Consider the following 56,129-nt stretch of genomic DNA (forward strand, 5'->3'; position numbering starts at 1 on the left):
GACACCGTTTTCGTACGTGGCGGAGATCGCCGAGGTATCGATCCCGTCGCCGAGCGAGAGCTGACGTCGATAACGGCCGAAGAACCGCTCATTGGCCAGCCACTGGACCGATTCCTCGGAGCGTGCGGTGCGATGCGCCGAGATGGTCAGTGTGCCGTTGTCGACGTTGACGTCCACCGAGCCGGGATCGATGCCCGGGAGATCGGCCGTCAGGACGTAATGGTCACCGATCTTGCAGAGGTCCATCGGCATGAACCTGGGTGTGCGCGTTGACCCAGTTTCACTCGACAGCAAACTCCTGGTCAACACGTCAAGGTCGCTGAAAGGATCAAAACGAAGCACAGCAATTCACCTCCCGTAACGTCTCAGAGCCCGCCACCCTGGCGGGCAGCCAATCACTGTGCATCGCCGATGTTAGCACTCGGCATGGGAGAGTGCCAGAATATTTTCGACGCCTTTTACGAGAGTTACCCCATGTCGGAGCGGGTGTCAGAAACGAGAAACGCCGTGACGAAAATCCTGGTTCGGATTTCCGTCACGGCGTTCCCGTGATCAAGCCGTCTCAGTCGTCGTGACCGTGGCCGTGTCCATGTCCGCGACCATGCCAACGAGGGCCGTGGTCATACCAGCCCCATCCGGGGCCTTCGACACAAGCCTGCACGTAGCCGTACGGCCCCGTTGCGCAAATGTTCGGACCTGCCGAGGCCGGAGCTGCCCCGGCAACTGCCACTCCGACCGGTACCGCCAACGCACCGAGCCCGACCGCTGCGGCCCTCATCAGTTTCGAACGGATCATTTTCACCTCCGGGTTGTTTGCTAGTACGAGCTCAGAACCCCCGTCTGGAGATAACATTAGTACATCTCATCATATTCCTGAGAATCGCCTGTTACCGCGTCGTGCAGCCAATTTGCTCTCAGCGGGCTCTTCCCGGTCAGAACGGTGGATATATTTGCCATAACAATCAGGTCTCGGCGCGGCCAGTTCGGAGTGTTGCCAGACGGTCCATGTGACGCGCGGGTCTCCTGGTGTAAGCGCTTCCTGCGACGAGTTTCGCTGTCCGGCTGGACTGCCACGACGCGGGCACAGGATCGCCCCGTCTCAGCAGCCGCAATTACAGGACGAACGCTCGGCGCCGTCACCGGTATTGCCAGAACCCGTGTCCTTGGATTCCGGACGCCAGTCGAATGGGAAGTGCTTACTCGATCCACCGGTGTGCTCGTGCGACCACTCGAAGCCCACGGCGTGGTCTTCCTTGACCACACCCCAGGTCGCCACCTGGCCAGGGCCGACCTCGGCGCCCGGCGCATTGACGGTGGTCACCCGGCGGTTCGGGTCGGCCGTCGGTCCGGTCAATGCCTCCACCTTCAGGTCCACCTTGCCGGGGATCTCTGCGCGCCAGTAGGCGAGATCCGCGGCGGCCTCGAAGTTGATCGGGGCGTATTCGATGCCGCGCATCTCGGAGATCAGGCTGGCGAACTCGGCCGGCCAACCGCCTTCCTTACCGGTGAAGATTCGCTCGAGCGCGTCACGCTGCGCGGCGTCGCCCTTCTCGTCGATGTAGAACATCAGCTTCATCGTCGCGTTCGGATCGCCGATCCACATGTTGCCGGCGAACTCGCCGAGGGCGATCACGCTGAGACCCGTCAAATCGGTGTCACCGAAATGGCCTTCTCGGACGTGCCACACCAAGGTGAACAGGCAATCGCCGTGCGTGGGCTCCTGGGCGAAGCTGCACGGGCATGGCAACTTGCAGCTGCACACGTCGAACCATTCTCCGCGCAAATGCCAATCGATCTGTGTCGACGAAATTGTCATTGCTTCCGCTCCTTTGGTTGATGCCGCTCTATACCCCCCAGGGGTATGCGACGCGGTGAACGTAACACCCGTTGGAACTCGCACGCAAGTACCCCCTGGGGTATGCTGGTCGGCATGTTCGAGCGGATGGGCATGGGTGCATTGGTGGTCGTTGCCTCGGCGTCGCTGGCATCGTGCGGTGTATCCACCGAGTCGCCGTCCACCGCGATCGAATCCGGCACCGCGCACCATCGCCTGGTCGGCCCGGATGAATTCGCCGCCGCCGTAGGCGAATCCGACACCGTGACGATCAACGTCCACGTGCCTTACGAGGGCGACATCGCCGGTACCGATCTGTCGATCCCATTCGATCGGATTGCCCAGGAATCGGACCGGCTGCCCCGCGATCGCAGTGCCCCGATCGCGATCTACTGCCGAACGGGTCCCATGAGCGCAACCGCGGCGGAGACGCCGGCGTCGATGGGCTACACCGACGTGGTCGAGCTCGACGGCGGGATGAAGGCCTGGCAGGCCAGCGGCCGCCCGCTCGTCAGGAACTGAAAGCAACCCTTCGCTGCCCGCCAGGCACTTCGAACATATGATCGACATGTGGGCGATATGCAGGCCATCGGCTACGGCGGACAGCCGGTCCGCGACGTGTTCCGCGTCGTCCGGCCGCCGACGGTGGTGCTGGTCGACCTGGTCGCGCTGTTTCCTCGGGAACCCCACTCTGCCGGGCGCTACCACCCCTTGGGCATTCAGATGGCCCGCGTCGTCGAAGGCCGGCTCACGTGCTGGGCCCTGTGCGAGCAAGGCCAATGGTGGGGACTCGTCACCTACCCCGTCCGGTACGGCGCCGAGGTCAAGACCGTCACGCACTGGGTTCCGGGGTGGGTGCTCAAGCCGAAGAAGTCGTGAGTGCCCCCGGCAGGATTCGAACCTGCGACACCGGCTTTAGGAGAGCCGTGCTCTATCCCCTGAGCTACGGGGGCGGGCGACCTATTGAATAGGTATGGAAAACCCATAGGGACGATTCATGCTAATCGGCGAACGGGGAATCGGCGGCATCGGGCCCATCGCGGGCTGGTGTTTGTGTTGTGGGAGCGTCTGGTGAGCTGTGTGGGTTGTGCGACTGGCCAATGGGTAGGGGTGTCCCCTTGGGGGTGCTCAGGCCGCTGTCAGTTGTTGGTGGCATCGGTGGATGAATGTGGCGATTGCGTTGCGCTCAGAATTTAAGTGGACTTTGATTCATCGGCGCCACGGCCGTCCGCCTATACCAATGATGCTATTGCGCTGCGGGGCCCGTTTGGTCGCTGTCGGAAGCTCTACCGTTCCCGTGTACCGTACCGATAGGCGTGCTGGCGGCACGGACAGGGGCCGGGGGACCAAAGGTGGTGACGTTCGCTGAGTTGCGCGACGCCAAGCCTCAGCTCTGGAACGCTGCTGCTCAAGATCTGCGTAAGGCCGCTCAGCAGTGCGAGCGGGTCGTCGGCGACATATACGACAACGGTGTCCAACCGCTCAAGGAGAGTTGGGCAGATCATGTAGGTCAGCTCGCGGTCGGGGTGTTGAAGGACATCGCCACGAAGGCCCAGACAACCTCGGTGCTGGCCCGTGCTGGTGTTGAACCAGTCGATGCGCTCGACAATGCGGTGCTGACGGCCCAGAACGAGTTGGAGAACGGTGTTCGTTTGGCTGAGGCGAACGGACTGAAAGTTGATCCGGTCAGTGGAAAGGTGTCACTCCCCAGATCCCTGGGCGCAGAGGCAGATCCAGTGGCCATGCTGATGACCATGAGTCAGGCACAGGCCCTCATCAACGATGCGATCGAGGCGGCCACCCAAGCCGACAACCTGTGTATGGATGCGTTGCGGGCAGCCAATGACAACGCTGTCAATCCAGAGACCACTGTGGAGCAGGCACAGGAAGTGCAGAGCGAGAACGTCAGGCGGGCTCTGGAGGAGATCCGTGACACGCTTCCCGATGGGTTGTCGCCGTCGGAGGTCGCGGCGTGGTGGAACGGGTTGACCCCGAAGGAGCAGTTCGACCTTCAGCGTGCGGTGCCGGTCGAGCTGTCCGACTTGGAAGGCATCCCGGAATCCGTGAAGTCCCAGTTGACCAACGATGGCCGTGGTTACAACCCTGTCGAAACAGTCAGGTGGGCAATCGATAATGCTCACAACGACGGACTGGACAGGCTGGACAACAACTGCACGCTATTTGCCTCCGAAGCGTTGCGTGCTGGGGGCTTGGACGAGAAAGACGGGCAGTGGAGCAAGCGGGACTGGCTGAACCCCGTGCCCAATATCCCCGGGTTGAACGGCAAGGACCTTGATGGCCAGCGGTACACCACGTCGTGGTACAACGCCGACCAACAGCGTGACTTCTTCTTGAACAACGGCGGGTCGGAGGTCTCGCTGCCCCAGGCGCGTCCCGGTGACGTCATCTACTTCAATTGGGCCGACCCCGAACTGCATAACGGTGAGGTCAGCCACCACACCGCAGTTGTGACGGCTGTACTTCCCGATGGGGAGGTGCTGTATACGCAGCACACCCCAGGTGCACTGAATTATGGCTACGAAAGCCGGCTGCCCGTCAGAGCGCAAGAAGAGGGCGGAGCAGGCGTGACGATCGTTCGGCCGAAGGAGACCTGGTGAACGACTCAGCAACACGCCGTTTGTCCGCGCTGCGCAATCCGCTCTGGTGGTTTGTGGCGTCAGGGCTGTTGCTGGGCGGTTCCCTAGTGCCGATATATCTGGGCTCGCGTCGTATCTCGCAGTGGGTGAGCACAATTGAAGCTGCGGATTGTCTCCCGCCGTGGCCTGACGTTCCCGTGCTTGGTGGTATCGGATGGTCTGCGGTCTATCTCGCGATTCTTGCCGTTCTTTGCTTGTTCATCGGGCTGGTGCTTTTCCTCACCAGCCAGCGCAGGATCTGGGTGAAAACTGTTGTGACGCTGGCGGGGATATGCGTTTTGCTGGTGGCACTGGTGGTGATGGCCATGGGATATACCGACGCCGGCCAACAGATCGATCGATATACCGTCAGCGGCAGCGACGGAGGGCCGCTGTGTCCAGCATCCGGATAAGCATGTGCACACTGAGATCTATGACAGGGTTGTTCAGTTGCTTTCAGGAGACAGCGGTTCATGAGTGACGATGACCTGAACATCGAACCCGGTGCCGTGGTCTCTAGTGGCCAGCGATTGACCGATTTGGCTACGGCGGCCAAGACGCAGAACGCGACATATTTCACGTCGCAGGTGCCGGCAGCGGCCGGCAATCCCGGATTCTCGGCCGGTGCTGCGCTGATGGCTTTCGCCCAGACGCTGCACTCGAAGATGGACGGGTTTGTCGATGAACTAGCTCACAACGGCGAACAAGTCGTGGCCTCGGCCCGGTCGGTGCAGCAGGTCGACGCAGACACGGCCAACGGGTTCAACCGAGAAATGGCTGCGCTCAACGGACTGTCCCAACAGCCCCGACCTGCTCCAGGTCGCTAAAGCTGGGCGCCGGCGTCGTGGACGCGGGTGGCGGCACCGGTATCGGTGTTGCGGTAGGAGTCGGCGGCTAACTGCAGTGCCTGGGCCTCGTCCGTCAAGCCCTGAATCATCAACCGGAAGCCTTCATTCCATTCATCCCAGGCCGCTTGGCACGCATCGGCACCCGCACCGGTCCACCCGCTGCTCAGCAGATCGGCCATCCGCCCGGCAAGGTTCATGTGCCGATCGATGAGCTGATTGGCTACCGAGTCGGCGAATACCGCGTGCTGTGCCAGCTCTTCGGCGGTGACCTTCAGGCTCACGAGAACCTCGCCTTGTTGGCTGCGATGGTCTCCTGGAAGCTGCGGTGGGCATCGGTGGAGGCGCGATGCAGGCCTTTGATGCCCTCGGAGAGCAGTTGTGCGCCTTTGGCCCACTCGGCTTGGGCTTGGGCGTGCTTGGCGGCGCCGTCACCCTCCCACCGGGTATGCAGGCTGGCGACCCGGGTTTCCAGCGCGGCGATCTGCTGCTCGATTTCGGTGTCGAAACCCGCCAGCTCGGCGATCACCTGGTCCAAGGACCCGAGATTCACTTTGACTTGTTCGTTGCCCACGGTGCTCTCCCCTCACCGAAACTGTCCCGCCGCCCCCGCGTTCCGGAATCCGCCCCTGCGCGTTCCGGCGCGCTCATCCGGCCCGTCCCAACCTGCGTCGTCGGGATTTTCAACAGGCCCCAGGGGCTAGGGACCTATCGAAATAGGTTTTCTACAACCATAAGGGACGACTCATCGTAGTTGGCGAAGCGCCGATCAGCGGCATCGGGGCTATCGCGCGGGGGTGTTCACGTCGGCCGGAAGCCATGAGGAGATCGGCCGGGCGAATGTCGCCGGCGCTCGCGTAACAGGGGATCGGCCATACTGGCCCGATGGGGGGATGGGGTTTCAATCGGGTGCAGTTGTCGACCGGATCAAGCGGTAGCGACCGGCGTCGCCGATGAGCCAGATACTGTTCGCCGCGGGCATCGCCGTGGTGGTCGCGCTTCTGCTGACCCCTGTGCTGATCCGGATGTTCACCCGGCTGGGCTTCGGCCAGGAAATACGCGACGAGGCCCCGCAGGCCCACCAACGCAAGCGTGGCACCCCGACAATGGGCGGTCTGGCCATCCTCACCGCGATCTGGGCAAGCTACTTGAGCACCAACCTCATTGGGCTCGCATTCGGGGGAGGCGGCCCGTCAGCATCTGGTCTGCTGGTTCTCGGACTGGCCACCGCACTGGGTGCGGTCGGCTTCACGGATGACTACATCAAGCTGCGGCGCGGACGCAATCTCGGCCTGAACAAGCGAGCCAAGTCTGCTGGGCAACTGGTCGCCGCAGTCCTTTTTGCCGTACTCGCGCTGCAGTTCCGTAACGCCGACGGACTCACACCGGCAAGCACCGAACTGTCCTACGTCCGCGAAATCGCCTCGTTCACGCTGGCGGTTGCGGGGTTCGTGCTGTTCTGCATCATCGTGGTCTCCGCGTGGTCCAATGCCGTCAACCTCACCGACGGTCTCGACGGACTGGCCGCAGGCACCATGGCGATGGTGAGTGCCGCCTACGTGCTCATCACCTTCTGGCAGTTCCGAAACGCGTGTGCCCTCATCCAGGAATCCGGTTGCTACCACGTCCGCGACCCTCTCGATCTGGCCCTCGTCGCCGCGGCCACCGCAGGCGCCTGTATCGGATTCCTATGGTGGAATGCCGCACCCGCCAAGATCATCATGGGAGACACGGGTTCGCTCGCGTTGGGCGGCGTCATTGCCGGCTTGTCGGTGGTCAGCCGCACCGAGCTCCTGGCCATCATCCTTGGTGCCTTGTTTGTGGCCGAGGTGACCTCGGTCGTCATCCAAGTCGTAGCGTTCCGCACCACTGGACGGCGGGTCTTTCGATTGACCCCGCTGCACCACCACTTCGAGCTGATGGACTGGCCGGAAAGCGCACTGACGATTCGGTTCTGGCTGATTGCCGCAATCGCCAGCGGCCTCGGAGTCGCACTCTTCTACGGCGAATGGTTGACGGCTGTCGGAGCCTGAGCGCTGGGCGGATGGCGGAACGCTCACGGCCCGATGCGAATCGGGCCGGGGCTCCAGAGTCCAGAGCGGACGGCGGTTCCAAGCTGCAGGTCGGCTTCGGGGGCGTCGACGACGGGCGTGAACTGGCGCAATGAGCCCCAATCACGGCCCCAGTCGCGGGACAGGTACGTGGGCATGACGTGAGCCCGCAACAGTAGGTCGCTGATGCCCAACGGGCCGCCGTTGTCGCCGGACTGCCAGGTGTCCGGCATTTCGATCTTGGCCGGGTAGTCCGGCGAGATTCGATAGTTCGGAATCTGGGCGACGCCGTTGGCGTGCAACATGGGCTGCTGGCACGGAAACACCAGTCCCACAGCCCAATCCATCAGCACTGGCTGTGTGGAGCCGAGGTATTCCTGCACCGATCGGAGTTCGGGTACGCGTGGCGGGCTGACGGCGATCCAATCGCCGGGGTTCAGTGAGCGGTCGTCGGCGACAACCCTGACGTAGGAGGCGTCGGCGGGAATGGCCGTGCGCGGGAAGCGCAGGTTGCGCCAGGCTGGCTGTGGTCCGATGTCGTAGGGGACGAGTTGCCCGCCGGGTACGGGCGCGCCGTCGAGGCCCGGTGTGCCGTATTCCAAGGTGACGGTTTGGGCTGCGGTATGCCCGGAGAGGACGCTGTTGCCGGTGATGGTGCCGGCGGCGGTGATCACCACGAGGGGATGGGCGGCGTCGGCGGGCGGAAGGCGATACCACGCGGACGTGAGAGTGCTGACCTGTTGCGGGCCGGCGGTGAAGCTGCCGGCCACCGGAACGCGGGTAGGGTCGAGATCGTAGGGCAGCACGATGCTGGAGCCGTTGACCCCGGGCTGATCCAGAGCGGTCGGTGCATCCCAGTCATAGTCGGTCCCGGATTTTGCCTGGCTCTGCCAAATGGACTCTGCCAGAGTGTGGTCGGGCGCGCCGTTCGGGTCGAAGCCGATCGGCTGGGTACCGCCCAGTGGTCCCAAGGAGCCGTAGTCGCCGGGCAGTGGCGCGAGGAATCCGGCGTTGGCGTCGGGTTCGACAAGAACATCGTCGGCCAGCCCGCATCCGCCGGCCAACTCGCGCAGGTTGGCCCAGCCGTTGGAATAGCTGGGGTACTGCTTGATTGCTCCGGTCAGCATCGATCCGGTACACACCAGCACCATCAGTCCCGCTGCCGCGGGCACCGGTGCTGCGGTCAGCATGCGAGTCAAAGGCGCGGGAGGTCGTTTCGGCGGGACCAGGTGCAGCCAGGCGGCATAACCGGCGGCTGCGAGAGCCAGCCAGAGGAACACGGCGCTCACGGTGACCGGACCCCAGTGTGGGCTGCTGTCGTTGAACGGCACCCCGTAGCTGGAGACGTACCAAAACCCGTTGGTGGAGGCGAAGCACAACGCGAGAATCAGTAGCACGATGGACAGAAACGCCGCCTGGTTGCGTCGCGCGCGCAGCACTGTCGGACCGAAGAGCACGGTGGCCACTGCCGCCATCGCCGCGCCGACGGCGGAGAACAGCCCGAAATGGTGGATCCACTTGGTCGGGGCGAATGTCAGCAGGAAGATGGTGGCGAAAATTACCCCCATCAGTCGCCACACTGGCCCTACTGCGATCCCAGGTATTCGCTTGCGGTGCAACAAGAGAAGCATCGAAGCGAACAGGCATGCCATCGTAATCAAGATCCCGAAGCGACGCGACAAGGCGGCGTCGGTGGTCGGCAAGAACAGGTAGAAATAGCGCAGGTTCTCGGTGTACCAAGGCTGAGCGGGCCCGATCGCGGTGCGTACCGTCGTGGCTTCGTGGACCGCTGCCAAGGTTTGGTCGGCGAAGATCACCGTGAGCACCACGAACCCGGCCGCGGCCAGGGGCAGCAATACGGGCCAGATGCCTACCGATTTCGCGCGAGTGACGATGATCCGCACAATCGGTCGCCCACCGGCCAGTAGCACGGCCACGGCGATGATCCCGGTGGGCTGGATGCCGAGAGTGAACGCGGCGACCACGATCGCCAGCCCGACGGGTGTCACCCGCCGTGTCGTTATGGCGCGCTCCACGAGAACGTAGGTGATGAGGGCACCGGTGGCGATCTGTCCTTCGGGCCGCAACCCGTTGTTGAACGGCATCCACGCGGCGATGAAGACCAGTGCCGCTGCCCATACCGCGGCGCGGTTTCCCACCACCGCTCGCCCGAGCCGGGGCAGGACTTCCCGGGAGAGCAAGAGCCAACACACCAGCGCACATACCAGGTCCGGCAGGCGCAACCACAGGCTGGCATGGCTGACGTGGGTCATCGCCGCGATCAGCTCGTAGTACCAGCCGAAGGGATCTTCGGGGCTGCCGTACCAACGGAAGTAGTTGGCCATGTAACCGGCGTGGCTGGACGTGTTGGCCATCCCGAATTGATAACCGTCGTCGGAGGATCCAGCGCCGGCGACAAACCAGACCGTCGACAACACGATGACGGTGGCGTCCACGGCGGTGAACGTGCGCCAGCGGGTCGGAACGAGGCGGCGCGCGCGCCGTCCGTCGAGGCGGTCAAGTCGCCACAACGCCAACAGCGCGACAACTGTGCCCAGGACGCCGGCGACCATCGCGGCGGATTTCAACGACGACGGAGAGCTGGTGTACCGGGTGTCGATGTCCGCGGAGAATGACAGTCCGGCCGGTGCGGGACCGCTTAGGTCGGTGAACACCCCGACGATCTGGGGTCGCAAGTTCGCATCGGCAAAGCCGCCGCGCAACGGCCCGCCGGTGTCCGGATCGTTCAGTCCTTCGATTGCGGCGAATGTGCCCGCTGTCGAGGAGGACAGCTGCAGCCGCTGACACTGCCGGTCGCTCATTCGGCTGCGCGGCACGCTGAGGACCACCACGTTGCGGGCGATCACGTCGACCCGTTGCGCGGTGGCCGTGACGAACAGCCCGTTGAGCATTGCCTGCTTGCCGGCTGTCGGCGCAGTACTCAGCACCACGCCGCCAGAGATGGGCATTTCGCGAAACACGTTGCACGGCACCGACGCTTCCAGCGACACCGGGGTCAGTGCGACCAGCGGCGCGGTGACGCTGCCCAGCTGTCCGGCCTGCGGCCATTGCAGCGACGCGGTGGTCTGCACCACCGGCAATACGGGGATCAGCGCACTGGCCACGAATCCCACCAGCCCGGCAATCATTGCGACCCATCGGGTTACTAGTAACGGCCGGTGGTTTCGTGATGCCGGCACGTCGGATGGTTCGCTACCGGTCGCATGGGGAATGTCCTCGACGAGGCTCATCGAGCGCCCCTCGCCCTCGTGTTCGCGCGCACCGCATCATCAGTATCTGAAACAAGTGTTACAGTCAAGTGTGCCGCGACCGTTCGATCACAACAAGCGCGAAGAGTTATTGGCCACCGCAGGTGCGATTTTGGCGCGCACCGGGGTCGTTGATACCTCGTTGCGTGAGCTCGCATCCCAGATGGGGACCAGCGCCCGGATGCTGGTGTACTACTTCGGCACCAAAGAGCAACTAATGCTCGAAGTGCTGAACCGCCAACAGCGCGCCGCGATTCCGGAGACAGAGGATCTGGACCTGCCGGAGTCTCTTGCCGCACATCGCGAATGGTGTTTCGAAGACTGGTACGAATGCACACGCGGTGAGCGTCGTGACAGCCTGCGCGTCGTGCTGCAGATCTTCGGTGCCGCGTGTGGCGTCGACAGCCCGTACCGCGAATACACCTGGGACACCCTGTCGCTGTTGACGCGTAACTCCAAGGCTCGTCTTCTCGCGCTGGGGATGCCCGCCCACGTAGCCGAGACCCGCTCGCGTATCGCGCTGGCCGCGTTCCAGGGTTTCATCATCGAGTTTTTCACCGCACCCGATCCAGCCGTCGTCGATGAGACGTTCGCCCGGTTCGTCGACGAATTTCTGCTCGCCCCTTTCGGCACGGCCGACACATCGGACGTCGGAGATCCACGTTGAGTGCCCGCAGCAACGTCGGCCTGTCGAGACGGGCCGGTTTCGCCGACCTGCGCCGAGGACTTGTCAGCTTGGTGATCGGCTTCGCCGCGTACTACGGGGCCCGATATTGCGGACAAAATCCGTTGGAAGCGCTGCTGATCAGCACGGTCGCCTCGACGCTGCGGGTCGGCTACTCAGCCTGGCGGACGCGTGCCTTCGACCCCATCGCGGGATTCCTGATGGCCGCCAACGGGATCACGCTCATCGTTGGACTGCTGTCCCAATCCCCGGTGATCACCATGCTCGGGCAGCACATTCCCGGTGTCGTCTTTCAAGTCTTCCTGATGGTGGGACTGGCCCGCAATCGGCCTGTCACCGAAGCACTGCTTGCCTGGCTACGGCCGGACTGGGTCGAGCAGCAGATCGCCAAACACCGTTGGACTGCCGCAGAGATCGAGGGCTACCACCGCAAGCAGATGCGCCTTACCCTCGTTGTCGCCGCCGCCGGACTCATCCACCTCATCGCCGCGGCTGCTGTCATTTTCACGCTGCCCGTCGACGTCGCCGCAGGAATGCTCGGCGTGCTCGCGCTCACCACAGACGCCATCATCCTGACGGTCGTCATCGCGGGTGTAGGTCGATTACTGGGTAAGCACCGGATAGGCGACTTCAACCTTCGGCGGCCGGCGCCACTGAGGCCCAGGCGCTGGACCAGATCGTCGAGGAAGGGTGCGGGATAGCCCGCTGTCGGACGTATTGGTCGCGTTCATGCTCTCCCCATCCTGGACCACGCCGTCCGTAGCGTTCGGCGACAGCCTGATGCGCGCCTGGCAGCAGCCTGCCATCAGTCGAGCGATTGGACGCGTGCGGCGAGGGTGGCCGTCCATTCGGTCAGGTACTCGTCGTCTGATGACGGTGCTGTTGAACGCCGAAAGAGGTTGGTGGCGAAGCGTTCTCCAAGGAGGCTGTTGATTCCAAGGGAGGCTAGAACCCTCGTCTGTCCAGGTGTCGTGTCCGGTGCCCAAGCGTTGATCCATCCGTTTAGTTCGTCGGAGAGCCCGTCGACGAGCGCGGCGTATGCGGTGTCGAGGCGATCCGACAGTCCTGCAGGGGTACGGGCAGCGATCCGGAGTAGTTCGCTTTCCTGGTCGATCACCGTGAGCAGGTAGCGACCGAGCACGGTCAGTTCACTGTGCAAGTCCCCGAGCCCGGCGAACAGCGCACGGATGTCCTGCATGGCTGAGCGGCGGTCCAGTTGACGGTCGATACCGGCTGACAGGAGGGCGTCTTTGGATTTGAAGTGGCGGTAGAGCGCACCGGATCCGGCGGACAGGCCTGCTGCGGCTTCGATCTGAGACACGCTGGTGGCCTCAAAGCCCTTGTCGCTGAACAGTCTCATCGCCTCGGTGACCAGCCGTTCCCGGGTTGACGGGGCTGTCATCGTTGACCTCCTGCAAGTGATCACTTACTGTACGTATGAATACACTTTACAACGGGCTCAACCCGATGGGAGCGATTCGATGCCAGAACGCGACAGGACAGTGCCGCAAGGTCGATTACGCCGCACCATGCCCCTGGCCGGGTTCACCGCGCGCGCGGCCGGTGGGCGCCTGGTCGCCGGACTGCGGGAACGCGTTGGTGACGATGGTGCCGTTGAGCGGTTCCACGAACGCGCCGCCGACCGTTATGTCGAGCTGCTGGGCCATTCCAAGGGTGCGCTGATGAAGATCGGACAGCTGTTGTCGATGGTTGACACCGGTGGTCTGGGCACCGGCGGCTTCGCGCCGTATCAGCAGGCTCTCATCCGCCTGCAGGCCTCTGCCCCGCCGATGGCGCCCGAATTGGTACGCGAAATTCTCGAGGCCGAACTTGGTACTGCCGTGGTGCGCTTTACCGAGTTCGATGACAAACCGGTTGCCGCGGCTTCGATCGGCCAGGTGCACCGTGCGACCTTGTGTGACGGCCGCCGGGTTGCGGTGAAAATTCAGTATCCAGGTGTGGCAGAGGCGATCCGCGCAGACCTGGCCAACACGGAGCTGGTGGCCACATTCCTGCGGTTTGTGACCTCGGCATCGGGCATGGTGCTCGATCCCCGGCCGCTAGCGCAGGAGATGACGGAGCGGATCACAGAAGAGGTCGATTATCGGCGCGAAGCGGCGATGATCACCCGGTTCAGTGAGCTGTATCGCGGCCACCCGTTCATCCGCATCCCCGACGTCGTGCCGGAGGTATCGAGTGACCGAGTGTTGACAATGACTTATTTGGACGGGATGGACTGGGCCGCAGCGCAACAGGCCGACCAAAGCCTGAAGAACACCTGGGCCGAAGTGATCACCCGATTCACCGACGGGAACTACCGGCATGCCAATTTGATGCACAACGACCCGCACCCCGGAAACTACCGATTTCACCCCGACGGGACGGTGGGCATCGTCGACTTCGGATGCGTCAAGGTCCTTCCCGAGCTGATGCGCCGGGCGTCTCTTGGGGTCATGCGCGCGGCGATCGACGGCCGCGCCGAGGATCTGCGGGACTGCATGGTGCAGGCCGGGTTCATCACCGAAGGCTCTGCACTGACGGCCACGGAAGCACTCTGGTACTGGTCGCAGGTGTTTTACGAGATGGCCGTCGCGCCGCAGCCCGTGACGTATGCCGCCGACAGTTCAGCGCGCACTGCCCACTGGGTTTTCGGGCTGCACGACTCGTCGAACCCGCTGACCCGTATGAACGCTCCCGGCGACCTCGTGTTCGCGCCCCGCATCCACACCGCCCTGAGCAATGTGTGCAGCGGCCTGACGGCCACTTTGCCTGCGCGTGCCATCACCGACGATATGGACGGAATCGCAGAACCCACAACCGAGCTGGGCAAGCGGCATCACGTTTGGGTGCGTGAACGTGGCCTACCTGGCGCATTTGACGACCACACCCTAGCCCGGGGCTCGGCCCGATGCTGACCCCGCGTTCGCACTGCCCGCTGCAAGGAAAACTCGCGATGTCGCTACGGATGGAGATCGGATGAGTCCGTCAGACAACGTGGTGCCCCGTGGCCGGGTTCGGCGCACCATGCCGCTGGCCGGGTTCACCGCGCGCGCTGCCGGTGGGCGCCTGGTCGCCGGACTGCGGGAACGCGTTGGTGACGACGGTGCCGTTGAGCGGTTCCACGAACGCACCGCCGACCGTTATGTCGAGCTGCTCGGCGCCTCTAAAGGCGCCTTGATGAAGGCCGGCCAGATTCTGTCGATGATCGATGCCGACGCGCTCGGGAACGACCAATTCGCCCCCTATCAGAAGGCGTTGTCTCGGCTGCGGACCGCCGCACCGCCGATGCCCGCCCACCTCGTACACGCGGCGCTCGACGACGAGCTTGGTTCAGGTATCGAGCGTTTCGCTGAATTCGATGATCAGCCGATCGCGGCGGCATCGATAGGACAGGTGCACCGGGCGGTGTTGCGCGACGGACGAGCGGTGGCGGTCAAGGTCCAGTACCCCGGTGTGGCGCAGGCAATCCGAGATGACCTGGCCAACACCGAGTTATTGCTCACGTTCATGCGGCTGGGGGCCGCCGCGACTGGCATGACCATCGACATCCGGGCCATGGCCGCCGAGATCACCGCGAGGATCACCGAGGAAGTTGACTACCGGCACGAGGCCGCGATGATCACCGCATTCGCCGATCTCCACCGCGGCCATCCCTTCATACGCATCCCCGAAGTGATTCCAGAGGCATCCGGTGACCGGGTACTGACCATGACCTATCTCGACGGGATGGATTGGGCCGCAGCTCAACACGTTGACCAAGACTTGCGGAACACCTGGGCCGAGGTGATCTTCCGGTTCATCAACAGTGGTTCCCGTCACGGCAACCTCGTCCAGGTAGACCCACACCCCGGCAACTTCCGCTTCAACCCCGACGGAACTGTCGGCTGCCTTGACTTCGGCTGTGTCCAGCTGTTCCCTGAGAGACCGCGTTGGCTGTTCCTGGCGTTGATGCACGCCGGGATGGAGGGCCGCTATGACGATTGCCGCGACTTCATGCTCCAGATGGGACTGATATCTGACAAAACATCGCTCAGCCCTGAAGAACTGCGACGCATTGTCTCGGAGGTGGCCTATGCGACCAACCTGCCTCAGCCAGTGACCTATACGCCAGAAATTGCAAGGCGGACCTTGCAGGCGATGTTCGGTGGTGATCAGAATTTTCGGCCGACCGGCGACATGGCAGTGACCCGTGAATTCGTGTTCCTGCCCCGACTCCAGATCGCCTTCGATCACATCGCGGCCGGATTGCGGGCGACTGTCCCCGTGCGGTCCATCCTGGAAGATCTTTCCGGCGTCGCTGAGCCCACCACCGAACTCGGCAAACTGCACCATGCTTGGGTACGCGAACGAGGACTGCCCTGCGGATTGGATCACCATGACCATCCCTGACCTCACCGCTGCGCGACTGCCCTGGGACGCCGCCGACCCTTACTCGTTCTACGAAGCGAGGCGCTGTGACGGCGACGTTGTCTGGGATGACACTGCCCAGGCGTGGCTGGTCCTCGGCTATCACGCGGCCCGCGACGTACTCGCCGGACCACAATGGACCAGCGATCCTCGCGCCAACACCGCTACCACCGATGCGGCCGAATTCTTCAACTCAGCTTTCATCGAAGCCAGCATGTTGTTCACCGACGGTGCCGCCCATGATCGGTTGCGCGGCGCTGTGCGGGACGTATTCGGCCGGTCATTTATCAACCAGCTCACCAACGGAATCGAATCCATCTGCCTCGATACGGTTTCCACGATTCCCACCGGCCACACCGTCGACGCGATGACGCAGATCGCCCTCCCCATGCCGATCGCGGTGATCGGCGCATGGCTGGGCCTGGACACCGACCAATGCGCAGCACTGCGCGAGAATTCGCCCGCCATCATCCGCCTCCTCGGCGGATTCGCCGACCAGGACGAACTCGAACGCGGAATCGGAGCGGCCGCGGCATTACTTACCGAGATGCTGCCGGCAGCTGCTGACCGCCGCGCTCATCCTCGTGATGATCTGCTCAGTTACATCGCCGCCGACCCCGACCTCACACTCGATGAGGTCGTCACCACCGCGGTCCTCATCGCGGTAGCCGGGCATGAAACCACCGCAAATCTGCTCGGCTCCAGCCTCATCCGCCTACTCACCCCCGATCGCGACGGTCTGTGCCCGGCAGACGGGATCGACTCGGCTGACCCGGCAGTCATCACCGAACTATCGCGTCTCGACGCCCCTGTCCAAGCCACCACGCGCACCGCCACCGCCGATCAGACCCTGGCAGGCATCGATATCCGTCGCGGCCAAACCGTTCTGGTCTGTGTAGCTGCCGCCAACCGTGATCCCCGCGTCTACACCGATCCAGACCTGTTCTGCCCCGGCCGACCAGGACCTGCCCCGCTGACCTTCGGCCACGGAGCCCATTACTGCCTGGGCGCCCCGTTGGCGCGACTGGAAACCACCGCCGCCCTAGGCCACATTCTGCGACGCAGACCGGCACTGACGGGCACCCCCACCTGGCGCGACACGCCTGCCATCCGGGGACCAGTGAGTGTCCCGATGCGCTTCACCCAGTAAGTTCGCTACGAGCGCGCGGGGCAGCTCATGTCTCGATCCGTTTCATCTGCTTCGTCATCGGTCGTTGCGCCGCTGGCGTTGACAGCAGCGGCTTGAGCCACCGGGTCGCGGCGACCCACCTCGGCACGTGCACGTAGCGTGCGCGGCGTTCGATCGCGGTGACGAGCCGAGCCGCGCACTCATCGACCGCAATCGGACGACGCAATGGCGGCGGCAAGGCTGCGAGCAGCTTGGCGAAACTGGGTGCACTGGACTTGGTTTCGCCAAGCATCGGGGTGTCGACCAGTGACATGTGAGCCGAGCCAACTCTAACGCCGTGGGCTGATAGTTCCATCCTGAGCACATTCGCAAACTGCTCGGCGCCGGCCTTGCTCGCTGCGTAGGACGCCATGCCTGGTAGCGCTGTGTACGACGACACCGATGAGACCACCAAGACATAGCCGCGACGTTCGATGATCGACGGCAACACGGCTCGGACGGTGTTGAAAACACCGATGACGTTGGTTTCGATGACCCGCCGGAAGTCGGCCGGCTCGACGGTACGCACCGGCGCCCACTGCTCGATACCGGCGTTGGCCACCACCACGTCGACTCCACCGAATCGCGCTATAGCCGTATCGGCCGCAGCCTGCATGCCCTCGAAATCGGTGACGTCACATGTGATGCACGCGACGGTTTTGTCACCGAGTTCAACGGCAAGGCCCTGAAGAGACGCTTCGTCGATATCGGTGAGCACCAAGCGGGCGCCCCGGTGATGGAGCAGCCGCGCGATGCTGGCTCCGATCCCGCGCCCCGCTCCGGTGATCATCACGACGCTGCCTGACATCATCATTTCCCTCCGCCGCCCATCCCAGGGATGCCTCGGAAATCTTTGCGCATCGACACCCCCCGTGCGCCCCGCCCTTGACCGATCTCGTCGAATCCGTGACGTCGGTAGAGCGCGCGGGCGGGGTTGTTTTGGTGCACGTTCAGACAGAGCGCGTCATACCTTTGCGTACACCGCTGTGCCAGTTCGTCGAGTAATGCGCCGCCTGCGCCGGCAGGGCGGCCAAGCAGGTTCTCGGCGACGATCACGTCGTCGTCATTGCTGGGCAGCACACTTCGAACGTCGTCGGAGTTGGCCGCGGGCAGTGGCCGGCCTTCGAGAACGCTTGCCTGACGGGCTATCTCGACGATGAAGACACGATCCTGAGGGGTTGCGGGACGCACTCGCCACGGATCGCTCATGGCTGGGACGGCCAGCACATTCAGTCGAACCCCCTTGCCTTCGGCATCAGCCGCGGCGAGCACGCTGTGAATGAGGCGGCCGCCGATACCTCGCCGTTGAAGGTGCGGGGCGACTTCGATGAGCCCGATATAGACGTCATCACCCTGCTCGACAAGGTTGAGTCGGCCGGGGTCGGCACCGTCGACAACGATGACGTGGGTCGTAGCGAAATCGATGGTGCGGTGCAGGTAGGCACGTTGCTCGTCGTCGTCCCACCCCCACGCTTGGTCGACGTACGGGCCCAGCGTGTGCCGATGCAGGTCAAAGAAAGCCGTGCCTGCTCGGTTTCGTCGGGCTAGAACTTGGCGATCGGAAGGTCTGCAGTGGCGTGGGCAGTCTGGTCCACAGCGGGCTACCCAAGATGTCGCTTGCAGGAGGCGCCCAGTCAATCTAGTGCGTGACTGGCAAAGAGATCGGCGACTCGCGAGAAGGCCAGCTTGGGTTGCCAAGGTGGCATCGCTTGCGATCGGGGGTCGTCATCTGGCCAAGTTTTGACTAACGAATAGGCCACCATATCTAGGTCTTTTGCACCTTCGCCGTATCGATGCGAGGGGAACGAGAACACATAGACGAATGCTGCGTGGACGCCCTCGGAGGCGTACACGTCGAACTGTTCGGCGATGTAATCCGCCTGTTCAGCCTCGCTGCGCACCGGCACCTGACCACCTTCGAAGTTCCCGCTGCCGTCCTCGTTGACGCCGTTGAGGACCATGAATCCACCGCCGCCACGCTGAGCGGCACCCTCATAGGCACAGCAGCCGAACTCCATCACGGCTACCGGCTTATCGTGCTTGTGGAGCGCGCGCAGTCCGTCGCGGTAGACCTCTTCTGTCTCGTCTTGCCGGTAGTAGTCGACGCCGACGATGTCGAACAGAGTCCAGTCGATGTCCTCCCAAGCGCCAGCCGAGTAGGTCACTGGACCGGCGAAATGGGCCCGTGTCGTCTCCACGAAGGACCGTAGCGCGGCATTGAGCTCAACAGCTTTTCGGGCCAGGATCCCCGCTCCTTCGGCGTTGGGCGCGCCTTCGCTGGTGTACAAGAGGTTGCCCATCCACGCGATACGCTCCAAGACCGTTGATCCGGGATAGATTCCGTCACAGAAGATCGAAAACTCACATGAGGTGACAAAGACGATGTCGACGCCACGTTTCCGGAGCTGTTCGGCAGCCGTTGCTGCGGCGGCGAGGTAGTCACGCGTGTCGTTAATGCCGGCATTCATCTTCCATGGGTTGAAGTAGACCGACAGTCCCATGCTGTGCGCTGATTGTGTCGCGGCTACCAGTCGGGGGATATCTTCACCCTCGACGCGCACTGCGTTGGCGTGTAACTGCTCTGCGATGACGCGCATGTCGTGGTCGACGAGGTCCTGATCATACGGTTCAACCGACAGCCGATCCGGGGTGAAGCGCAAACCTACGTCGTAAACCACACCATAATGGCGCATTTCACGATACTCCTCGCCGTTGATTAGATGACCTACTAATGACAGTAGCGCCCTGGCCCCGGATGTTCGGTACGAGTGGCGTGTTCGCGCTCACAGCGCCTCGCAGTACCTGGACGGCTGTACTGACTGAGAGGTTGGGTACACGGCTGGCCGGTGGTTGACCGCTGAGTGCCGTGTGGCCGCAGTGATTCTAGGCGTGCAGCCAGCGTGGGTATTCCTCGCGCGGGTCTACTGCGCATGGCTGGTGTAGGCGTAGTCCATTCGTCGGCCTTGCGCGGTAGAAGCGCCCCACCGTGCCATCGGTCTGCGTCCGGTACTGCCGAGTGCGGTGGTGCTCGACGTCATTGAGTGCGTCACGAAAGCCATGTGGTCGGATCAGAATTCGTTGTCGGTCAACGCATTACGGACATCAACTACGCACTGACGCGCAGAGGTTGCGAAGTTCTGACACAGGTGCCCTGGCGGGCTACAGGTACATCGCCACTCCGACCACCGTGGCGACGACGAGCGTGCGCACGGCGATGAAGCGGCCACCGCGTTGATCGCACAGACCGCGATGAGGCTGTTGGTTTGCTGGTTGAGAATTGGTGGCGAGAGTTCCACGTGGTGGGTATTGCTGCCTACCGGCGCCTGCGTCGCAGAGCGTGAAAGGCTCGAACAGCTGGGGCTGGATGGTGCGCTAAATATTCACGAATGCGCGCCGCGCATTCGTGAACGTCGTCGGCGCTGGTGTCCACCTCAACGTCGTAGAGACCATGATTGTGGGTGGGCGCTATCTGGGCGGCAGCCGTGCCGACCGGGCGGTCGCCACGAGCGACTTCTCGCTCGATCAGGACTGCGGCATCACAGTGCACGCCGACAAAGACGACATCGACGTCTGCCATGACGGTCAGCAGATCAGCGAGCCGCCATGGCTCACTCAGGACGTGATCCATCACGATGTTGTTGCCTGTCAATGCCATTGCGCGAACTGCGCGGTGGAACCCGGCGCGGGTGCGGCGCAGGACCTCGGTCAAACTCGCTTCATCGAGATGGTGAGTCTGCGCTTCGGCGCGCATCGCCCCGAACATGTCCACACCCATGTGAAACCACGGTGTGTCGAAGTCAGCGAGAAGCTGACGAGCCAACGTGGACTTACCTGAGCTTGAGACGCCGTTGAGTAACACCACCTGTCCGATAGCTGCGGCGCTGACCATGAGAGTCATTCTTCCGTGTTTCCCACAGCGGATATATCCACAGTACGTGTGGACTAGTCCGGCTCTGGCGTACGTCCATTCCGGAGTGCTGATCGCCATCGGGGACGCGGTGTCGGAGGATGGCAGTTTCAGGGAAGTCCTCTCGTGTCCACGAAGTTGTTGGCGGCCAGCAAATCTCGGCGGTCGTCGATATCGAATTATTGGCCATCGGTCACATACACCAGAGGTGGTTGTCCGGAGTCCATCAGCCGCAAAAGCGCGTCGGTGACCCGGCGGGTGCGTGTGAATGGGCCCGGACCATCAAAATCGATCCTTACTATTACCTTAAATATCGCTTATTTTTCTTATTTTTTGTGTAGGGTTGCTGTGCATGGACCCACGTAATGGAGAGGGCAACGACAGGGCGCAACGTGGCCATGCGCCTGTGCTCCTGCCGATCAGCGACGCGGGCGCGGCATACCGGCTGATCTTCGAACGTGTCGATGCGCTGGTACGCGGGCGCGCCGGGATCGCTGATCTGGCAGTGCCGGCATGTCCTGGCAGGAGCATCCAACAGGTGATGGCGCACCTGGCTGGCGTTGCCCAGGACGTCGTTGCGCTGAATTTGGAAAATAAGGGCAGTGGCCCGTGGGCGGACGCACAGGTCGCACGGCTAGGCGCCCGCAGCGTCGATGGCTTACTCGACCTGTGGCGACAGTCGCTCGACGAGGTGGCAGCGAACCTCGCTTTTGCATCGGATGTTGGGGTATGCCAGCTCGTATTCGACACCCTGACCCATGAGCATGACATCCGTGGCGCGCTTGGCGAGCCGGGTTCTCGCGTTGGTGATCTCGCGTGCCAGGTGGCTCTGGGGTTCGTGACAACGATGGGAGACCAATTCATCCGGCAAGCGCAACTGCCGGCGCTGTGGTTGAGCACTCCGACCATCGGTTCTGTACAACTCGGTGACCCAGTGCGCGGTCACGTCGCACTCAACGTCTCGGATTTTGAGGCCCTGCGTTCCTTTGGTGGTCGCCGCAGCATCGGGCAACTGCTGAAGCTCCCTTGGCATGGCGATCCGAATAACCTAATGCCCGTCTTCACCGACGTGCTTCCTGCTTTCACCAACGGCGGCATACGACCTCCAGTCGACGACCTCATCGAATGATCGCCAACGCACTGCGCCGTCGGACAGGTCCGGCCGCACAGCGTTCGGTCACCGTTGGGCGAGTGCATACCGAGCCCACCTGGGTTTGAACAATGGCTGATGCCGTCGACCGGCTTCGGGCGGTGGTACGGGTCGTGACGGTTGTGAAGGACGTTGAGGCCGAACGAGCCATGCTGGCTGACACTTTGGAGGTTGTCGGCCCAGGTCCCCCGGGGGCGGGCGACCTATCGAATAGGTATGGAAAACCCATAGGGACGATTCATGCTAATCGCCGAGCGCCGAATCGGTGGCATCGGGCCATCGCGTGATGTGTCGGTGGTGGACCATCACCGGGCCTCGCCTACCCGCGACCCGAACACATCGGAGGTGGACACTTCGGCCCCTTCGGTGACGCGGGCTCCGACCGCGGCTGCTCCGAACGTTGATGAGGTGCTTGCCGCGGGGCGGGCGCCTCGCGGGCCGGCGGTTCCTGTCGTACGGGCGCCTCCCGCGCTGGTCGCTGTCGCGCAGGCGCCTCTTGTGGAGGTGCTTGCTGAGCGGGTGGTTGCCAGACCGGGGCCGGGCGTTCGGGAGCTTGGCGCTCGCGAGCCTGCCGCTCGGGAGCCTGGTACGTGGGGGCCGGTTCTTCCTTGGGAGACGGAGCGGGGGCCGGAGCCTGGGGCTCGGGCGCGGGTTCCTGCCACACCGGTGCCTCGCGAACAGGGGCCGGTGCCGTGGAGGCTGGGGCCTCGGGCTCAGGGACCTTGACCTGGGGCGCAGGGTCGCGCTGCACCGGAGGCTCTTCCGGTGCGTTGCGCTGTTGCGCAGGCTCCTGCTGCTTGGGTGCCTCTGGGGCGGCAGGCACTTCGGGCGCCGGCGCCTGCGGATCGGGAGCTGTCTGGCGCGGCGCTGGGGCCTCGCGGGGGTGCTCCGGCGCAGAGCTGGGTGGGCTCGCCGGTTCGGGCTGGTCGGGCGTGGCGGCAGCCGGGTTCGGCCGATCGCCACGCGGCGGGGTCGCCGGGAGCTCCGACGAAACATCCAGGTCTGCCTCCGGGGCCGGTGCAGCATCCGGTTTTCCACGCGGTTTGTCGCGCGTCGGCGGCGTATAGGCAGGCACCGGCGAAATCTTGGGTGCGCTGAATGTGGGGGACACCTTCGACGGCGGTACCACCGGTGCGGGCGCCGACAATGCCGGTGGCGCGGCGAATGCGGTTGCATCACGCGATGCCTGGCGGCTTTCCTTCGGGGCGTCGGGGCGCTGCCCCAGCATCGACGACGGCTGCCACCCGTCGACGGGACTGGGCCGTGGCGCCAGATCGCGGGCGAAGTTCCGGGCGGACTTGTCGGCGAGATCTTTCATCAGGCGCCCGGACGTACGTGTCGCCTTGTCGTTGGAGATGAACTGTGTCAGTGAGGCATTCAGGTTCACGACCGGAGAAGAGATGTGGATGTCGATTTTCGTGCGGACGGGGAAGGGCGGTGGCGCCCAGTCGCGATTGCGCGGATTGTGCCAGTCGCGGTTCCTGTTCCAGTCCTGGTAGAGGTGCGGGTTGAATCCATGAGCCCGATCCCACAGCGTGCGGCGGTACACCGGGTTGTGGTTTCGGAACTTCCACAGGTAATACTGCCGATACGGATGGTGACGGTCGTACCAGCCCTGGTTGCGCGGATCGCCCGGGCGGTCGCGGTGTTGGCCCCATTCGTTGCGGCCGTTGCGATCCCAGCCGTAGCGGTCGTAGCCCGCCCAGTTATAACCTGCCCAGTTGTAGCCCCAGCGATCGTAGCCCCACCGGTCATAACCCCAACGGTCATATCCCCACCGGTCGTAGCCGATGAAGTCGTAACCGTACTGGTTGTAGCCACCGAGGTCGTAGTTGTACCAACCGCCGGGGTTGTAGCCGTAAAGCTGACCCCAGGACGGGTCGTAGTAACCCAGGTTTGACAGGTTCGGCGTCACCGGCGGGTCGACGGGCTGCGGCCAGTCGGCCATCGGAGCATCCGGAACCCCGGGCGGCGCCGGGGCGTAATCGTCCGACGCGCCATATCCCCACGTCGGCGCGGTCGCGCTGGTCAGTGCCACAGTGTCCTGCTGCGGGACGGCCGGGTCGGCGGCCTGCGGCGCCGCAGGCGGGCCAGGCGGGGCGGGCAGCGGCGCCAGTTGGAACACCGAATCGGGCGTGTACTGCAGAAGTTGTTGTGTCAGTTGAAGATAGAGATTTTGAAGACTGGTCCGCTCAGGCGACGGTGCGAGGTAGTCCAGGTCCTGCTTCGCCTGGTTCAGCGCGGTGCGGGCGTCGGTCAGTTGATCGGCTGTGGGCTGCTGCCCACTGCCGAGGATGTCCTGCGCCTTCTTGAGATCGGCGACCACCGTGGTCAAGGCGACGGCTTGAGCGTGACCGGGAAACACGGTCCGCGTCACGCCCCAGAGCGTGCCGCCGGGTGCGGTCTGATAGGCGGCGCCGAGCACGCCGACGACGAGCACGCAGACCATTGCGGCCGCGACGGCGGCCTTGCCTCGGCGTGAGCGGGGCACGAACCTACGTCGTCGTCTCGGCAGGGGTTCGACAGGTTCCACAACGCTCTCGAGGACCGGTCGGGGCCCGAGGATCGTCACGTCGCCCTCCTCAACTACGGCCAGATGGCCGTGCTCGCGCCGCTCCCGACCGCGCGGATTCAGATGTCCCGGGGCAGGCTCGTCCAGCCCGGTATCTAATGACTACCACAACTGCTAAGTGCACCTAAATTTTATTTATTCCCGCCGGGCGCACCGGTCGACGCCGGCATTCTCATCAACCCATAGCTGACGCACAGGGAGGCACAGGAAGGCGGGGTTTGCCGCTATTGCTCGTCGCTCTCCACCACGGCCTTGATCCGTTCGAGGGTCTTGCGCATGTCGCGCACGTTGCGGCGGGTGCGCAATTGGCCGCCGAGCAATGAGAACAGAGTGGTGAAGGGTCCCGGTGTCATCCGGAACGACTCGGTGACGTCGGTCTCGGTGCCGGCCGGCTCCAACCGGTAGTGCCAGTTGTTCACGACCCGGTCGCCGACGAAGACCGCAAAGCCGAACTCGCGGCCCGGTTCGCAGGCCGTCACCTTGCACGCCGTCCAGTAGACGGGTCCGATCTCGTTGCGTTTGACGTGCCCGCGGAACCGCGCGCCGAGGGCGGGCCCGGTGGCTCCGCCGAGCCATTCGGCTTCCATCACCTCAGGCGAAAACTTTCCGGTGTTGCGGACGTCGGCGATGAGGTTCCAGATGCGGTCCGCTGGTGCGGCCATCCGCACGGTGACCGAGCCTTCCATGGACATTGCGCCAAGGTACACCGGTGTAGACACCGACTACGGATCTTCCAGGGTTCGCCGCATCGGTAGCCGGAGCGATCGTCGACGTATGACGCTAGGCATCGGTGTTGTCGGCGATTTCCCGCAGCTGATCGACCAGTCGTGTTGCGACTTGAGCAGCGAGCCACAACGTGGTCTGGTCATCCTCGGGCAACCCGGCCAGCAGGGCGGTGATGCGTTCCTTGCGTACGACGGCACGCTCCTCCCACAGGCGGTGGCCGCCCTCGCTCACCTTGACCAGGCAGGCCCGTCCATCGTCGGGATCGCTACAACGCTCAAGCAGCCCTTGGCTTTCCAGACGTTGCACCAGCTGCGTCATGCCCGACTGGCTCGCCCCTTCCGCCTCGGCGAGCGCGGTGACCCGCATCGGGCCCTCGCGGTGGAGCCGAACCAGAACCAGCGTCGCGCTCGCGCTCAACCCGTTGCGGTCGGCCAGGTGTCGCCACATCAGGTCGGCGCTCGCCACGAGCAATGCCGAAACAGCTTCCACGCCGCTGTCGGTAGGGGAGCCGGTCACTGCTCATTTATATCACTAACGGGAAGTAAAGCCGTCCACCGAGGGCTGCTAGTTGTCTCGGTGGAGGCCCACGGATGTCGCCGTAACAAGCGTGAATTCCACTTATTTACATCGCTAATACCGGGTGCAACGCACCTGTCAACCTGCTGTGAATCTGAGTCGAAGCGCTGCGCGGCCTTGAGGAATGATTCCTGTATGGGATATATATTTCCGTCATGATCGGCGAGCAACCCGCAAGCGGGCGTGGCGATCGAGAACCCCACAGAGTCAGACGCAGACCACGAAGCCTGGCCATCCTGAATCGAGGATGGCTGCCGCTGGTCACCATCATCGCCCTCGGCGTGGGTGGGCTCGGAGTGTGGAAGGTGCACCAGATGTCCGAGCCGGGACCGGTGCCGACGGTCCTCGCCGCGCAGGCACCCGAGCAATTCACGCCCAAACGGCTGACCTATGAGGTTTTCGGCTCGATCGGTGAGGGCGGGATGCTCAGCTATGTCGACATCGACGGGCATCCGCACGCCGTCGAACTCTCCGAGCTGCCCTGGACGCACACCGAGACGACGACGCTGACAGTGGTCTCCGGGAGCATCTCCGTACAAGTCAACGGGGGAGAAGTCGGGTGCCGGATGCTGGTGAATGACGTTGTGCGCAATGAACAGTCGTCCACCCACGCCGAGGCTGACGTCACCTGCCGGGTCAAGTCCGCATGAGCACGCATCGGGCGAGCCGGCCGTTCGTCGCGCGGTCCGTGCGCGTCCTGGCGGTGCCGATCATCGTGTTCTGGGCGCTTCTGGCCGTCGCGACGAACACATTCATCCCGCAGGTCGAACGGGTCGCCGAGGAACTCGCCGGGTCGATGATCCCGAGCTACGCGCCGTCACAGGTCGCGATGTTGCGGATCGGGGAGAAGTTCCAGGAGTCCACCTCCACCAGCCTGACCATGCTGGTGTTCGAGGCCGACCGGCCGCTCGACGACGGTGATCACCGGTACTACGACGATCTGATGAACCGGCTCAAGAAGGATCCCGAACATGTCCAGTACGTGATGGATCTGTGGGGCAAGCCCATCACGGCCGCTGGTGCCCAAAGCGTGGACGGTAAAGCGACTTTCGTGCTGTTGCGGCTCGCCGGAAACATCGGGCAGCTCCAGGCCAACGAGTCGGTCAACGCGGTGCGGGACGTCATCGCCGACGACACCCCGCCCCCGGGACTCAAGGTGTACGTGAGCGGGGCGGCGCCGCTGGCGGCGGACACGCTGACCATCGCCAACTCCAGCCTCAACAACATCACGATCCTGACGATCATCCTCATCGTGATCATGCTGCTGGTGGTCTACCGCTCGGTCCCCAACCTGCTGGTGCCGCTCGTCAGCGTGCTGATCGAAATGCTGGTCGCCAAAGGCGTCATCGCGACGTTGGGGCACTTCGGCATCATCCCGTTGTCCTCGTTCGCGGTGAACATCGTCGTGGCCCTGACGCTGGGCGCCGGAACGGATTACGGCATCTTCCTGTTGGGGCGTTACCAGGAGGCCAGACAGGCCGGTGAGAGTCGTGAAGATGCGTACTACACCGCCTATCGCAGCGTCGCCCCCATCATCATCGGCTCGGGGCTGACCATCGCCGGCGCGTGTTACTGCCTGAGCCTGGCCCGGTTGGACTACTTCCACACCATGGGGCCGGCAGTCGCCATCAGCATGCTGTTCACCATCGCTGCCGCGTTGACGCTGGCGCCGTCGCTGCTCACGTTGGGCAGTTTGTTCGGCCTGTTCGATCCGAAGCGCGTCACCAAGGGGCATCTGTACCGGCGGATCGCCACGAGTGTGGTGCGGTGGCCGAAGCCCGTGTTCGCGGCGAGCGCCGCCATCGTGATGATCGGCGCGGTTTTCGTGCCGACCTACCGGGTCAGCTACGACGATCGGGCCTACCAACCTTCCGATGCCGCGGCCAATCTCGGCTTCGAGGCCTCCGATCGGCACTTCTCGCAGAGCAAGTTGTTCAGCGAGATGCTGATGATCGAGAGCGATCACGACATGCGCAATTCCGCAGATTTCATCTCACTGGACCGGGTGGCCAAGAGCCTGATCCGGCTGCCGGGTGTCGCGATGGTGCAGAGCATCACCAGGCCGCTGGGCCGGCCGTTGGAGCACGCCACCATTCCGTATCTGTTCACCACTCAGGGCAGCGGCAGCGGCCAGCAGTTGCCGTTCACCGAGCAGCAGAACGAGAACACCGACAGGCAGGCCGAGATCCAGGCACGTTCGGTCGAAGTGCTGCAGAAGGTGATCGGGCTGACACAGCAGATGGCCGACGAACTGCATTCGACGGTACTCACCTTGGAGAACCTGAAACAGGTCACCGATGACATGAACGCCGGGATCTCGAACCTCGACGACTTCCTGCGTCCGCTGAAGAACTACTTCTACTGGGAGCCACACTGTTTCGACATCCCGGCCTGTTGGGCGATGCGGTCGCTGTTCGACTCGCTCGACGGTATCGACAGCCTCGATGCGCAGATCGCTGATGCCGTCACGTCGTTCGAGGCGATCGATCGGCTGTTGCCGGAGATGATCTCGCAGCTGGAGCGGATGATGTCCGACAGCAGGGCACTGCTGGGTGTCATCACCAACAACTATGGGCCGGCGCATCTGCAAGCCACACAGACCGACCAGACGTACTACGACCTGATCAACGTGGGCAACGACTTCGACCAATCCCGCAGCGACGACTTCTTCTACATCCCCAGGGAGGCATTCGACAACGAGGACGTCAAGACCGGCATGCAGCTGATGATGTCGCCGGACGGCAAGGCCGCCCGGTTCATCGTCACGCATGACGGCAATGCCATGGGACCCGAAGGAATCGACCACGTCGAACAGTTCCCCGACGCGATCAAGGCGGCGCTCAAGGAAACCTCGCTGGCCGGCTCCAAGATCTACATCGGCGGCGCGGGGTCGAACAACAAGGACATCAAGGCCTACGCCGCGTCCGATTTGCTCATCGTGGCGATCGCCGCCTTCGTGCTGATCTTCCTGATCATGCTGTATCTGACCCGAAGCCTGGTGGCGGCCATGGTGATTCCCGGCACGGTGGCCTTCTCCTATGCCGGTGCGTTCGGACTGTCCATCCTGGTGTGGCAGCACTTGATCGGACTTCACCTGCATTGGCTGGTGCTGCCGCTGACCTTCATCATCCTGGTCGCGGTGGGTTCGGACTACAACCTGCTGCTGATCTCACGGGTCAAGGAGGAGTCAGGCGCCGGGTTGAACACCGGGCTGATCCGCGCGCTCGGGAGTACCGGTGGCGTGGTGACATCGGCGGGCCTGGTGTTCGCGTTCACGATGCTGGCGATGTTGATCAGCGATCTGCGCACCATCGGTCAGGTCGGTTCGACGGTGTGTATCGGGCTGCTGCTCGACACGTTGATCGTGCGTTCGTTCGTCGTGCCGTGTCTGTTGCGCTTTCTCGGACCATGGTTCTGGTGGCCGACGTTCATCCGCCAGCGCCCGTTGCGGCACCGGCCGTCACCGCAGCGGCAGGCGGTGTGACATGACGACCTCAACCCTGTTCGGCATCCTGTCGATCATCTCCTTCGCACTGATCTGGGTGTGCGCCGCGGTGGCCTTCGTGTTCACCAGACGAATGATGGGACACCGTCACGTCGTATCGGAACTCGGCATCGGCACCCTGCCGGCAACACTGCGCAAAGTACGCCGGCGTGAGGTGCTCACCGACGACGAATTGCGCCTGGCCCAAGAGGTTCTCTCCGACCGTGGCAGCGTCATGGCGCTCGCGGTTCCGGCCACCCTGTTCTGTATCGGGTGCTTCTACGTGTTCGGCAGCCTCGAGCAGCTGCATGGCCACACCCCGTCGGAGCGAACGTTTCTCGGTGTGTTCCCGATGCTCACCTCGACCAACATGGCGATCCAGATTCTGCGCAGCGCCCGGCTGAAGCGACGCGTGGTGCTCAGCGAAGCTCCGCGATCACCTTTCCGAAGGCGTCGGCGTGGGTGGCCTGCACGATGATGTAGCTGATGCCGTAGTGCTCACGTAGCCCACGCAGATGATCGGCGATGGCACTCACCGACCCGGACAACACCCCGGGATGTCGCAGTAACTCTTCGTCGCTCAGCCCCGGCAGATAATGCCTGGGCATCTTCAGGTTGGGCATCTCGCTGCCGGGTGCGGGCATCGCGGTGACGGCGATGTTGAGTTCGATCTGGTCGAATCGGTCGCCGGCGGCGTTGCGCAGGAACGTGATTCGCTCTGCCAGTGGATCTCCGGCGACGTGGTCACCGCCGGTGAGACCGATGATGTCGGCCGTGGCGGCGGCCACCGTCAGCAGCCGGTCCCCGTTACCGGCGATGAGGATCGGGATGTCGGGGGCGTGCTCGTGCAGGTATTCGGTGGTGTGCCGCAGGTAGCCGATGCGCTCGCGCGCGCTCGGGAACGGTAGTTCGGCAGCCTCGAATTCTTCGCGCACATAACCGGCTCCGAGGCCCAGGTCGAACCGGCCGCCGGACAGATCGCGCAGCGCGGTGGCGTCGCGGGCCAGCAGTGCGGGCTTGTAGAAGCAGGCGTTGAGCACAAAGGTTCCGACTCGCAACGTGCTCGTCGCCGCGGCGACCGCGGTGAGTGTCGGGAACGGTGCGGGGGCACCGAGATGGTCGGGCACGTTGAGCACGTCGAAGCCGAGATCTTCGGCGCGGCGCGCGGCCTCGGTGATCTGCGATTGGGATTCGGCGGTGCGCAAGCTGACACCGAAGCGGAAGTCCTTGGGCATCACCCGATCTTAGGCACCCTCACCTGACGTTTGGGAGTACCTGCGGTGGGCAATTCTCAGCCGTGACGAGTCATCCGACGGTGGGTGTGGAGGAGGAGTTCCTTCTCGTGGACCCGCAGGGCGGCGAACCGATCGCCCGCAACAAGCAGGTTGCTGCCACTGCCGCCGAGCACGGGGTGGAGCTGCAACTGGAGCTGACCAGCTGCCAGGTGGAGACCGCCACCGAGGTGATGGACACCAGCAGTGCGTTGCGCTCCGAGCTGATCAGGCTGCGCCGCGTGGCCACCGAAGCCGCTGCCGCCAACGGGACACAGTTGTTGGCGGCGGGTCTGCCACCGACCGTGCCGCACACATTCCCGGTCACTCCGACGGCGCGCTACCGCCGAATCGCCGAGCGCTTCGGCATGATCGCCCATGAACAGGGCATCTGCGGTTGCCACGTGCATGTCGCGGTGCCCGGCCGGCGACATGCCATCTATGTGAGCAACTGGCTGCGGCCGTGGCTGCCCACCTTTCTGGCGTTGACCGCCAACTCCGCGATCTACCGCAACGCCGACAGCGGCCACGCCAGTTTCCGTAGTGTGCTGTGGTCGCGGTGGCCGAGCGCAGGACCACCACCGCACTTCGATTCGGCCGCCCACTACGACGCGATCGTCGCCATGATGGAGCGGTCCGGCGCGGCAATGGACGACGGGATGATCTATTGGGACGTCCGCCCGTCGGCCAACTTTCCCACCGTGGAGGTGCGCGTCTCCGATGTGCCGGCCACGGTGGCCGAGACAGTGCTGCTGGCGACTCTGATCCGGGCCGGGGTGATGACGGCGGTGCGTGCCCACGACGAAGGTGAAGTACCGGCGCGGGTGGGCGATTACGAGATCCGCGCTGCACAGTGGAAGGCCGCTCATGACGGGCTGGACGGTGAGGGCCTCTATCTGCTGGGCGAGCCGTCGGTGCTGCCGATCCGGGACCTGCTGGGCCGCTACGTCGAGACGGTGCGACCGGCGCTGGAAACATTGGGCGACTACGACATGGTGACCGGGGAGCTCGACCGCATCGTCACCGAGGGCAACGGTGCGATGCGTCAGCGTCGGGCCTGGCGGCGCCGGGGCGAAATCGACGATGTGATGAGCGAATTGGCGTCGGCGACGGTCAGTGGGCTCAACCTGTGACGGTCAGATAGATCAGCACCACGTTGAGCACGCTGATCAACCCGGCCACTGCCCACCCGAGTGCCGTGGTGACCCGATGGTTGACGTCACCGCCCATCAGGGCTGCGTTGCTGGTCAGCCGCACCAGCGGGATCAGGGCCAGCGGTATGCCGAACGAGAGCACGACCTGGGACAGCACCAGGGCTCGGCTGGGATCGACGCCGATGGCCAGGACGACCAGGGCGGGAATCAGGGTGACCAACCGGCGCAGCAGCAATGGGTAGGTCCGCCGCAGCAGGCCCTGCATGATCATCGCCCCGGCGTAGGCGCCGACGGAGGTGGACGCCAGTCCCGAGGCCAGCAGGCCGATGGCGAACAGCAGGGCCACCGTCGGCCCGAGGGTGTCGCGGACAGCGGCGTGCGCACCCTCGATGGAATCGGTGTTGTCACGACCCTGCAGGTTGGTGGCCGCGACGAGCAGCATGGCCAGGTTCACCGCGCCGGCCACCAGCATCGCCAGCCCGACGTCGTACCGCGTCACCTTCAGCAGCAGCCGACGGCGTGGGCCCGGTTCGGGATGGCCGTGCCGGTCACGGGCCAGACCTGAGTGCAGGTAAACGGCGTGCGGCATCACGGTGGCGCCCAGCATCGCAGTGGCCAGCAGCAGGCTCTCGGCGCCCTCGAAGCGGGGAATCAGGCCGGCCGCCACCTCGCCCGGCGGTGGCGTCTCGACGAAGAGACTGGTCAGGAACCCGATCGCGATGACCATCAGCAGGCCGGAGATCACGTGCTCGAACATCCGCTGGCCGCGGCGGTTCTGCACACCCAGCAGGATCAGGGACACCACTCCGGTGATCACGCCGCCCCACAGCAGCGGCAGGTCGAACAGCAGGTGCAGGGCGATCGCCCCGCCCACCACTTCGGCGAGATCGGTTGCCATGGCGACCAATTCGGCCTGCAGCCAGTAGGCGATCCGGGTCGGGCTGCGGGTGTGGTCGGCGACGGCTTCCGGCAGTGAGCGGCCGGTCACCAGGCCCAGCTTGGCCGAGAGGTATTGCACCAAGCCGGCCATGACGTTGGCCACCACGATCACCCAGACCAGCAGATAGCCGAACTGTGCGCCGGCGCTGACATTGGCAGCGACGTTGCCGGGGTCGACATAGGCGATCGCGGCGACGAAGGCCGGTCCGAGCAGCAGCCAGCTCGACGACGTGCGCGTCTTCATGTCCAACAACGGCCCAGCTTTCTATCCGGGTATGCGAATAGAAAAGTTAGGGTAGCCGAAACCTTGCCGAACGTCAGCGGCGGGGGTGTCGGCCGCCACCGCCACCGCCGCCACCGCCGTGGTGGTCTCCGCCGCCGATGTCGATCGCGATGCCGGGGATGCCGTCGTAACAGAGCGCGGCATACGCCGGATCGCAGCCATACGGGAGAGCGGGCCCGGTCTGTCTGGGCGTGGCGTTGATCTGCACATTGCCGGGGTTCGAGCACCGTGTCGCGCCGCCGACATCCGTGCACTCCGGATCGGCCGACGCCGACGGCGCGAGCGCCAAACCGGCGGTGGCGGCCAAGATTGCCGCGCCTACAACGATTTTCGTCATCCGATGGGTACGCCTCCCGAACCGAAGATGTCGTTTCCGTACCACGGAACGTAATCCATCGCGGGCGGTGAGGTGACGATCTGCGTGCTGCCGCCGGTCTGGCACTGTGTGGTGAGCGGCGCGAGGTCGGTGCAGGTCGGCGCGGCGGCGGCGATCGGCGTGATCGCCATCGCCCACCACGGCGCGCTCAGCACCACCGCCAGACAACGACGCACGTTGACCATGACTGCTCCGATCGTCGGAGTCAGTCTATGTCGGCACGGCGTGGTTCGGCCTATCCGGCGTAAAGCCCGCGGCCGGTGATCAGAGGCAGATCGAGCGTGGTCCGGATGCCGGGCTCGGCGGCCACGACCGCCGGGATGGCGTTGACCACCCGCGCCGCCGTCGCCACCAGACCGGCATGGTTGTGGTCGCCATTGGGGCTGCTCAGACACAGGTCCAGCGTGTAGGACGGTTCACCCGTCACCACCACGCGATACGAGCCGCCTTCCTGGGCGGGCTGTGGCCAGTCCGGACACAGGTCGTCGCGCAGACGCGTCACGTGCTCCAGCACCACGGCCGGTTTGCCGTCGCGCATGCCGCGCACCTCGAACCGCAGCGCGGCCGTGGTCCCGGCCGTGATGTGCCCGGCGGCGATGTCGAAGTCCTCCGGGGCCGGTACCCGGGTGTGCTCCTCGGTGACCTCGTCGAGTTCGACGCCCAGGCCCGCGGCGAGCTGACGCACCACCGAACCCCAGGCCAAACTCAGCACGCCCGGTTGCAGCAACATCGGCGTTTCGTCGATCGGCTTGCCGAACCCCATCACATCGAACATCACCGCCGGGCTGTTGTACGTCGCGTAGTCGACGATCTCCATGCAGCGGATCTGCTCGATCTGCTGGCAGGTGCCGGCCAGGGCAAGGGGCAGCAGGTCATTGGCGAAACCCGGGTCGATGCCGTTGACGAACAGACTCACCCCACCCTGCTGCGCCGCGGTCTCGATGGGCTCGATCAGCTCGGCGGGCAGCACCTGCCAGGGGTATTGCAAGAACACCGCGGAGCTGGCCACCACATTGACCCCGGCGGCCAGGATGCGGCGGTAATCCTCGAGCGCGTCGGGCAGCCGGTTGTCGGCCAGCGCGGTGTAGACCACACAGTCCGGCTTGTCGGCCAGGATCGCGTCCAGGTCGTCGGTGGCCTGGATGCCCGTCGAAACGTCAAGTCCGGCAAGTTCTCCGGCATCTTTGCCGGCCTTGGCCGAAGAGGACACCCACACGCCGGTGAGTTCGTAGTCCGAGTTGTTGACGAGCTGGGCCAGGGCATGCCGGCCGACGTTGCCGGTACCGATCGCCGCTACACGGATGGTCACAGTTCTCCTCAGAGGTCGGGAATGGGCAGGTCGAGATTGGGCATGTTCAGGCCGCCGTCGACCTCGAGCACCTTGCCGGTCAGGTAACTGCCCGCGGGGGAGGACAGGTACACCGCGGCGGCGGCGATGTCGCTCGGGTCGCCGAGCCGGCGTAGCGGTGTGGCCTTCTCCATCGGCTCGCGCAATGCGTCGTTGGAGGCGACGATGTCGAGCGCCGAGGTGAGGATCGAGCCGGGCGCGATGGCGTTGACGCGGATGCGGGGCGACAGGTCCAACGCGGACAGCCGGGTGTAGTGCGCCAGCGCGGCCTTGGCGGTGCCGTAGGCGGCGAATCCCCGGCCGGCCAGCCGCCCCACCGTGGAGGTGATGTTGAGGATGCTGCCGCCGCCGGAGTGCTCGAGCATCAGCGGAACCGCTGCGCACGTCAGGGCGTGCGCGGTCGACACGTTGAACGTGAACGCATCGCGCAGATCCTTGGTGGAGGTGTTCAGCAGCGGGGCGGGCATGGTGCCGCCGACGTTGTTGACGACGATGTCGAGTTTCCCGAAGGCGTCCACCGCTGCGGCCGCGAGTTCGGCGGTGGCCTCGGGGTGGGCCAGGTCGGCGACGACGATGTGTGCCCGCCTACCGGTCTCGGCGATCTGGCGCGCGACCTCTTCGAGCTGGGTCTCGGTGCGGGCGGCGATGAGCACGTCGGCGCCGGCCTCGGCGAACGCGAGCGCGGTGGCCGCGCCCAGCCCGCGGCCGGCCCCGGTGACGATCGCAACGTTGTCGTCGAGTCGAAATCTGTCCAGAATCACCTACACTCCGTTCCCTTGTTGGGCGCCACCGTAGCAGTACTTAGACGGTCTAGGCGGACAATTCTGAAACATGTTCTAGTTGATCTGGGGTCCCGGAAAGCCTCTGCGCGGCAGCCGTGACGGGCGCACAATAAAAGGGTCGGTTCAAGGTGGGGAGTCGTGATGACCCAGCAGCGATATGACTTCTTCGGCGAGACCTTCGCGCGGTATTTCCGGCCCGCGGTCGATTGCTACCCGCTGACGGCGGCGCCTCTCGTGCATCGCCTGTTGGCCTGTACCGACGACGTGCAGGACCGGTTGGCCCAGGCGCGTCTGGCCGCCGAGGTGTGGGGCGAAGAAGAGTTGGGGCACGCCGGCCACGCCGCCTCGGAGCTGTTCGTCTTCACCCAATGCGGCCTGATGTACGGCGCGCGGTTCGCCGATGCCCGGCACGGCCACTACTACCTGGCCACTCCGCAACCGATGTTCGACGCGCTCGTCGACCAGATCGAGCACACCGCCTTGCGCCCCGGCACGGCGGTCGCGGTCGACCGTCGGTGTAGCCATGATCTGGAATCCGCGCATCCGATGGACGCTGCGTTGCGGCGCCTGCTCGACGAACACGAGGTCTTGCGCGTCGACGTGCCGGTGTAGCGCGTTCTCCCGCCCTTATGTTAACGCCGTGTTTCGGCGGTATTGGCTCCGTATTACCCCGTATGGATTCGGTATGAGTCTGTCCGGCAACGGAATTCGGCAGTTTACGGTTTAGCCCACCTCGCCGAAACCGAAAGGACGGGCAGAATTCAGTGAAACGTAACGTTCAGGGATTGTGTGTCGCCGGTGCCGCGCTGTGTGGGCTGGCGGTGTCAGTTGCGCCGACTGGTGCCGCGCCCACTGAGTCAGAGGCGCGTCAAACCATCAGTGACCTCGAAAGCCAGGGGTTTAGGGTGATATTGAGCAAGGTGGGCACCAAGGCCATCGACGACTGCGCCGTGAGCGCCGTCCGTCAAGGACGTTCGGTCACCGGACCGCAGGTGCCGGTGGGCGCAGCGGGTATCACGTCGTTCAACCCGGGACAGAACCTGCAGTACACGACGGTGTACGTGGACCTCGACTGCCGCCGCTGAGCTACTTCTTGGCGGCGGCCTTCTTGGCCGGAGCCTTCTTTGCCGCCGATTTCTTCGCCGGGGCCTTCTTGGCCGGTGTCTTCTTGGCAGCGGCCTTCTTCGCGGGTTCTTTCTCTTCCGGCTCTTTGCCGCCACCCCGGGCCTTCACACTGGCCTCGAGTTTGGCCAGCAGGTCAGACACGTCCTCGGTCTCGTCGAGTTCGGTGGGCTGCTCTTCCACCGCAAATGCTTCTCCGCCTTCGAGTTTGGCCTGCACCAGCTCGTGGAGTTGTTCTTGATAGTCATCGCGGAACTGGTCCGGCTTGAAGTCGTCGGTCATCGACTCGACCACCTGGCCGGCCATCTTCAACTCGGCCGGTTTGACGTCGACTTCCTTGTCGAGCACCGGGAAATCCGGATCGCGGATCTCGTCGGGCCACAGCAGCGTGTGGATCACCATCACGTTGCGCTTGCTGAAGTCCTTGACCCGCAACGCGGCCAGCCGCGTCTTGTTGCGCAACGAGAAGTGCACGATCGCCACCCGCTCCGTCTCGGCGAGGGTCTTGGCCAGCAGCACGTAGGACTTCGACGATTTGGAGTCCGGCTCCAGAAAATAGCTCTTGTCGTACATCAGGGGGTCGAGCTGATCGGCCGGAATGAACTCGACGACCTCGATCTCCCGGCTGCGTTCCTCGGGCAGCGTGGCGATGTCCTCGTCGGTGATCACCACCATCTGACCATCATCGGATTCGAAGGCCTTGTTGATGTCGCGAAACTCGACGACCTCGCCGCACACCTCACAGACCCGCTTGTAGCGGATGCGCCCGTTGTCCTTGGCATGGACCTGATGGAACTTGATGTCGTGGTCCTCGGTCGCGCTGTAGACCTTGACCGGCACGTTCACCAGGCCGAAGGCGATCGAACCCTTCCAGATGGATCGCATACGCCCAGTATGGCCCACCGATCACGTCTGCAAACGCAGCAGCGCGCACTCAGGACGAAGTCGCGGCGTCCAACGTTGCACGATCGGGCAGGTCGGCACCGGGCCTGCCCACGGTCAGCGCCGCGGCGAGCGCGGCGACACGCAGCGCGCCGGCCAAGGTGTCGGCGCCGATCGCGGCCAGTTCCCGACGCCGGTCGGCACCCAGCAACCCCAGTGACCACAGCGCGTCGAGCAGGCCGGACATGAAGGCGTCACCGGCGCCTACCGTGTCCACGACGCGGACCGGGCGTGCCGGCACGGACACCACCCCGGACCGGCACACCGCGAAGGCGCCGCGTTCACCCGAGGTCACCACGACGATCGACGGGCCCACCTCCAGCCAGGCGCGGGCGATCTGTTCGGGGGAGTGCCTCGAGTCGACCCAGCGCAGATCGTCTTCGGACACCTTGACGACGTCGGCGCGTTCGACGAGCCGGTCGATGCGCCCGCGGGCGATGTCGTCGTCCTGCACCACATCGGCGCGGACGTTCGGATCGAAGCTGATGGTCGCCGACATCCGATAGGCATCCAGCAGCGCGGCGGTGGCGCGACAGCCCGGCTCCAGCACCGTCGCGATCGACCCGGTGTGCACCAGAAGCGGAGTGGCCACCTCGGGTGTGCCCGACAGTTGCCAGTCGATGTCGAACTCGTAGCGGGCCGCGCCCACGGCATCGAGCACCGCCCGCGCGGTCGGTGTCCGTCCATCGCCGGTGCTCCCTGAAACCAGCTCTACCCCAGACGTTTTCAGATAGTCGACGATGCGCTTACCGTGGTCGTCCTCGCCGATGTGGGTGAGGAAGTCGACGCCACGGCCCAGCCGGCTCAACCCGACGGCGACGTTGAGCGGGCTGCCGCCGACGTATTCGCCGATGACGCTGCCGTTGCTCTCGACGATGTCGATCAACGCTTCACCGATGACCAGGGCCCGGCTCATGTCTTCATGGTAGGGGAGGCGATCAGCCATCCGGTGCTCGTTTTGCCGACGTCCGGCCGTGCCGGCGGCGTTGTCACTGCTCGTCCCAGCGACGCATGAGGAGCTCGTCGAGTTCTGCGGCGAATTCGCTCGGTGGGTCGATATTGCCCTCGTAGGCAAGTGTCACCGTTCCGGGGAGGCTGCTGTTCACGCAGTAGTACAGCTGCCCTGAATCTTTCGTGAACCACATCAGCTGTGACGGGTCCGACCCGACCTGGTCAAAGCTCTCACCCGGAAACCAGTCGTATCCGTCGAGGCTCTCCCAGGCGTCGGGGCGCCTGATCCCGTAAGACTGCCAATCCTGGGCGGTAAATCCCGCATGCACGTCGCGCAGGAACGTCTGTACGGCATCTGGAAAGCAATCGAAGAATTCTGCTCTGGGCTGCCCGAGGACGGCCGGATCCCAGCCGAGCCACAATGCCGGAAATTCGTCTCTCGCTTGTCCCGCCACGTAGATGAGAACGTTTTCGACCGAACCGCCCAGTTCTCGGCGGAAGACCCGGACATCGGCGAGTTCGTCTCGGAATCGGCGGGCGAATCCAGGGAGAAGCGCCATGAAATCGCTGCTCCACAACGACAGTGCGTGGTGACATCTTTCGGATGAGGCGACCGCGGACGCGATCGGTCGCCATTTCTGCGGTATCCCTGCCAACTCAGATGAATGTGCCTCGATCGGCATCCATGTGGCATCCCCGCCACTGACCTCGGCGAGGATATCGTCGATTTCACATTCCGCCACGGCGATCTCCCACGTATCGGTGTCGAAATCTTATGTCCGGACACGCCCGAGCCGTCGCGTATAGGTTGGGAAGATGGAGCGTTATGAACGGGTTCGGCTGACGAATCCCGACAAGGTGCTCTATCCGGCCTCCGGCACCACGAAAGCCGAGGTGTTCGACTACTACCTCAGCGTCGCCGAGGTGATGCTGCCGCACATCGCCGGACGTCCGGTGACCCGCAAGCGGTGGCCCAACGGGGTCGCCGAGTCGTCGTTCTTCGAGAAACAGTTGGCCTCGTCGGCCCCGGACTGGCTTGAGCGCGGCACCATCGTGCACAAGTCCGGGACCACCTCGTACCCGATCATCAACACCCGCGAAGGACTGGCCTGGATCGCCCAGCAGGCGTCCCTGGAAGTGCATGTGCCGCAATGGCGGTTCTCGCCTGACGGCAGCCAGGGGCCGGCCACCCGCATCGTGTTCGATCTCGATCCCGGCGAAGGCGTCACCATGCCCCAACTGTGCGAAGTCGCCCACGCGGTGCGGGAACTGATGAGCGACATCGGGTTGACGACGTATCCACTGACCAGCGGCAGCAAGGGTCTGCATCTGTATGTGCCGCTGGCCGATCCGATCAGTTCGCGGGGGGCTTCGGTGCTGGCCAAGCGGGTGGCCGTCCAGCTCGAACAGTCGATGCCCAAACTGGTCACCGCCACCATGACCCGCAGTGTCCGGACGCAGAAGGTGTTCCTGGACTGGAGCCAGAACAACGCGGCCAAGACCACCATCGCCCCGTACTCACTGCGTGGACGCGAGTACCCGACGGTGGCTGCGCCCCGCACCTGGGACGAGGTCGGTGATCCGGATCTGCGTCACCTGCGCTTCGACGAAGTGTTGCAGCGGGTTTCCGATGACGGTGACCTGCTGGCCGGGCTGGATGCGGACGCACCCGTGGCCGACAAGCTGACCACCTATCGCAGCATGCGCGACGCCGCCAAGACTCCCGAACCGGTGCCGGCGGCGTCGCCCACGACCGGCAACGACAATGCGTTCGTCATCCAAGAACACCATGCCCGGCGGCTGCACTACGACTTCCGCCTGGAGCGCGACGGGGTGCTGGTCAGCTGGGCGGTGCCCAAGAACCTGCCCGACACCACGTCGGTGAATCACCTTGCCGTGCATACCGAAGACCACCCGATGGAATACCTGACGTTTCACGGCGAGATTCCCAAAGGCGAATACGGCGGCGGCAAGGTCATCGTCTGGGACACCGGTACGTACGAGACCGAGAAGTTCAACGACCATGCGCCCGACGGTCCCGACAAGGGCGGGGAAGTGATCGTCACGCTGCACGGTGAGAAGATCACCGGGCGCTACGCGCTGATCCAGACCGACGGCAAGAACTGGCTCGCACACCGGATGAAGGACCAGAAGTCGCCGACTCCGGAACCCAAGGATTTCTCGCCGATGCTGGCGACCGAGGGGTCGGTGGCGAAACTCAAGGCCACCGGATGGGCTTTCGAGGGCAAGTGGGATGGCTACCGGTTGTTGGTGGAGGCCGATCACGGTGGGCTGCAACTGCGTTCGCGCCGTGGCCGCGATGTCACAGCCGAGTATCCGCAGTTCGAGGCGCTGGCCGCTGATCTCGCCGATCACCACGTGGTGCTCGACGGCGAGGCGGTGGCACTCGACGACTCGGGGGTGCCCAGTTTCCGCGAGATGCAGAACCGGGCCCGGTCCACCCGCGTCGAGTTCTGGGCCTTCGACATCCTGTGGCTCGACGGCCGGTCGTTGTTGCGCGCCAAGTACTCCGACCGGCGAAAGCTGTTGGAAGCACTGGCCGCCGGTGGAAGACTGATCGTGCCGGAGCCGCTCGCCGGTGACGGTCCCGAAGCGATGGAGCACGCGCGGGAGAACCGGTTCGAGGGCGTCGTCGCGAAGAAGCGGGACTCGACCTACCAGCCGGGCCGCCGCTCGGCGGCGTGGATCAAGGACAAGATCTGGAACACCCAGGAAGCGGTGATCGGGGGCTGGCGCCAGGGCGAAGGCGGCCGCAGCAGCGGCATCGGTGCGCTGCTGCTCGGGATACCCGGCCCTGACGGCCTCGAGTTCGTCGGACGGGTCGGCACCGGATTCACCGAGAAGGAACTGACCAAGCTCAAAGGCATCCTCAAACCACTGCACACCGACCAATCCCCGTTCGACAAGCCCCTGCCGCGACCGGATGCCAAGGGGGTCACCTTCGTGCGGCCGGAACTGGTCGGCGAGGTGCGCTACAGCGAGCGCACCTCGGATCACCGCCTGCGCCAACCGAGTTGGCGCGGATTGCGGACGGACAAGACGCCGGATGAAGTGGTGTGGGAGTAATCCCCACTGCCATTCACCAACCAACCCATCACCGGTGACGACGCACCCTGTGCCGGCTACGCGACCGGTGCGGCGCCGAGCGCTTCCTGCAGCCCCCGCGTCGCCAGTGCGTCAGCCAGTTCATTGTCGGGGACTCCCGAGTGCCCTTTTACCCAGAACCACTCGACCTGATGCTGTAGGCAGGCAGCCTGCAGCCGCTGCCACAGGTCGACGTTCTTCACCGGCTGCTTCGCGGCGGTCAGCCAACCGTTGCGTTCCCAGCCGAGCACCCATTTGGTGATGCCGTTGCGGACATAGGTGCTGTCGGTGTGCAGGTGCACCACCACGGGTCTGGTGAGCGCCTCCAGCGCCATGATGGGCGCCATCAACTCCATGCGGTTGTTGCTGGTGGTTCCCGGGTCTCCGCCGTACAACTCCCGAACGTGCTCACGGTGGCGCAGCACCGCGCCCCAGCCACCCGGCCCCGGATTGGGCCGGCATCCGCCGTCGGTGTGGATGATCACGGGGTCGGTCACCCGCTGAGGATAGGCAACGGCACCGTGTCGCCGCCGCTGCGACACGAGCGGAGCGCATCTCACTTCCGGGGCGGTTGCAACACTTTCATCGCCAGCCGCATCGCCGGTTCCGGTACGTGGTCTTTGGCCGACAGTGCCGCGCCGGCCACCCGGGTCCGAAGCGGTGTGCCCCGACCGAACCACCGGTTCAGCGGCCCGCCCGAGGGTTCAAGGTCCACGTGCAGGGGTGGTTTGCCGTCGGCGGCGCCGAGGGCGTGTGCGATGACGATGCGCTGGATCTCGCTGGTGCCCTCGAAGATCGTGTACAGCTTGGCATCCCGGTACCACTTCTCCACCGGATGCTCGGTGATGTAGCCCCAGCCGCCCATGGTCTGGATGGCCTGCTCGGTGGCGCGGACGGCCACCTCGCTGGCGGCCAGCTTGGACATCGACCCCTCGCCACGCTCGAACGGCACACCGGTGGCGGCCATCCAGGACGCCCGCCAGGTGAGCAGCCGGGCCGCGTCGATCTGCGTGGCCAGATCGGCGAGCGGAAACGCGATGCCCTGGTTGTCGATGATCGGTGCGCCGAAGGCCACTCGCCGGTTGGCGTACTCCGTGGCGTATTCCAATGCTGCCCTGGCGATTCCGAGAGCTTGGGCGGCCACCATCGGCCGGGTCTGCTCGAAGGTTCCGAGCGTGGCGGAGCCGGAATGTCTGCCGCCTTCGACCGCCTCGCGGGCCCGGGCCAGCTTGTGCTCGAGTTTCTCGTGGCCGCCGAGCAGATTGCCGGCCGGGACCCGGACATTGTCGAACGTGAGCTCGGCGGTGTGTGAGGCCCGGCAGCCGAGCTTGTCGAGTTTGCGCACCATCTCCAGACCGGGGGTGCCGCCTTCCACGATGAACAGCGCCTGGCCCTTGTGCCCGAGTTCTTTGTCGACGACCGCGTTGACCACGTGCACATTGGCGATACCGCCGTTGCCGATCCACATCTTGTGGCCGTTGATGATCCAGTCCGCGTCAGGTCCCGACCCGTCGCGGACCGCGTACGTGCGGAGGTTCCGCACATCGCTGCCGCCCTCGGGTTCGGAGATCGCCAGCGCGGCGAGTTTCAGATCACCCGGTGTGCCGAAGCATTCGGGTGCCCACTGCAGCATCTGTTCGGGTGAGGCGGCTTGACCGATCGCCGAGAGCGCCAAGGCCGGCATCACAACGGCCAGGCCGATCCCCGCGCAACCCCAGAACAGCTCCTCCATGAACATCGGGAGGGACAACCCGCTCGGGTCACCGATCAGATCGCGATAGAACAGCGGGTTGTAGAAACCCTGCACGGCTGCTTCTTCGAGCACCGGCCACGGAAATTCCTGGCGTCGGTCGTAGTCGGCGGCGACCGGGCGTACGACCTGCTCGGCGAACTCGTGGGTACGTCGGGCCAGGTCGTGCTGGGCGGCGGTGGGCGTGATGTCGAATGCCACGACGAGTCGGGTACCCAACTTCTACCGCTGCCGAACTCGGCGTGGACGTCAGCCGGAAGGTTGACTGGCCGCCGCAATGCGACGTTGCGCCTCTGCCGGCGAGATCCGGAGCCGCCGGGCGAGCACCGCGGCCGGGTCGAACCGAGGCGGCGAGACGTTGTCGGTGGCGACCATCCGTCCGAGCAGCCGCTGCTGGGCGGTGGCCAACCGTTTCTCACCGGCGTTGAGCCGGCTCAGGACCTCCTGTAGCTCCGACCGTGTCAGTGCGTGCACCGACAGCGCGTCGATTTCTTTGCATGCTGCGTTCAGGTGATCGAGCGCGTCACCGACGATCGTCCGCTCGATGTCCCTCTCGGAAACCAATATCGAACTCATGTTCGGTACCGTACGCCGATGCACCGACAAGCCCGCAGAAAGCGATACGGCCCCGGTAAAAAGAATCGGCCGCACGAATTGTGCGGCCGATCGTGAGGGCACCTCCAAACAAATGTGTGCCCGTTTTCATTCCCACTCAGCAGGCGACGTCGACGTATGCCGTCTTTGAAATGACGGTGGTGCTGATGGAGCTGCCACCCCGGGAGTCGTTGGTGGCGATGGTCTGCCCCTGGCGCACGCCGAGTACGGTGCAGTTGGCCAGTGGGGCGGCGCCCGTACGGTTGACGATGACGTGATATCCGCTGGTCTGCAGGCTCTTAACGGTCTGTTCGGCCGATTGTCCGGTCGGAGCGGCAGCCGCGACGCCCCCGAGGAAAACTCCAGCGGTCAACGTGCCCGCGGCCAATGTGGCGATGGTATATGACTTCATTTTCCCAACCCTCCGTCGTAGGCCGCACCGCAAGTCCCGCAACTTCCGGTTACTGCCTATGACGTTTAATTGGGAATTCCGTTCGAAAATTCCACAATTCTCAGCTGAAATTGCGGAATTTCTCAGGATGTGGGTCGGCCCGTCTCGACCACGGTGATCTGCAGCCTCGGCTTGGGCCGGTCCGCGTCGTCCATCCGGTCCCACACGGCATCGACCAACGGGGCCAGCAACAGCTCACCCATCTGGCGTACCAGGACGGCTACGACTTGCGTGGATCGGCGACGTTTGGTCGACGCCCGGCCGGCGTTTCGCAACCTGCCGACTTCTCGCTCGGTCAGGTTGACGAGGGCATCGACGAGATGCAGGTTTTCCCCGGATGGATCCAGGACGGCACGACGAACGTAATCGACGACCGCTTGATTCGCCTGCAGCATGCGGCGCACGGCCTGGTCGCGGGCGTCGGCGAGATCGGTCGGGTGATCGGCTTCGGGTACCTCGGCCAGGGCGGTCGCGAAGTAGTCCACCACCAACTGGTCGACGGCGTCACGCAGGCCGGCCTTCGTCTTGTAATGGTGCTGCACCAGCCCGAGGGTGACTCCTGCCTCGGCAGCTACGGCGCGCAAGGAGATTCGATCGGCCCCGTGCTTCGAGTACAGATCCAGCGCGATGTTGCGGACGCGCGCTTTTGCGGTCAGGTCCTCCGCCCTGACCCGTGGATCGGTCATGTCGAGTTCTCCCGGAATGGCCTGGTGTGACCAACATGGTCTACAAGTGACTTGTTGACGATACAGTTGTATCGCAATCGAACGAGCGAGGTGAGAGCGTGTCCGAACTTTTCCCGGATTACCGGGCGTCCTGGGAGACCGATCAACACCGGGAACTGCGCCGCCACGCGGCGGAGTTCTTCCGCAAGGAAGCGACACCACACCAGGAACGCTGGGCTCGTAACCATCAGGTCGACCGCGAATTCTGGAACAAACTCGGCGACGCCGGACTCCTCGGGCTCGATCTTCCCGAGGAGTACGGCGGTGCCGGTGGAGACTTCGGCTTGTCCGCGGTGGTCGCCGAGGAATTGGCGCTGGCCCACGACTCAGCGTCCGGTTGGGTGGTGCACGCACCGATCGTCGCGCACTACATCAACACCTACGGTGACGCGGAACAGAAGCAGCGCTGGATGCCGAAGATCATCAGCGGCGAGGCGGTGCTGGCCATCGCGATGACCGAACCCGGCACCGGATCCGACCTGCAGGCAGTGCGCACCACTGCCGTCCGCGACGGTGACGACTACGTCGTCAACGGATCGAAGACGTTCATCTCCAACGGAACTCACTGCGACCTGTTGGTGATCGTCGCCAAGACCGACCCCGAACAGGGCTCGGCCGGCATCTCGCTCATCGTCGCCGAGACCGACGATGGACTGCATGGCTTCCAGCGTGGGCGGGTGTTGGAAAAGGTGGGTCAGCACGGCCAGGACACCCGCGAGCTGTTCTTCTCCGACATGCGGGTACCGGTGAAAAACCTGCTCGGAGAGCGGGAAGGGCTCGGCTTCTATCAACTCATGGAGCAGTTGGCCCGGGAGCGGCTGGCCATCGCCTCGGTGTGTTCGGGCATGGCTGAGGCGGCGGTTTTGGAGGCCATCCGGTACACGAAGGAAAGGGAGGCGTTCGGCAAACCGCTGATCGGCTTCCAGCACAACCGCTTCGCCCTGGCAGAACTCAAGGCCGAGGTGTTGTCGATCAAGACGACGGTCGATTACTGCGTGCAGTCCTACATCGACGGCCGCAACGATCCGGCCACGGCATCGATGGCCAAGTTGATCGCAGCGGACAAGGGCGTCTCCGTTGTGGACCGCTGTGTGCAGTTCTTCGGTGGTTACGGCTACATGATGGAGTACCCGATCGGTCGCGCCTATGCGGCCGCACGGGTGAACAAGATCTACGGCGGCACCAGCGAAATCATGAAGGAGATCATCGGCCGGTCTCTGTGAGCGTCGCACCGGTGTCGACAACTGCAGGAGTGTGCCATCGTTGAAAGATGAGTACTGACGGGTACAGCGTCGAGGACGAAGACCAGTTGACTCAGGAGGACACCCTGATCGACCGGGGTGTGGACGATTTGCTCGACGAGGGTTACTCGCCGCCCGAGCGCTGGCTCCAGCCACGCGAGCACGAGTCGCTCGATGAGCTGCTGGCCGAGGAGGAACCTGACCCGGCCATGCAACTCGACGACTCCGACGCCCCCGACGAGCAGGCCGGAGACGACGAGGTAGGTGACCGGCGTTCGGGGCGGCTGGTCGCCCCGGATGCGGGCTTCGGTGTGGACGATGACGCCGAACTGTTCGGCACCGATGTCGGTATCGACGGCGGCGCGGCCTCCGCCGAAGAGGCCGCGGTACACATCATCGAGGAGTAGGGCTCCGGCGCTGCAGTGCCACCGACACGGTGAACACCAGCAATCCGCCTACCGCCAGCAGGGCACCGGCAGCCGCCGGTGCGGTGTAGCCGAGTCCCGCCGCGATCACCAGACCGCCCACCCAGGCGCCGGTGGCGTTGCCGATGTTGAGTGCGGAGTGGTTGAGCGCCGCGGCCAACGTCTGGGCGTCGTGGGCGACGTCCATGAGCCGGGTTTGCAGCGCCGGCCCGACGGCCGAGCCGGCCATGCCGACACCGAACAACAGGGGCAGCGCGGTCCACGGGCTGTGCGATCCCAGCGAGAACGCGGTCAGCAGAACGGCCAGGGCGCCCAGCGACAGGTACAGCGCCCGGACCACCGAGGCATCGGCCAACCGACCACCGATCAGGTTGCCGCACACCATGCCGAGGCCGAACACCATGAGCGCCACCGGGACCAGCGACCGCGGCAGACCGGTCACATCCGTCATCGTGGTGCTGATGTAGGTGTACACCGCGAACATCCCGCCGAAGCCGATCATGCCGACGAGCACGGCCAGCCAGACCTGCGGACGGCGCAGCGCGCCGAGTTCGGTCAGTGGGCTGGTGACGTGCATCGACCGCAGATGGTCGGGCAGCCAGCGCCACAACGCGGTCAAGGTGACCAGCCCGATGACCACCACCAGGCCGAACGCGCTTCGCCAACCCGATGATTGCCCCAGCCAGGACGCCACCGGCACACCCAAGACGGTGGCGACGGTCAGACCGCACAACACGTAGGCCACGGCCTTGGCACGGTTCTGCGGACCCATCAGGTGCGCGGCGGCCAACGCGGCGATGCCGAAGAACGCGCCGTGCGGCAGGCCGGCGACGAACCGTGCGATGACCAACGTCGGGTAGCTCGGCGCCAGCATGCTGGCCAGGTTGCCGAGGGTGAACACCGCCATCAGAGCGAGCAGCAGTGCCTTGCGGGGCCAGCGCGCGGTGAGCGCGGCAATCACCGGCGCACCGACGACGACGCCCAGGGCGTAGGCAGAGATGACGTGGCCCGCGGTCGGCTCACTGATCCCGAAACCCGTGGCGATGTCGGGCAGCAGGCCCATCGCGACGAATTCGGTGGTGCCGATCCCGAACCCGCCGAGGGCCAGGGCGAACACCGCGAGCATGCGCACCATGGGGTCGGGGGCCACAACAGCGCGGGGGCGTTCGAGAGAGGACGTCATGTGAAGCAGGCTTTCCGAGGTTCGCGGACTGGAGCTCTCGGACAGCGTTGGCGAGAACGGCGGGTGCAACGCTAACGGCGCACCGAGTGTTCCCTCAAATCCTCACACCTTGGCGATGAGGTTCTCGGCGAACTTCTCCAGGTGCCGGATCTTGCGGTCCAGCGGCTCGGTGTCGTCGCCTTTGATGTAGGGCAGCCGGAAGCCCACGATCACGTCGGTGACGCCCTTGTCCTCCAACCGCTTGATGCCGTCGAGGGTGAAGGCATCCCCGGAGATGACGTGGATCTCGAAGTCCCCGGTCTGCCCTTCTTCCTCCCGGATCTGGTTCAGCTGGGTCAACAACTGGTCGAGTTCCTCAGGGCTGCCGCCGCCGTGCATCCAGCCGTCGTTGCGGGCGGCGCGGCGCAATGCCGCCTCGGCATGTCCGCCGACCAGGATCGACACCGGCTTCGACGGTGCCGGGGTCATCTTGGTCTTGGGGATGTCGTAGAACTCGCCGTGGTACTCGAAATAATCGCCGGTGGTCAGTCCGCGGATGATGTCGATGCACTCGTCCATCCGCTTGCCGCGGCGCGCGAACGGCACGCCCAGCAGTTCGTAGTCCTCGGGCCACGGGCTGGTGCCCACACCGAGCCCGAGCCGGTTGTCGAACAACGCGTTGAGCGAGCCGACCTGCTTGGCCACCAGGGCGGGCGGGCGGATCGGCAGCTTGAGAACGAAGAAGTTGAATTTGAGCGTGGTGGTGGACGCGCACAGTGCCGAGGCCATCACGAAGGCCTCCACAAAAGCCTTGCCGTCCAGGAACTCCCGGTTGCCGTCGGGGGTGTACGGGTACTTCGAGTCGGACTCGAAGGGATAGGCGATGCTGTCGGCAATCGTCATGGCGTGATAGCCGGCGGCCTCGGCCGCCTGGGCCAACGGGATGTAGTAGGTGGGATCGGTCATGGCTTCGGCGTAGGTGAACCGCATGCCGTACACACTAGAACGTGTTCTAGTTCCGTGGGGCCGATCGGGCAGGCATGATTGCCGGGTGCCTGCGTGGCTGACCCGCAACGTCCGGGTGCTCTCGGCGGTGTCCTTCCTGCAGGACACCGCGAGCGAACTGCTCTACCCGCTGCTGCCGATCTATCTGACGGTCGTGCTCGGTGCCCCACCGGCGGTGGTGGGCGCGGTCGAGGGCGCGGCCGAAGGTGCCGCGGCCATGACCAAGTTGGCCGCCGGCCCGCTCGGGGACCGATTCGCCAAGCGGCCCCTGATCGCCACCGGCTACGGCATGGCGGCTCTGGGCAAGGTCATGGTGGCGGCGGCGGGCGCATGGTCCGGCGTGCTGGCCGGCCGTGTGGTCGACCGCCTCGGCAAGGGGATTCGCGGCGCGCCGAGAGACGCACTGCTGGTCACCGACATCGACGAGGCGGCCCGCGGCCGGGTGTTCGGATTCCACCGGGCGATGGACACTTTCGGCGCGGTGGTCGGTCCACTGCTGGGGTTGGCCGGTTATGAACTCCTCGACCATCAGATCGCGCCGCTGCTGTGGGTCGCCGTGGCGCCCGCGGTGCTCAGCGTCGGATTGGTGTTCCTGGTCTCAGAAAAGGGCAAAGAAAAGCGGGGGGCGAAGCGTCGCGCCCCCTCGGTGCGGCAGCGTGAGCCGATCTTCGCCAGGTTGCGTGACCTGCCCGGCCGGTACTGGCGGGTGACGGCGGTGCTGGTGGCTTTCGGCCTGCTGAATTTCCCCGACGCGCTGTTGTTGTTGCGGCTCAACGAGATCGGCTTCTCGGTCGTCGAGGTCATCCTGGCTTACGTCACCTACAACGCGGTGTACGCGATCTCCAGCTTCCCGGCCGGGCTGCTGGCCGACCGGATCGGGCGGCTTCCGGTGTTCGGGATCGGCCTGGTGTTCTTCGCGATCGGCTATGCCGGGTTGGGATTGACCACCGATCCACTGCTGGCCTGGCTGCTGATCGGGGCCTACGGCCTGTTCACCGGCTGCACCGACGGCGTCGGCAAGGCCTGGATCTCGGCACTGGTGGGATCAGACCTTCAGGGCAGTGCGCAAGGAGTGTTCCAGGGGCTCAGCGGTTTTGCCGTGCTGGGTGCCGGGGTGTGGGCCGGGCTGGCCTGGACTGCGATTCCAGGTCAGCCCGGCCAGCTGCCGCTGTTGATCTCCGGGATCGGCGGTGCGGTGTTCGCGGCCGGGTTGCTGGGCCGCTCGCTGCTCAGCCGGCGGCGGTGACGTCCGACCGGTCAGCGCCGTCCAGTTCGAACGGCGGTTCGCCCACACCGACGATCGAATGCGTGCCCTGCGAGGTGCGCTCGGTGATGCGGGCGTCGACGGTCCGGGTTCCGATGCTGATCCGGACGGCGCCTGGGCTCAACGTGTCGGGAGCATCGAGGATGGTTCCGCGCCAATGGAACCGGCCGTCGATCGGAACCAGGTGGCCGGCCAGCCGCACATGTACCCGGCGATCGCCGTCACCTGCATCCAGTATCGCGAAGCCGTCGTACACCTCGTCGGTCGTCACGTCACCCGCATCTGTGGACGCGGGGAGGCGATCGGGTGCGGCGGTGGACAGGAACCCGGCCCGCCGCCACATGCGTCGACCGATACGGCCCATCAGACCGACTTCTTCGAGGAAGGCCGCCAGCGGCGCGAACCCGGAGATCTGTACCTCGCGGCGGTGGGCGCTGGCCCGGGCCATGCGCCGCGCTGCGCGGGCGTCGAGGCCGACGCGGGCGTACTGCACCTTGTTGGTGAACAGATAGCGGAAGAACGGCCCGCCGGCACCGTTGAGGTTGGCCACCCACACCCGCGTGTACCAGGGCATCGACGGCATGCGCTTACGCAGGCCGTCGCGGGCGAACTGGATGTGGCGGGCCTCCTCGGTGACGTGAATACGCATGAGCCGCTGCACCATCGGTTGCAGATCGGGGTCGTCCATCATCTGGCGCTGCAGCGAGTCGAAGATCTCCTCGCCGACGAGCGCGGCCACCCACAGCACCGAGCCGCGGAAGGCGAACGGCAGCGAGTTGATGATGATGCGCTGATAGAGCCGCGGCCGTACGGGCTTGGCGCCGATCTTGTCGATGGCCTTGCCGAACATCACCATGTGCCGGGTCTCGTCGCCGAGTTCGGTGAGCTCGTAGTGCGTGGAATGCGAGGTCGGATCCTGGTGCATCATCTTGCGCAGCAGCGACTGGTTGAGGATGTTCTCGAACCAGATGCCGGCCGACAGCGTGTTGGCCAGTTCCTGGCGGGACAGCTCGATCTGCTCCTCGCGGGACATGGTGTCCCACAATGGTGTTCCGTACAGCGACACGATGCGCGGTGGTAGGAAGAACTTGTCCGGGTCCAGCGGCGCGTCCCAGTCGATGTCGACGACCGGTGCGTACGACTTGCGCACCGACCCCTTGAGCAGGCGCTCGGAAAACGCGTCCCGCGTCGCGGCGTTGGCCGAACCGGTGGATCTGACCGAAGCTGTCACCGTTGACGTCCCTTCATCGTGTACCCCCTGGCTCGACGGTAGGTAGCGGCAACGCACGATGTCAATACCTCGGGTACCGGATACTTCGGGTACCCGGTTTCATTTCGGTTAACCTTCCAGGCGTGCGTCGTATCCACGTCATCGGAATCGGGGCCGGTGATCCGGACTTCGTCACGGTCCAGGCCATTTCCGCGCTCAACGACACCCAGGTGTTCTTCGCGATGGACAAGGGGCCGCGCAGAGGCACGGCCGACGAGTTGGTGGCGGTGCGCAAGCTGATCTGCGACCGGTTCATCACCGATCCCGACGGCTACCGGTTCGTCGAACTGGTCGACCCACCGCGCGCCGCGGCCGGTGACGTCCCGGGCTACCGCCAGGCGGTGGCCGACTGGCACGCCGAGCGCGCCCGGATCTGGGCGGCGGCCATCGAGACCGAACTCGGGCCCGACGGGACCGGGGCTTTCTTAGCCTGGGGTGATCCGTCGCTGTACGACAGCACACTGCGGATCCTGGACACAGTGGCCGAGTACGTGGAGTTCACCTACGACGTCATCCCCGGCATCACCGCCATCCAGGTCCTGACCGCCCGGCACCGCATCCCGCTCAACGACGTCGGCGAACCCGTGCTGATCACGACCGGACGGCAGTTGCGTGAGCAGGGATTGACGGGAAGTGCCGTGGTGATGCTCGACGCCGACTGCTCATTTCAACAGTGCCCGCCGCAGACCAGGATCTGGTGGGGCGCTTATCTCGGCACGGCCGACGAGTTGCTCTATGCGGGCACCGTCGGCGAGATCGGCGACGAGATCGTTGCCGCGCGCGCGGAAGCCAGAACACGCCATGGCTGGATCATGGACACGTACCTACTGCGCTCGGCAGACTGAGCGCCCATGAGCTCATTTCTGCTGCGCGCCGCGGTCGGATTCGCGCTCTGGGTGGTCACTCTCGTCGTGCCGGGGATGAGCTTCGTCGGCGGTGACTCGACAATTGCCAGAGTCGGCATCATCTTCGTCGTCGCCGTGATCTTCGGTCTGGTCAACGCGTTCATCAAGCCGATCGTGCAGATCCTGTCGATCCCGCTCTACATCCTCACGCTTGGGCTGTTCCACATCGTCATCAACGCCCTGATGCTCATGCTCACCTCGTGGATCACCGACAACACCACCGGCTGGGGTCTGCACATCGACCAGTTCTGGTGGACCGCGATCTGGGCGGCGATCGTGTTGTCGGTGGTGAGCTGGCTACTGTCGTTCGTCAAGGCCGTTGCGTAGCACCGAAACCTGTTCTCGCAGCGCCGCGGCGGTGTCGGCGGCCGCGCGGGCTCCGGCCTCGGTGCGGCCGTCATGTTCGGCGGCCCAACACGCGGCCAGCGTGCGGTACGCGAGCTGTTCGGCAGCCACGACCGTCGGCCACAACCGTTCCGCCCCAACACGTTGCGCGGCCGAACCGCCGACACTCCCGTCGTAGGCGGGCAGTAACTCCATCGCCCGCAACTGCAGGTCCCGGCGCGCAGTGCGGGCGACCGGGGAGCTGACGTCGGTGTCCCTCAGGTGCGACAGGGCCGTGGTGACCGCGTCGAGCGTGCCGGTGATCGCCTTGGGCAGAGCCGTCGGATGGCGCAGGCGTTGGGTGGCCCAGTACACGGCCAACGCCACCGCACATCCGATCAGGGTGTCGCTGCCGCGGGTGAGCAGAAGCTCGCCGAGATTCGCGACGGGCACCCCGCCGGAGGCGATCGTGAGCGCGGCGGGCGTGATGAACACGACGGCCAAGGTGTAGTTGCGCACCACGTACATCTCGATGACGAACTGCAGTGCACCGATCACCAGCGCGAGCCACAGGCCCTGCGGATGCACGGCCAGGATCGCCCCGGCCACCGCGAGGCCCAGCCAGGTGCCCAGGGTCCGTTCGACGCTGCGGGTCAGCGTCCGTTGCCAGTCGAAACCCTGGTGCAGCATCAGAACGGCGGCCGCCATCGCCCAGTACGCATGCGTCATCGTCAAGGCTTGCGAGACCAGCACCGCGATGACGCCGGAGATTAGTACCGCGACGCCGACCCGCGCAGCCAGCTGCAGCGACACCGAACCCGGCGTCAGTGCCCGGCGCAGCAGACGCAGCACGCTCGGCCGGCCCAGCGGAACTCCTTCGGCGCCATGCTCATCGGTGATCGCGTCGGCCGGGACGGTGGCCAGGTGCCGGGCCAGGGCCGCGCCGTCAGGCGGAGCCGGCGCTCCCGCGTCGACAGCCCGCATCGCCTCGGCGAACAACACGTGCAGGCGCCGGTTGACGACCCGCAGCCGGTACAGCGCCCGGTCGGGCTTGGGTTGCACCGGCTGGTGGTTGACCAGGGTGACCCATGCGGTGTGCAGCAACAGCGCCGCCCGATGTCTTGTGTCGGCCGTCGGGTTGTCGATGTAGTCCGCGACGGCGGCGGCCGACGCGGCCACGGCGGCTTTCTCCGGTCCGCGAGGACGGATCAGCGCACCCGACATGTGCACCAACCAGGCGAACGCGCCGCCGGCCAACACGAGCGTGGCGTGCTGGGCCGGGCTCAGGTGCAGTGTCGCGGGCGTGCCGGTACCGGCGGCGCAGGCCAGCACCAACATGTAGGCCCCGGGCGGCCCGACCGACAGGGCGTGGCACACCAGGGTGGCCACCGCGGCGATCAGCGTGACGGTCAGTACGCCCAGCCACGGCGCCGACGACGCCCAATCGCCCAGTGCCACGGCGGCGGCAAAGCACACTGCGACCACGGCGAGGTACGCGCCGCGGTTCAGATACGGCCGGCCGCTGCCATACAAGGAGGTGAATCCGCCGATGGTGGCGACCAGGCCGGCGGTGGTGTCTCCGGCCAGCCAGCCGACCAGAACCGGTACCGCCATGCAGATCCCGGCGCGCAGTGCGAACGGCCAGCGCCGCGGCACGCTGTTGATCACGAAGATGCCGCGCAGGGGATGAGTGGTCGCTCTTGGTGCCGGCCGGTCGGACATGTCTACAGCATGCGCGGCGTTTCGCTGACACACTGGACCCATGCCCGAACTCCCCGAAGTCGAGGCGCTGGCCGATCATCTGCGTCGGCATGCCACCGGCCGCCAGGTCACCCGGATCGACGTGGCCGCGTTGTCGGTGCTCAAGACCTTCGATCCACCGCCCACGGCGTTGCACGGCCAAACCGTGACGGGGGCGAACCGGTGGGGTAAGTACCTCGGACTCGAAGCAGGTCCCTGGCACCTGATCACCCACCTGTCGCGGGCGGGGTGGCTGCGGTGGTCGGACAAGTTGGCGACGACGCCGCTCAAGCCGGGCAAGGGGCCGATCGCGCTGCGGGTGCATCTCGCCGACTCGGTGGGCTTCGACCTGACCGAGGCCGGAACCCAGAAGCGGCTGGCGGTATGGGTGGTCGGTGATCCGCTCGACGTGCCGCAGATCGCCTCGTTGGGGCCGGATGCGCTGTCCCTGGATGCGGCCGGGCTGGCGGATGTGTTGGCCGGGAATTCAGGACGGATCAAGACCGTCATCACGGATCAGAAGGTGATCGCCGGGATCGGTAACGCCTACAGCGACGAGATCCTGCACGTGGCCAAGCTGTCGCCGTTCGCCACCGCGGGCAAGCTCACCGGTGCGCAATTGGCTGCCCTGCACGACGCGATGATCACCGTCCTGACCGATGCGGTGTCCCGTTCGGTCGGTCAGCAGGCGGCAACGCTCAAGGGGGAGAAGCGGTCTGGGTTACGCGTGCATGCCCGCACCGGGCTGCCCTGCCCGGTGTGCGGAGATACGGTGCGGGAGGTGTCTTTCGCCGACAAGTCGTTCCAGTACTGCCCGACGTGCCAGACCGGCGGCAAGGTGCTGGCGGACCGGCGGATGTCCCGGCTGCTCAAGTAGCACGCTGCGCAAGAGCACTCTGCGTTCTTGACAGTTGTCTAACTCGGTTATCCTGCAGCGATGACCCGTCAGAAGATCCTCATCACCGGTGCCAGCTCTGGGCTGGGCGCGGGCATGGCCCGCCAGTTCGCGGCCAAGGGCCGTGACCTGGCGCTGTGTGCTCGCCGCACCGAACGGCTCGACGAGCTCAAGGCCGAGCTGGCCGATCGGCATCCGTACATCAAGATCGCGGTCGCGGCGTTGGACGTCAACGACCATGAGGCGGTGCCCCGGGTGTTCGGCGAGCTGTCCGAGGAACTGGGCGGCATCGACCGCGTGATCGTCAACGCGGGGATCGGCAAAGGCTGGCCGTTGGGCGAGGGCAAGCCGTGGGCCAACAAGGCCACCATCGAGACTAACCTGATCGCCGGCCTGGTGCAGATCGAAACCGCGCTGGAGATGTTCAAGAAGTCCGGCAGCGGTCACCTGGTGTTGATCTCGTCGGTGCTGGGCAACACCGGTGTGCCCGGTGGCAAGGCTGCCTACTGCGCGAGCAAGGCCGGCATGACCTCGCTGGGCGAGTCGCTGCGCGCCGAGTACGACAAGGGCCCGATCCGGGTCACCGTTGTCGAGCCTGGCTACATCGAGTCGGAGATGACGGCCAAGTCGGCCACCACGATGCTCATGGTCGACAACGAGACCGGGGTACGCGCCATGGTCGAGGCCATCGACAAGGAGAAGGGCCGGGCCGTGGTGCCGCGCTGGCCGTGGGCACCGCTCACCCAGGTGATGCGCTTGCTGCCACCGAAGTACACCAAGCGCTTCGCCTGAGCT

At 64.9% G+C, this 56,129-nt stretch carries 57 protein-coding genes, 1 tRNA gene and 2 pseudogenes; 28 read left to right on the forward strand and 32 right to left on the reverse strand.

Annotated elements, in window-relative coordinates; genetic code table 11:
- Both A5740_RS00625 and A5740_RS00635 read right to left on the reverse strand, forming a co-directional pair.
- Nucleotides 1-342: Hsp20/alpha crystallin family protein (locus A5740_RS00625; RefSeq protein ID WP_076190737.1), on the reverse strand; the 342-nt coding region annotated here is incomplete at its 3' end.
- Between the two features lie 757 nt (nt 343-1,099).
- The gene (locus tag A5740_RS00635; protein ID WP_371454695.1) at nt 1,100-1,816 is read right to left on the reverse strand and encodes a DUF1326 domain-containing protein; all 717 of its coding nucleotides are present in this window, start codon (nt 1,814-1,816) and stop codon (nt 1,100-1,102) included.
- A gap of 102 nt (nt 1,817-1,918) precedes the next feature.
- Between A5740_RS00635 and A5740_RS00640 the strand changes: the two genes are divergently transcribed.
- A complete protein-coding gene (locus A5740_RS00640; RefSeq protein ID WP_076190643.1) occupies nt 1,919-2,356 on the forward strand; it encodes a rhodanese-like domain-containing protein in 438 nt (145 codons plus the stop codon).
- 57 nt (nt 2,357-2,413) lie between these two features.
- Nucleotides 2,414-2,713: a hypothetical protein gene (locus A5740_RS00645; protein ID WP_371454698.1), complete on the forward strand. Its 300-nt coding sequence runs from the start codon at nt 2,414-2,416 to the stop codon at nt 2,711-2,713.
- A 1-nt stretch (nt 2,714) separates the two neighbouring features.
- Here A5740_RS00645 and A5740_RS00650 read toward each other — a convergent pair.
- Nucleotides 2,715-2,787, reverse strand: a tRNA-Arg gene (locus tag A5740_RS00650).
- 399 nt (nt 2,788-3,186) lie between these two features.
- Between A5740_RS00650 and A5740_RS00655 the strand changes: the two genes are divergently transcribed.
- Genes A5740_RS00655 through A5740_RS00665 form a run of 3 tightly spaced genes read left to right on the forward strand, consistent with a single transcriptional unit; the run spans nt 3,187 to nt 5,297 of the window.
- Nucleotides 3,187-4,452, forward strand: a complete 1,266-nt coding sequence (locus A5740_RS00655; protein ID WP_076190741.1) for an amidase domain-containing protein — start codon at nt 3,187-3,189, stop codon at nt 4,450-4,452.
- Nucleotides 4,449-4,883, forward strand: a complete 435-nt coding sequence (locus A5740_RS28145; RefSeq protein WP_139334863.1) for a hypothetical protein — start codon at nt 4,449-4,451, stop codon at nt 4,881-4,883. The genes A5740_RS00655 and A5740_RS28145 overlap by 4 nt, the downstream gene beginning before the upstream one ends.
- Nucleotides 4,884-4,943: 60 nt before the next feature.
- Nucleotides 4,944-5,297 carry a hypothetical protein gene (locus tag A5740_RS00665; RefSeq protein ID WP_076190648.1) on the forward strand — a complete coding sequence of 118 codons (354 nt, stop codon included), beginning with the start codon at nt 4,944-4,946 and terminating at the stop codon, nt 5,295-5,297.
- Here the strand turns inward: A5740_RS00665 and A5740_RS00670 are convergent.
- Both A5740_RS00670 and A5740_RS00675 read right to left on the reverse strand, forming a co-directional pair.
- Nucleotides 5,294-5,599: a WXG100 family type VII secretion target gene (locus tag A5740_RS00670; RefSeq protein WP_076190649.1), complete on the reverse strand. Its 306-nt coding sequence runs from the start codon at nt 5,597-5,599 to the stop codon at nt 5,294-5,296. The two genes, A5740_RS00665 and A5740_RS00670, sit on opposite strands and share 4 nt — an antisense overlap.
- A complete protein-coding gene (locus tag A5740_RS00675; protein ID WP_076190651.1) occupies nt 5,596-5,889 on the reverse strand; it encodes a WXG100 family type VII secretion target in 294 nt (97 codons plus the stop codon). Before A5740_RS00675 ends, A5740_RS00670 begins: the two co-directional genes overlap by 4 nt.
- Nucleotides 5,890-6,268: 379 nt before the next feature.
- Here A5740_RS00675 and mraY point away from each other — a divergent pair, with 379 nt between their 5' ends.
- The gene (mraY, locus tag A5740_RS00680; RefSeq protein WP_076190653.1) at nt 6,269-7,348 is read left to right on the forward strand and encodes a phospho-N-acetylmuramoyl-pentapeptide-transferase; all 1,080 of its coding nucleotides are present in this window, start codon (nt 6,269-6,271) and stop codon (nt 7,346-7,348) included.
- Between the two features lie 23 nt (nt 7,349-7,371).
- On the opposite strand, the gene A5740_RS00685 is transcribed toward mraY, so the two are convergent.
- On the reverse strand, nt 7,372-10,515 hold the full coding sequence (locus A5740_RS00685; protein ID WP_254849039.1) for an arabinosyltransferase domain-containing protein: 3,144 nt from the start codon (nt 10,513-10,515) through the stop codon (nt 7,372-7,374).
- 172 nt (nt 10,516-10,687) lie between these two features.
- Here A5740_RS00685 and A5740_RS00690 point away from each other — a divergent pair, with 172 nt between their 5' ends.
- Nucleotides 10,688-11,302, forward strand: a complete 615-nt coding sequence (locus A5740_RS00690; protein ID WP_254849036.1) for a TetR/AcrR family transcriptional regulator — start codon at nt 10,688-10,690, stop codon at nt 11,300-11,302.
- 68 nt (nt 11,303-11,370) lie between these two features.
- Nucleotides 11,371-12,021, forward strand: coding sequence for a VC0807 family protein (locus A5740_RS00695; RefSeq protein ID WP_305800095.1), 651 nt, complete (start codon nt 11,371-11,373; stop codon nt 12,019-12,021).
- A gap of 104 nt (nt 12,022-12,125) precedes the next feature.
- Here A5740_RS00695 and A5740_RS00700 read toward each other — a convergent pair whose 3' ends face one another.
- Entirely contained in the window at nt 12,126-12,722 is a 597-nt protein-coding gene (locus tag A5740_RS00700) for a TetR/AcrR family transcriptional regulator (protein ID WP_076190657.1), read from the reverse strand.
- Between the two features lie 79 nt (nt 12,723-12,801).
- Here A5740_RS00700 and A5740_RS00705 point away from each other — a divergent pair, with 79 nt between their 5' ends.
- The 3 genes from A5740_RS00705 to A5740_RS00715 all read left to right on the forward strand — a co-directional run bounded on the left by A5740_RS00705 (nt 12,802) and on the right by A5740_RS00715 (nt 16,877).
- Complete coding sequence (locus A5740_RS00705) at nt 12,802-14,235, forward strand: ABC1 kinase family protein (RefSeq protein ID WP_371454699.1); 1,434 nt, start codon at nt 12,802-12,804, stop codon at nt 14,233-14,235.
- 61 nt (nt 14,236-14,296) lie between these two features.
- Entirely contained in the window at nt 14,297-15,709 is a 1,413-nt protein-coding gene (locus A5740_RS00710; RefSeq protein ID WP_083653890.1) for an AarF/ABC1/UbiB kinase family protein, read from the forward strand.
- Nucleotides 15,696-16,877, forward strand: a complete 1,182-nt coding sequence (locus A5740_RS00715) for a cytochrome P450 (RefSeq protein WP_076190661.1) — start codon at nt 15,696-15,698, stop codon at nt 16,875-16,877. The genes A5740_RS00710 and A5740_RS00715 overlap by 14 nt, the downstream gene beginning before the upstream one ends.
- A 25-nt stretch (nt 16,878-16,902) precedes the next feature.
- Here the strand turns inward: A5740_RS00715 and A5740_RS00720 are convergent, their stop codons facing one another.
- Complete coding sequence (locus tag A5740_RS00720; RefSeq protein ID WP_254849037.1) at nt 16,903-17,703, reverse strand: SDR family oxidoreductase; 801 nt, start codon at nt 17,701-17,703, stop codon at nt 16,903-16,905.
- Between the two features lie 2 nt (nt 17,704-17,705).
- Complete coding sequence (locus A5740_RS00725; protein ID WP_371454700.1) at nt 17,706-18,233, reverse strand: GNAT family N-acetyltransferase; 528 nt, start codon at nt 18,231-18,233, stop codon at nt 17,706-17,708.
- On the opposite strand from A5740_RS00725, the gene A5740_RS00730 reads away from it, so the two are divergent.
- Nucleotides 18,171-18,443: a hypothetical protein gene (locus tag A5740_RS00730; protein ID WP_076190664.1), complete on the forward strand. Its 273-nt coding sequence runs from the start codon at nt 18,171-18,173 to the stop codon at nt 18,441-18,443. The two genes, A5740_RS00725 and A5740_RS00730, sit on opposite strands and share 63 nt — an antisense overlap.
- 86 nt (nt 18,444-18,529) lie before the next feature.
- Here A5740_RS00730 and A5740_RS00735 read toward each other — a convergent pair whose 3' ends face one another.
- On the reverse strand, nt 18,530-19,573 hold the full coding sequence (locus tag A5740_RS00735; protein WP_217696672.1) for a hypothetical protein: 1,044 nt from the start codon (nt 19,571-19,573) through the stop codon (nt 18,530-18,532).
- 635 nt (nt 19,574-20,208) lie between these two features.
- Nucleotides 20,209-20,784, reverse strand: coding sequence for a chloramphenicol phosphotransferase CPT family protein (locus A5740_RS00740; protein WP_076190748.1), 576 nt, complete (start codon nt 20,782-20,784; stop codon nt 20,209-20,211).
- A gap of 370 nt (nt 20,785-21,154) precedes the next feature.
- Between A5740_RS00740 and A5740_RS00745 the strand changes: the two genes are divergently transcribed.
- Complete coding sequence (locus A5740_RS00745; protein ID WP_139334865.1) at nt 21,155-21,931, forward strand: maleylpyruvate isomerase N-terminal domain-containing protein; 777 nt, start codon at nt 21,155-21,157, stop codon at nt 21,929-21,931.
- A gap of 458 nt (nt 21,932-22,389) precedes the next feature.
- Here the strand turns inward: A5740_RS00745 and A5740_RS00750 are convergent.
- The 3 genes and pseudogenes from A5740_RS00750 to A5740_RS00760 form a co-directional block, all read right to left on the reverse strand.
- Nucleotides 22,390-24,524: pseudogene (locus tag A5740_RS00750) on the reverse strand (hypothetical protein); the annotation flags it as partial.
- Nucleotides 24,525-24,748: 224 nt separating this feature from the next.
- Complete coding sequence (locus A5740_RS00755) at nt 24,749-25,210, reverse strand: SRPBCC family protein (protein WP_076190671.1); 462 nt, start codon at nt 25,208-25,210, stop codon at nt 24,749-24,751.
- Between the two features lie 94 nt (nt 25,211-25,304).
- Complete coding sequence (locus A5740_RS00760) at nt 25,305-25,766, reverse strand: MarR family winged helix-turn-helix transcriptional regulator (RefSeq protein WP_076190672.1); 462 nt, start codon at nt 25,764-25,766, stop codon at nt 25,305-25,307.
- Between the two features lie 215 nt (nt 25,767-25,981).
- On the opposite strand from A5740_RS00760, the gene A5740_RS00765 reads away from it, so the two are divergent.
- From A5740_RS00765 to A5740_RS00775, 3 genes are read left to right on the forward strand one after another with little or no spacing between them, the layout of a single operon-like run.
- Nucleotides 25,982-26,476 carry an MmpS family transport accessory protein gene (locus tag A5740_RS00765; RefSeq protein ID WP_139334866.1) on the forward strand — a complete coding sequence of 165 codons (495 nt, stop codon included), beginning with the start codon at nt 25,982-25,984 and terminating at the stop codon, nt 26,474-26,476.
- Nucleotides 26,473-29,310, forward strand: a complete 2,838-nt coding sequence (locus tag A5740_RS00770) for an RND family transporter (RefSeq protein WP_175616125.1) — start codon at nt 26,473-26,475, stop codon at nt 29,308-29,310. Before A5740_RS00765 ends, A5740_RS00770 begins: the two co-directional genes overlap by 4 nt.
- Before the next feature lies 1 nt (nt 29,311).
- Nucleotides 29,312-29,788 (forward strand): hypothetical protein, encoded by a 477-nt coding sequence (locus A5740_RS00775; RefSeq protein WP_076190677.1) that lies wholly within the window; start codon nt 29,312-29,314, stop codon nt 29,786-29,788.
- On the opposite strand, the gene A5740_RS00780 is transcribed toward A5740_RS00775, so the two are convergent.
- Entirely contained in the window at nt 29,730-30,545 is an 816-nt protein-coding gene (locus A5740_RS00780) for an LLM class F420-dependent oxidoreductase (protein ID WP_076190678.1), read from the reverse strand. The two genes, A5740_RS00775 and A5740_RS00780, sit on opposite strands and share 59 nt — an antisense overlap.
- Before the next feature lie 62 nt (nt 30,546-30,607).
- Between A5740_RS00780 and A5740_RS00785 the strand changes: the two genes are divergently transcribed.
- Nucleotides 30,608-31,714, forward strand: a complete 1,107-nt coding sequence (locus tag A5740_RS00785; protein ID WP_076190680.1) for a glutamate--cysteine ligase — start codon at nt 30,608-30,610, stop codon at nt 31,712-31,714.
- Here the strand turns inward: A5740_RS00785 and A5740_RS00790 are convergent.
- From A5740_RS00790 to A5740_RS00810, 5 genes are all read right to left on the reverse strand, one after another.
- Entirely contained in the window at nt 31,704-32,918 is a 1,215-nt protein-coding gene (locus A5740_RS00790; protein ID WP_076190681.1) for an Nramp family divalent metal transporter, read from the reverse strand. The genes A5740_RS00785 and A5740_RS00790 overlap by 11 nt on opposite strands.
- Before the next feature lie 73 nt (nt 32,919-32,991).
- The gene (locus A5740_RS00795) at nt 32,992-33,294 is read right to left on the reverse strand and encodes a hypothetical protein (RefSeq protein ID WP_076190683.1); all 303 of its coding nucleotides are present in this window, start codon (nt 33,292-33,294) and stop codon (nt 32,992-32,994) included.
- On the reverse strand, nt 33,291-33,518 hold the full coding sequence (locus A5740_RS00800; RefSeq protein ID WP_076190685.1) for a hypothetical protein: 228 nt from the start codon (nt 33,516-33,518) through the stop codon (nt 33,291-33,293). Before A5740_RS00800 ends, A5740_RS00795 begins: the two co-directional genes overlap by 4 nt.
- Nucleotides 33,519-33,568: 50 nt before the next feature.
- A complete protein-coding gene (locus A5740_RS00805; protein WP_076190687.1) occupies nt 33,569-34,642 on the reverse strand; it encodes a Gfo/Idh/MocA family oxidoreductase in 1,074 nt (357 codons plus the stop codon).
- An 8-nt stretch (nt 34,643-34,650) separates the two neighbouring features.
- A complete protein-coding gene (locus tag A5740_RS00810) occupies nt 34,651-35,442 on the reverse strand; it encodes an SDR family oxidoreductase (protein ID WP_076190688.1) in 792 nt (263 codons plus the stop codon).
- A 162-nt stretch (nt 35,443-35,604) separates the two neighbouring features.
- Between A5740_RS00810 and A5740_RS00815 the strand changes: the two genes are divergently transcribed.
- Both A5740_RS00815 and A5740_RS28965 read left to right on the forward strand, forming a co-directional pair.
- The gene (locus tag A5740_RS00815; RefSeq protein ID WP_076190690.1) at nt 35,605-36,075 is read left to right on the forward strand and encodes a glucose-6-phosphate dehydrogenase; all 471 of its coding nucleotides are present in this window, start codon (nt 35,605-35,607) and stop codon (nt 36,073-36,075) included.
- A 293-nt stretch (nt 36,076-36,368) separates the two neighbouring features.
- Nucleotides 36,369-36,548: a hypothetical protein gene (locus tag A5740_RS28965; protein WP_254849038.1), complete on the forward strand. Its 180-nt coding sequence runs from the start codon at nt 36,369-36,371 to the stop codon at nt 36,546-36,548.
- A 1-nt stretch (nt 36,549) separates the two neighbouring features.
- On the opposite strand, the gene A5740_RS00825 is transcribed toward A5740_RS28965, so the two are convergent.
- The 3 genes from A5740_RS00825 to A5740_RS00835 all read right to left on the reverse strand — a co-directional run bounded on the left by A5740_RS00825 (nt 36,550) and on the right by A5740_RS00835 (nt 39,221).
- Entirely contained in the window at nt 36,550-37,470 is a 921-nt protein-coding gene (locus A5740_RS00825; protein ID WP_076190694.1) for a Ku protein, read from the reverse strand.
- A gap of 49 nt (nt 37,471-37,519) precedes the next feature.
- On the reverse strand, nt 37,520-38,443 hold the full coding sequence (locus tag A5740_RS00830) for a carbohydrate kinase (RefSeq protein WP_076190696.1): 924 nt from the start codon (nt 38,441-38,443) through the stop codon (nt 37,520-37,522).
- Nucleotides 38,444-38,516: 73 nt separating this feature from the next.
- Nucleotides 38,517-39,221, reverse strand: a complete 705-nt coding sequence (locus A5740_RS00835; RefSeq protein ID WP_076190698.1) for a hypothetical protein — start codon at nt 39,219-39,221, stop codon at nt 38,517-38,519.
- 73 nt (nt 39,222-39,294) lie between these two features.
- Between A5740_RS00835 and A5740_RS00840 the strand changes: the two genes are divergently transcribed.
- Complete coding sequence (locus tag A5740_RS00840; protein ID WP_076190700.1) at nt 39,295-41,565, forward strand: ATP-dependent DNA ligase; 2,271 nt, start codon at nt 39,295-39,297, stop codon at nt 41,563-41,565.
- Between the two features lie 56 nt (nt 41,566-41,621).
- Here A5740_RS00840 and rnhA read toward each other — a convergent pair whose 3' ends face one another.
- The 5 genes from rnhA to A5740_RS00865 form a co-directional block, all read right to left on the reverse strand.
- Complete coding sequence (gene rnhA, locus A5740_RS00845) at nt 41,622-42,080, reverse strand: ribonuclease HI (RefSeq protein ID WP_076190701.1); 459 nt, start codon at nt 42,078-42,080, stop codon at nt 41,622-41,624.
- Between the two features lie 59 nt (nt 42,081-42,139).
- Nucleotides 42,140-43,534, reverse strand: coding sequence for an acyl-CoA dehydrogenase family protein (locus A5740_RS00850; RefSeq protein WP_076190703.1), 1,395 nt, complete (start codon nt 43,532-43,534; stop codon nt 42,140-42,142).
- A gap of 48 nt (nt 43,535-43,582) precedes the next feature.
- Nucleotides 43,583-43,909, reverse strand: coding sequence for a hypothetical protein (locus tag A5740_RS00855; RefSeq protein ID WP_076190705.1), 327 nt, complete (start codon nt 43,907-43,909; stop codon nt 43,583-43,585).
- 136 nt (nt 43,910-44,045) lie between these two features.
- The gene (locus tag A5740_RS00860; RefSeq protein ID WP_076190706.1) at nt 44,046-44,339 is read right to left on the reverse strand and encodes a hypothetical protein; all 294 of its coding nucleotides are present in this window, start codon (nt 44,337-44,339) and stop codon (nt 44,046-44,048) included.
- A gap of 122 nt (nt 44,340-44,461) precedes the next feature.
- Entirely contained in the window at nt 44,462-45,064 is a 603-nt protein-coding gene (locus A5740_RS00865) for a TetR/AcrR family transcriptional regulator (protein WP_076190708.1), read from the reverse strand.
- 98 nt (nt 45,065-45,162) lie between these two features.
- On the opposite strand from A5740_RS00865, the gene A5740_RS00870 reads away from it, so the two are divergent.
- On the forward strand, nt 45,163-46,326 hold the full coding sequence (locus A5740_RS00870; RefSeq protein ID WP_076190709.1) for an acyl-CoA dehydrogenase family protein: 1,164 nt from the start codon (nt 45,163-45,165) through the stop codon (nt 46,324-46,326).
- Nucleotides 46,327-46,373: 47 nt separating this feature from the next.
- A complete protein-coding gene (locus tag A5740_RS00875; RefSeq protein ID WP_076190711.1) occupies nt 46,374-46,751 on the forward strand; it encodes a DUF5709 domain-containing protein in 378 nt (125 codons plus the stop codon).
- Here A5740_RS00875 and A5740_RS00880 read toward each other — a convergent pair.
- Together A5740_RS00880 and A5740_RS00885 are read right to left on the reverse strand one after the other, a co-directional pair.
- Nucleotides 46,738-47,952, reverse strand: coding sequence for an MFS transporter (locus A5740_RS00880; RefSeq protein WP_076190713.1), 1,215 nt, complete (start codon nt 47,950-47,952; stop codon nt 46,738-46,740). The two genes, A5740_RS00875 and A5740_RS00880, sit on opposite strands and share 14 nt — an antisense overlap.
- A gap of 102 nt (nt 47,953-48,054) precedes the next feature.
- A complete protein-coding gene (locus A5740_RS00885) occupies nt 48,055-48,921 on the reverse strand; it encodes an LLM class flavin-dependent oxidoreductase (RefSeq protein WP_076190750.1) in 867 nt (288 codons plus the stop codon).
- 61 nt (nt 48,922-48,982) lie between these two features.
- Between A5740_RS00885 and A5740_RS00890 the strand changes: the two genes are divergently transcribed.
- On the forward strand, nt 48,983-50,182 hold the full coding sequence (locus A5740_RS00890) for an MFS transporter (protein WP_076190715.1): 1,200 nt from the start codon (nt 48,983-48,985) through the stop codon (nt 50,180-50,182).
- On the opposite strand, the gene A5740_RS00895 is transcribed toward A5740_RS00890, so the two are convergent.
- Nucleotides 50,166-51,431 (reverse strand): diiron oxygenase, encoded by a 1,266-nt coding sequence (locus tag A5740_RS00895; RefSeq protein WP_076190716.1) that lies wholly within the window; start codon nt 51,429-51,431, stop codon nt 50,166-50,168. The genes A5740_RS00890 and A5740_RS00895 overlap by 17 nt on opposite strands.
- A gap of 122 nt (nt 51,432-51,553) precedes the next feature.
- On the opposite strand from A5740_RS00895, the gene cobF reads away from it, so the two are divergent.
- On the forward strand, nt 51,554-52,315 hold the full coding sequence (cobF, locus tag A5740_RS00900) for a precorrin-6A synthase (deacetylating) (protein ID WP_076190718.1): 762 nt from the start codon (nt 51,554-51,556) through the stop codon (nt 52,313-52,315).
- Nucleotides 52,316-52,321: 6 nt separating this feature from the next.
- Nucleotides 52,322-52,702 (forward strand): phage holin family protein, encoded by a 381-nt coding sequence (locus tag A5740_RS00905; RefSeq protein ID WP_076190719.1) that lies wholly within the window; start codon nt 52,322-52,324, stop codon nt 52,700-52,702.
- Here A5740_RS00905 and A5740_RS00910 read toward each other — a convergent pair.
- Nucleotides 52,673-54,421 carry an FUSC family protein gene (locus A5740_RS00910; protein ID WP_083653892.1) on the reverse strand — a complete coding sequence of 583 codons (1,749 nt, stop codon included), beginning with the start codon at nt 54,419-54,421 and terminating at the stop codon, nt 52,673-52,675. The two genes, A5740_RS00905 and A5740_RS00910, sit on opposite strands and share 30 nt — an antisense overlap.
- Before the next feature lie 40 nt (nt 54,422-54,461).
- On the opposite strand from A5740_RS00910, the pseudogene A5740_RS28970 reads away from it, so the two are divergent.
- From A5740_RS28970 to A5740_RS00920, 3 genes and pseudogenes are all read left to right on the forward strand, one after another.
- Nucleotides 54,462-54,710, forward strand: a pseudogene (locus tag A5740_RS28970) (DNA-formamidopyrimidine glycosylase family protein); the annotation flags it as partial.
- A gap of 138 nt (nt 54,711-54,848) precedes the next feature.
- On the forward strand, nt 54,849-55,316 hold the full coding sequence (locus A5740_RS28975; protein WP_254849040.1) for a zinc finger domain-containing protein: 468 nt from the start codon (nt 54,849-54,851) through the stop codon (nt 55,314-55,316).
- A gap of 60 nt (nt 55,317-55,376) precedes the next feature.
- Entirely contained in the window at nt 55,377-56,126 is a 750-nt protein-coding gene (locus A5740_RS00920; protein WP_076190724.1) for an SDR family oxidoreductase, read from the forward strand.
- Nucleotides 56,127-56,129 lie beyond the last annotated feature (3 nt).

Origin of the sequence: Mycobacterium sp. GA-1841, from assembly GCF_001954135.1 — a bacterium.
Classification (GTDB): Bacteria; Actinomycetota; Actinomycetes; order Mycobacteriales; family Mycobacteriaceae; genus Mycobacterium.

What these genes read in the sequence shown, in the direction of transcription:
- A5740_RS00920 (WP_076190724.1), top strand. Translation starts at nt 55,377, where the DNA reads ATGACCCGTCAGAAGATCCTCATCACCGGTGCCAGCTCTGGGCTGGGC.
- A5740_RS00740 (WP_076190748.1), bottom strand. Translation starts at nt 20,784, where the DNA reads ATGGTCAGCGCCGCAGCTATCGGACAGGTGGTGTTACTCAACGGCGTC.
- A5740_RS00720 (WP_254849037.1), bottom strand. Translation starts at nt 17,703, where the DNA reads ATGTCAGGCAGCGTCGTGATGATCACCGGAGCGGGGCGCGGGATCGGA.
- A5740_RS00645 (WP_371454698.1), top strand. Translation starts at nt 2,414, where the DNA reads ATGCAGGCCATCGGCTACGGCGGACAGCCGGTCCGCGACGTGTTCCGC.
- A5740_RS00815 (WP_076190690.1), top strand. Translation starts at nt 35,605, where the DNA reads ATGACCCAGCAGCGATATGACTTCTTCGGCGAGACCTTCGCGCGGTAT.
- A5740_RS00715 (WP_076190661.1), top strand. Translation starts at nt 15,696, where the DNA reads ATGACCATCCCTGACCTCACCGCTGCGCGACTGCCCTGGGACGCCGCC.
- A5740_RS00780 (WP_076190678.1), bottom strand. Translation starts at nt 30,545, where the DNA reads ATGCCCAAGGACTTCCGCTTCGGTGTCAGCTTGCGCACCGCCGAATCC.
- A5740_RS00765 (WP_139334866.1), top strand. Translation starts at nt 25,982, where the DNA reads ATGATCGGCGAGCAACCCGCAAGCGGGCGTGGCGATCGAGAACCCCAC.
- A5740_RS00775 (WP_076190677.1), top strand. Translation starts at nt 29,312, where the DNA reads ATGACGACCTCAACCCTGTTCGGCATCCTGTCGATCATCTCCTTCGCA.
- A5740_RS00665 (WP_076190648.1), top strand. Translation starts at nt 4,944, where the DNA reads ATGAGTGACGATGACCTGAACATCGAACCCGGTGCCGTGGTCTCTAGT.
- A5740_RS00840 (WP_076190700.1), top strand. Translation starts at nt 39,295, where the DNA reads ATGGAGCGTTATGAACGGGTTCGGCTGACGAATCCCGACAAGGTGCTC.
- A5740_RS00830 (WP_076190696.1), bottom strand. Translation starts at nt 38,443, where the DNA reads ATGAGCCGGGCCCTGGTCATCGGTGAAGCGTTGATCGACATCGTCGAG.
- A5740_RS00860 (WP_076190706.1), bottom strand. Translation starts at nt 44,339, where the DNA reads ATGAAGTCATATACCATCGCCACATTGGCCGCGGGCACGTTGACCGCT.
- mraY (WP_076190653.1), top strand. Translation starts at nt 6,269, where the DNA reads ATGAGCCAGATACTGTTCGCCGCGGGCATCGCCGTGGTGGTCGCGCTT.
- A5740_RS00700 (WP_076190657.1), bottom strand. Translation starts at nt 12,722, where the DNA reads ATGACAGCCCCGTCAACCCGGGAACGGCTGGTCACCGAGGCGATGAGA.
- A5740_RS00770 (WP_175616125.1), top strand. Translation starts at nt 26,473, where the DNA reads ATGAGCACGCATCGGGCGAGCCGGCCGTTCGTCGCGCGGTCCGTGCGC.
- A5740_RS00865 (WP_076190708.1), bottom strand. Translation starts at nt 45,064, where the DNA reads ATGACCGATCCACGGGTCAGGGCGGAGGACCTGACCGCAAAAGCGCGC.
- A5740_RS00795 (WP_076190683.1), bottom strand. Translation starts at nt 33,294, where the DNA reads ATGACGAAAATCGTTGTAGGCGCGGCAATCTTGGCCGCCACCGCCGGT.
- A5740_RS00745 (WP_139334865.1), top strand. Translation starts at nt 21,155, where the DNA reads ATGGACCCACGTAATGGAGAGGGCAACGACAGGGCGCAACGTGGCCAT.
- A5740_RS00855 (WP_076190705.1), bottom strand. Translation starts at nt 43,909, where the DNA reads ATGAGTTCGATATTGGTTTCCGAGAGGGACATCGAGCGGACGATCGTC.
- A5740_RS00875 (WP_076190711.1), top strand. Translation starts at nt 46,374, where the DNA reads ATGAGTACTGACGGGTACAGCGTCGAGGACGAAGACCAGTTGACTCAG.
- A5740_RS00790 (WP_076190681.1), bottom strand. Translation starts at nt 32,918, where the DNA reads ATGAAGACGCGCACGTCGTCGAGCTGGCTGCTGCTCGGACCGGCCTTC.
- A5740_RS00880 (WP_076190713.1), bottom strand. Translation starts at nt 47,952, where the DNA reads ATGACGTCCTCTCTCGAACGCCCCCGCGCTGTTGTGGCCCCCGACCCC.
- A5740_RS00685 (WP_254849039.1), bottom strand. Translation starts at nt 10,515, where the DNA reads ATGATTGCCGGGCTGGTGGGATTCGTGGCCAGTGCGCTGATCCCCGTA.
- A5740_RS00825 (WP_076190694.1), bottom strand. Translation starts at nt 37,470, where the DNA reads ATGCGATCCATCTGGAAGGGTTCGATCGCCTTCGGCCTGGTGAACGTG.
- A5740_RS00885 (WP_076190750.1), bottom strand. Translation starts at nt 48,921, where the DNA reads ATGCGGTTCACCTACGCCGAAGCCATGACCGATCCCACCTACTACATC.
- A5740_RS00800 (WP_076190685.1), bottom strand. Translation starts at nt 33,518, where the DNA reads ATGGTCAACGTGCGTCGTTGTCTGGCGGTGGTGCTGAGCGCGCCGTGG.
- A5740_RS00755 (WP_076190671.1), bottom strand. Translation starts at nt 25,210, where the DNA reads ATGGAAGGCTCGGTCACCGTGCGGATGGCCGCACCAGCGGACCGCATC.
- A5740_RS00710 (WP_083653890.1), top strand. Translation starts at nt 14,297, where the DNA reads ATGAGTCCGTCAGACAACGTGGTGCCCCGTGGCCGGGTTCGGCGCACC.
- A5740_RS00635 (WP_371454695.1), bottom strand. Translation starts at nt 1,816, where the DNA reads ATGACAATTTCGTCGACACAGATCGATTGGCATTTGCGCGGAGAATGG.
- A5740_RS00705 (WP_371454699.1), top strand. Translation starts at nt 12,802, where the DNA reads ATGCCAGAACGCGACAGGACAGTGCCGCAAGGTCGATTACGCCGCACC.
- A5740_RS00640 (WP_076190643.1), top strand. Translation starts at nt 1,919, where the DNA reads ATGCTGGTCGGCATGTTCGAGCGGATGGGCATGGGTGCATTGGTGGTC.
- A5740_RS00905 (WP_076190719.1), top strand. Translation starts at nt 52,322, where the DNA reads ATGAGCTCATTTCTGCTGCGCGCCGCGGTCGGATTCGCGCTCTGGGTG.
- A5740_RS00910 (WP_083653892.1), bottom strand. Translation starts at nt 54,421, where the DNA reads ATGTCCGACCGGCCGGCACCAAGAGCGACCACTCATCCCCTGCGCGGC.